This window comes from Actinomadura sp. DC4, assembly GCF_030406325.1.
In the GTDB taxonomy this organism is placed as follows: domain Bacteria; phylum Actinomycetota; class Actinomycetes; order Streptosporangiales; family Streptosporangiaceae; genus Actinoallomurus.
Window position 1 is genome coordinate 114,888 of sequence record NZ_JAUEQY010000021.1, and the last position, 54,950, is coordinate 169,837.

Consider the following 54,950-nt stretch of genomic DNA (forward strand, 5'->3'; position numbering starts at 1 on the left):
TGGCGAACCCGGTCAGCGTCTCGTACGCTCCGGCGCCGAGCAGGGTGTCCGCGCCGGTGCGCACGCCGTCCAGGCGCAGCCGGGACATGGGCTCGTGGGTGGAGGCCGGGTGGGGCGTGAGCCCGGCCTGGCCGGGTTCGAGGGCGAAGACGCCCACCTCGCCGTCCTCGGTGCGGGCCGGGACGAGGATGCGGGCCGCCTGCTCGGCGTACGGCACGAAGGTCTTCACGCCCTCGATGACGTACGCGTCGCCGTCGCGGGTCGCGGTCGTCGCCGGCCCGGAGAGGTCGGCGTCCGGCTCGCGTACGGCCGCGGTGATCACCGACTCTCCCCCGGCCAGCGCGGAGAGCCCGGCGCGCAGGTCGCCGGTGCCGTGCCGGGCGAGCGTGACGGCGGCGGTGAGCGAGGCGTACGCGGGGACCGGCGCGGCGTGCGCCCCGATCTCGCGCAGCAGCACGGCCAGCTCGACCGCGCCGAGGCCGGCTCCGCCGAGGTCCTCGGGCAGGCAGGCGCCGAGCAGTCCGGCACCGGCCAGCGTCTTCCAGAGTGCGTCGTCGTAGGGGGCGCCGGACCGCTCGTGGGCCTCGAGCCGCGTCGTCGACGCCTCGCGGTCCAGTAGCCCGGCCGCGAGCTTTTGCAGCTCTTGGGCGTCTTCATCGAGATCGAAGTCCATGGTCCCCTCTCGCGGCAGGCGGACTGCGATGCAAACTAGAACAGATTCTAGTCGGTGTCCACAACCGGCGCCTACCCTGCCATCCATGCTTGTGACATGGGGACCGATCCCGGCCGGAGAGAGCCTCCGGATGCGCGCTCCGAGATAACGTGTTCTCGCAGCATGTACCCTTGTGCGAGTGACTGCGCGGATCCAGGCCTCCGCGCCCGTGACCGGAGGTGCCGACGTGACCGCAGAACCCACCGCTGCCGGTCACCCGACGGGCCGCTCGCGCAGCCAGCACCAGCGCCGTAAGCGCATCCTGCAGGCGGCCGCCGCACTGGCGTCGCGCGGCGGCGTCGAGGCGATGCAGATGCGCACCGTCGCCGAGCGCGCCGGAGTCGCCCTCGGCACGCTCTACCGCTACTTCCCCTCCAAGATGGACCTCGTGGTCGCCGTCGTCAACGAGGAGATGGACACGCTCGAGGCGAGCCTCGACCGCCGTCCGCCCACGTCGGACACCGCCGCCGGCCGGGCGGTCGAGGTGCTGACACGCGCGACGCGCGGGCTGATGCGCGAGCCGGAGCTCGCGGACGCCCTGATCCGGTCGCTGCTGCTGTCGGACGTCCAGACCGATCTGGGCGACCGGATGGCGGGCATGCTGGCCAAGGTCGCCGACCGGGACGCCCTTCTCAGCGAGGAACAGCACGTCCTGCTGCGTGCGCTCTCCAGCGTCTGGATCATGGAAATGATCGAGATGCTCCGCGGCCGTGCCGGGAACGAGCAGATCCAGGATCGTCTGGAGATCGCCGCCGAGCGTCTGCTCGCCGGCTTCTGAGCGGCCGGTCTAGACTCCGGCCGCCCGCAGGTCGCGGTAGAGACCGGAGCGCATGAACTGCAGGAACAGCCGGGCCAGGAGGGCCTGGAGGGCCATCACCAGAGCCTTCGCGAGGATGGTCGTGACGATGTCGGGCACGGGGAACACCTAACACATCGGGGGGCGCTTTCGTCCTGAGTATGCCTCCTTGTCCGATTTTTGGGAAACCTCGGCGGTAACGAGAAGGTGAACATTCCCCGACGGCCCGTCACCGGCCGGATCCGGTCCGTCAGATCGCCTGCCTGCGCGTACGCGGGACCCGCCCCGGCCGTCAGGTCGCCGGGCGTACGGTCTGCCAGGCCGTCCGTACCCGCTCCGCGAGCTCCTCCGGGAGGGCCTCGGCGATGCCGGCCGGCAGCCCGTCCCTCAGGCCGTCCCTCACCCCGTCCCGCAGGCCCTCGGCCAGACGGGCGCCCAGCTCGGCGCCGGGCACGTACGCGACCAGGGTGCCGCCCGGCAGTCGCGTCACCAGCACCGCACCGAGCGCGAACGTCCCCGCGCAGCCCAGCGCGATCGCCCAGCCGTGCGGAAGCAGGGGGCTGCTGCCGAAGAACCGGCTCAGGAACGGCACCTGGACGATGACGCCGAGCGCGGCCAGCGAGGCCAGCCCGGACGCGATCACGACCGGGTCGCGCCCTCCGGCGACGATCGTCTGGGCGAGCTGCGTGCCGACCAGGGCGACCAGCCCGATCGTGTCCGCCTGGGCGCGGCTCCCGCTCATCCGCCCGAGTGTCCAGGCGGCCATCGCGGCGCCCGCCGTGGCGCCCGCGCGTACCGCGATGTCGCGGGTGAGCGCGGCGCCGAGGGACCGGTCGGGTCCCTCGTTCAGGAGCTCCTCGCGCGTCACGCCCGTGGGCGGCCGGGACGCGAGCGCGACGGCCGGAAGCATGTCGGTGAGCAGGTTGACCAGGAGGAGCTGGCGGACGTTGAGCGGGCTGCTCCCGCTGACCAGGCTGGTCAGGACGGTGAAGGCGATCTCGCCGAGGTTGCCGCCGAGCAGGACCGCGAGGGCGTGCCGGGTCGACCGCCACATCGCCCGGCAGTCGGCGATCGCGTCGGTGATCGTCTCGATCCGGTCGTCGGTGACGACCACGTCGGCGGTCTCGCGGGCGGCCGGGGTGGCGCGCTCGCCGAGCGCGATCCCGACGTCGGCCAGGCGGATCGCCGGGGCGTCGTTGGCGCCGTCGCCGGTGACCGCGACCACCCGGCCCGCCGCGCGCAGCACCTGGACGACGCGCGCCTTCTGCCCCGGGCTCACCCGGGCGAACACCGACACATCCTTCAGGGTCTCGGCGAGCCCCTCGTCCGGCAGGGCGTCGAGCTCGGCCCCGGTCATGATCCGGCCGTTCAGAAGGTTCAGCTCGGCGGCGATGGCCTCCGCAGTGGTGGGGTGGTCGCCGGTGATCATCATCACGTCGACGCCCGACCGGCGCAGCCGCGTGACGGCCTCGGCCGCCGTCGGGCGTACGGGGTCGGCGATGCAGACCAGGCCCAGGAAGCACAATCGGTCGATGCGCGACTCGGTCAGGTCCTGCCGGCCCGAGGCCTTGCGCTCGGCGACCGCGAGGATCCGGTAGCCGAGGCGGGCCAGCCGGTCCATCTCCTGTTCGACCTTCTCCCGCGCCCTGGCGTCGAACTCCCGCGAACCCTCCCCGCGGCGCCACGTGCCGCAGCGGTCCAGCACGATCTCCGGCGCGCCCTTGACGCTGAGGATCTGCCCGTCCGGGGTGCGGCCGAGCACCGCGTGGAAACCGCGCGCCGGCTCGAACGGCATCTCGTCGACGCGCTTCCAGGCGCCGAACCCCTCGTCTTCCTTCATGCCCAGCTTCTTGGCCGCGCGGATGATCGCCCGGTCCGTGGGATGCGGCAGCCGGCGGCCGACCTGCTCGGGGCTCGCGCGCAGCGCGGCGGCGACGATCACCCGGCGGAACGGCGACAGCTCCGTGACCGGCGTGCTCGACTCGCCGTCCGAGACGAGCCTCAGCCGCAGCTTCCCGATGGTCAGCGTGCCGGTCTTGTCGAAGCACAGGATGTCGACCCGGCCGAGGGCCTCGATCGTCGCCGGGTTGCGGACGAGCGCGCCGCGCCGGGACAGGCGGCGCGCGGTGGCCAGCTCGGCCGCGGTGGCGACGAAGGGCAGGCCCTCGGGCACCGCCGCGACGGCCAGGCTGACCGCCGGGCCCAGCGCCTGGGCGAGCGGGCGCCCGCGCATCAGGTCGGTCAGGAACAGCCCGGCGCCCGCGCCCAGCGCGACCGGCAGCGTGACCCGGGTCAGCGATTGCAGCCGCGACTCGACGCCGCCGGGCCGGCGCTCGCCCACGAGCTGCACCGCACGGCCGATCTCGGTCCGGTCCCCGGTGGCGACGACCACTCCCGTCGCCTCCCCCGCCGCGATGACGGTGCCCTCGTACAGCATGGACGTCCGGTCGGCGACGGACTGGGACACGCTCGGCCGGGCGCTCTTGGTGACGAGCTGGGACTCCCCCGTGAGGCTGGACTCATCGACCTCCAGCCCCTTGCCGGCCAGCAGCCGCAGGTCGGCGGGTACGGCGTCGCCCGCGCTCAGCATGACGACGTCGCCGGGCACGAGCCGCTCCGCCGTGGTGTCGGTGTCGCCGGTCTGGGGCCGCCGCAGCCGTACGCGCACCGCGCTCAGGTCGACGAGCTGGCGCAGCGCGCGGTCCGCGCCCACGCGCTGGACGCCCGACATCAGGGCGTTGACCCCCAGGACCGCGCCGATCAGGGCGGCGTCGGTGACGGAGCCGACCACGGCCGAGACGCCCGCGCCGGCCGCCAGCGCGGGGGTGAGGGGGTTGTCGAGCTCCTCGACGACGACTCTCGCCAGCCCCGGAGCGGCCGGGGCGCCGTTGCCGGCCCGCGTCCGGCGGTGCTCGGCCTCCGTCGCGCTGATGCCCGCGGAGGTGGAGTCGAGGCGGTCCAGCACGGCCTGGGCCGGCCAGGCGTGCCAGGGCGTACGGTCGGCGGGCACGGCGACGGGCCGCCGGGCCGCCGCGAGGCCCGCCCAGGTCCCGGTCGCGAGCGCGGACAGGGCCGCCATGTCGATCGCGAGCTGGGCCCGGCGGGCGGCGTTCTGCGGGGTGCCGGTCGCGGCGAGGAGCGCGCCCGCCGCCGAGCCGACCTCGGCGATCCTGGCCGCGCGCGAGCTGGCGTCCCGCGCGGGCAGCAGGGCGTCGACCAGGGAGTACGCGCTGCGCAGACCGCCCGGACCACACAGGATGTGGGCGCCCCAGGGCGGGTGGCCGCCCGGGCCGACCAGGCCGATGCCGATGTCGGCTGCGGCCAGCGCCGCGCCGCCGCGCGCCGAGATCAGCATGACCGTACGGCCGTCCTCCTGCAGCGTGCGGATGGAGTTCAGCAGCCGGCTGCCTCCGGGGACGGTCTGCTCGACCGGGAGGCGCCGTCGCATCGCGGCGGCGGCGCCCGCGACCGCGACCGGGCAGGCCCGCCGCGCGAGCGCGATCACCGACTCGGCCATGGGGTCCAGCTCGACCACGACCGGTACGAGGGCGACCGGCTCGCCGTCGCAGGTCAGGACGAGGACCGTCGCGCCGCCGTCGCGCATCGCCGCCGCCTGCTCCTGCGTACCGCCGGGGAGCCGGGTCGTGGACCGCAGAGGCTCCACCGCCCAGGCGCCGTCCTCATGGCGGACGCTCAGCCGGCGCACGTCGACCAGGGTGTGGGCGTGCTCGTAGGCCTCCTCCGGCCGGACCGCGTCGGAGACGAGCACGACCTCCTCGATGGTCAGATCGCCCGTACGCAGGGCGGACGCGTCGATGACCACCTGGTTCACCCGGTCGAGGCGGCGCAGCGCGTCCGGTTCGGCCACGGCGACGTCGTGACGGCTGGCCGACATCCCGAGCTGGGCGGCGAACGCGTCCCGGCCCAGCCGGGCCGCCTTGGGCACGCCGGCGGCCAGCACGCCCTGGGCGCGGCCGGCGTCCTGGCCGAGCGCGTACGTGCCGATGGCGGCGGTGATCGCGGCCGGGATCACCCAGGCGGCGCGCTCCACCGGCCCGTACGGCAGGGGCACCGGCCGCGGCGGCACGTCGAACGGGTCGGCCGCGAAGGCGCCGGGCACCGGGGCCAGCCGTTTCGTACACCGGTCCCAGGTCTTCAGGTGCCCGCGCATCTCGACGACGCGGATCAGCCGGTGCATGGAGTTGATGATGGGCCCGGAGGGCTGGTAGGCGAGTGCGTGCGTGACCGCGACACCGCTGCCGAGGACCAGGTCGGTGGCGGGACGCCCGATGCTCCGTTCGAGCCGCGCGCGCACCTGGGGCGCCGCGTCGGCCATCGCCGCGAGCGTCGCCACTCCGGGCGGGAGGACCGGCAGGGGCGCGGCGCGGAAGAACCGGCCGGCCACGGCCGCGCCTCCTCCGGTCAGGTACGCGCCGATGAGCGCCATCTCGCGGACGACGGTCTGGTGGCTCGCTTGGTGGCCGCCGCCGGAGAACGGCTCGTCGTCGAGGCCGTGGAGCGCCTCGAAGGCCTCGATGACGTCGAGCAGCGCTTCGAGCGGCGTCTCGTCGCCGTGCAGGACCATGACGAGGCCGAGCGGGCCGTTCACCTCGGCGCGGGTGACGCCGATGACCTCCAGGAGCCGGGCGGTGAGGGACCTGGCGGCGGCCTCGGTCCCGGGCCGGTCCACGCCGCGGACCCGGATGCGCGTACGCCCCGGCGACCGGTGCACCTGGCGCCGCTCCATCGCGCCGGAGACGGCAATGGACACGGTCCGCATCGCGGTACCGGGCAGCCCGATCGCGCTACCGAGAAGTCGTCGCAGTGGCATTGATGTCTTTCCTGAGGCGGTCCGCCGGTGGCGGACGGCGAAGCGGACGGGACCGGACGCACGAGCGTTACGCCCTCTCGCCGCCGTGGCCGCGGGCCCCGGCGGCGTCGGTGTGAACGGTGGGCGCGGCCAGGACGCGGGCCGCTCACGGCTCGGCCGCCCCGCCCTGACCCTTCCGGGCCGCTTACGCGCGCGTCGCGGTCGCCGGGCGGCCGCCGGACCGGGTGCGCATCGCGCCCATGCTTCGGCCCGTACGACGGGCGATCAAGGTGCCGAGGCCGATCGCGGTGGCCACCGGCCAGTCGATCGCGCCGAGGACCGCCGCGATGCCGAGCCCGCCGTAGAAGGCGAGGCGTTCCGGCGGCGGCAGGTAGCCGGCCATGAGCCGCCCCGCGTCGCCGACATAGGACATGCCGGGCATCGGGATGCGCATGACCTTCATGTGCGGGCTCAGCACGGGGACCGGTACCTCCACCCCGTTCCCGTTGGCCGTACCCGAACGGGCCGCCGGCCTGCGCGTGGTCGTGGTCGTGGTGCCGGAGGCCCTGGCCGCGGACGTGCCCGACCCCGACGTCCGCGAGCGGGACGCCCCGGACGCTTTCGCCCGCGACGCCGGCTTCGAGGTGGACGCCTTGGCCCGCGACGTGCGGCTGCCGGACGTACCGGACTTGGCCCGGGACGCCCGTGAGGAGGACGTCTTCGCGCCGGACGCTCGCGACCCGGACGTCGTCGTGGACGTCGAGGCGGACGCCCGCGCACTCGGCGTCCGCGCGCTCGACGTCCGGGCAGTGGACGTACGGGCAGTGGACGTACGCGCGCTCGGCGTCCGCGCGCTCGACGTCCGCGTACCGGACGTGCTCGCACCGGACGCGCGGGCACTCGCGGTCTTGGTGCCCGAGCTCCGCGTCCGCGTGGCAGTACCCCGCGACGCGGTTCTCGTTTTGGTCGCTCTCCCAGCTTCCGCCATACCGAGCCATCCCCCCGCTCACGTGCCCGAACGCGTTGTCCGGTTAAGTCCACGTTGTTTCCCTCAGCAGGTACTCCCATGCCTGACGCGGCAGATCCAGACCGACCTTTTCCCTGGTCAGGGCGGCGCAATGGCAAGCGGCGCGGCGGCGGCCGCCGGGCGCGGACGTCACCGGCGGTGACCTTCATGACACCTCTTGTCCCCGATATCCGGCGTCGCTGGGAGGGCGGACGGGACAGCGGCATGGGTACGGATACGGACGGCCCGGAAACGAGAAAGAGGGAGTGGGGACGCGATGGCGCGCGAGGAGCCCGGCCACGAGCCCGACTACCGCTTCTCCCTCGCCAACGAGCGCACCCTCCTCGCCTGGATGCAGACGGCCTTCGGCCTGCTCGCGCTCGGCCTTCCCCTCGCCGGCGGCGTCCACGGCGTACGGCTGCCGCCCTGGCACCACGAGATCGGCCTGGGCGCGATCGCGCTGAGCGTGATGATCGTTCCCGCGGCGTACCGCAACTGGCGCCGCGCCCAGCTCGCCATGCGCCTCGGCCTGCGGCTCCCCCGCGACCCGCTGCCGGTGATCCTCGCCTCGGGGGTGGGCGTGCTTCTCGCGATCACGCTGGTCAGCGTGGTGACGAGGTGAGCGCCGCCGGGTCACAGCGGCAGCGCACCGAGCTCGCGTGGCTGCGAATGACGCTGTCGTCGTGGGCGATGGCGGTGCTGACGGCGCGGACCACGTTCCCCGCGGGCCTCATCGTGGTGGCCGGGCCGGCGGCGCTCACCGCGATCGCGCACGCGCGCCGTCGGCGGCTCGGAGAGGATGCCGCGCCTGCGGCACTGCGGCGCGAGACGGCGATGCTCCTGGCCGTCGCCTGTGCGGCCCTGGTGGCCGCGGCGGCACTGGCCGGAAGGGTCTGAGGGGGACTCAGCAGTCGGGGCAGAGGAAAACGGCCCAGACGACCTTTCCCTGGCCGGACAGCGGGGCCCAGTTCCACGAGTGGCTGAACGCCTCGACGAGGTGCAGGCCGCGCCCGCTCTGGGAGACCGAGTCGGGCTCCCTGTGCACGGGTATCTGGTCGCACGGGTCGGTGACCGCGCAGGTCAGCCGCTCTCCCGTCCGCAACAGGCTCAGCCGGATCGGGGTGTTCGCGCAGAGGTCGGCCGAGAGGCCGGCGGAGTAGCGCAGGGCGTTGGTGACGAGTTCGGAGACGACGAGCCGGACGTCGTCGTAGAGGCCGGCGAGGTCCCAGGAGAGAAGGACCGTACGGACGAAGTCGCGGGCCTCGCGGACCGACTCGGGAACGGCGGCGAGTCCTACGGACATCGTCTGCGAAGCGGGGCGGAGCGGAGCGTGATGGCGATCACGCCGGTGTTCACCCTGTGTGATCGTCGCCAGCCACTCTTGCGCTTCGTCGACCGTTTCCCCTGTTCTTTCGCCTGTCATCCAGCGCGCTCCGTGTGCTGTCATCGCGATCCCCGGGTGATCAGTGATCGGCGTGTCCGCGCGCTATCCTGCTCGACATGTCTTGCAGATGCAAGGCCCGATGCACGTGCAGATGACCGTGCGGACTCTGACAGCGGACGGGAGGGAGTGGCAGACTGTGCGCTGACCGATGCTCATGGAGGTAGGGGTGGAAACAGCGCAGCCCGCCGGAGGACCGACCGTTCTTCGCCGGCTCCTTGGTGCCCAGCTGCGCCGGTTGCGCGAGCGGCAGGGCATCACGCGCGAGGAGGCCGGATACGCGATCCGTGCCTCCGGCTCCAAGATGAGCCGCCTCGAGCTGGGCCGCGTCGGCTTCAAGGAGCGCGACGTCGCGGACCTGCTCACCCTGTACGGCGTCACCGACGACACCGACCGGGACACCCTTCTCGCCCTCGCCCAGGACGCCAACAGTCCTGGCTGGTGGCACAGGTACGGGGACATCCTCCCGGGGTGGTTCGAGACGTACGTCGGCCTGGAAGAGGCGGCGGCGCTGATCCGCACCTACGAAGTCCAGTTCATTCCCGGCCTGCTGCAGACCGAGGAATACGCCCGTGCCGTCATCTCCATGGGTAACTCGACCTCGCCTCCGGAGGAGATCGAGCAGAGGGTCAGCCTGCGAATAACACGCCAGAAGCTACTCACGCGCGGGGACTCCCCCCGCCTGTGGGCTGTCGTGGACGAGGCGGCGTTGCGCCGTCCGATCGGGGGACGGGATGTGATGCGCGGCCAGATCGAGCGGCTGATCGAGGCCACCAAACTGCCGGGCGTCATCCTCCAGGTGCTTCCGTTCCGGGTCGGCGGTCACACCGCCGAGGCCGGCGCGTTCACCATCCTGCGTTTCCCCGAGTCGGACCTTCCGGACGTGGTCTACGTCGAGCAACTGACCAGTGCCCTTTACCTGGACAGGCGCGACGACGTCGACTCCTACATGGAGGCCATGGAGCGCCTCTGTGTGGTCAGCGCACCTCCGGACAACACCGCCGAGATCCTCAGCAGGATTCTCCAGGAGACATAGATGCAGCAGTACCCCGCATACAACGGCGTTCCCGCCACCGACCTACTCGACGTCAGCTGGCAGAAGAGTCACCGGAGCAACTCCCAGGGCAACTGCGTGGAGCTCGCGAAGCTGCCCGACGGCAGCGTCGCCGTCCGCAACTCCCGCCACCCGGCCGGACCCGCACTGGTCTACACGAAGGCCGAGATCCGGGCGCTCATCCAGGGCGCCAAGGCCGGCGACTTCGACAGCCTGCTCGTCTGACACGGCCTCGCGCCGCATCCTCCTTTCATTAGAACCAGTTATCAGGCGTACTCGCCTGCCGTACGGATATTGCCGGTATCCCACTAGAACAGGTTATTGTTTTCAGCCAAGGTTCTGGTGGGAGGCCGCATGAGTAACCCCGTGATCGTCGAGGCTGTCCGGACGCCGATCGGCAAGCGCCGAGGCCGGCTGGCCGGACTGAAACCGCAGGCCGTGCTCGCCCACGCGCAGCTCGCCCTGGTCGGCCGCGCCGGTATCGACCCGGCCGGCGTCGGCCAGGTCTTCGCCGGCTGCGTGACCCAGGCGGGCGAGCAGGGCGGCCACGTCGGCCGGCACGCCTGGCTGTACGCCGGCCTCGACCACCGGACCGGCGTCACCACCATCGACGCCCAGTGCGGCTCCAGCCAGCAGGCCGTGCACCTCGCCGCCGCGCTCGTGCACTCGGACGTCGTCCAGACCGCGATCGGCTGCGGCGTCGAGGTGATGAGCCGCGCGCCGCTCGGCAGCAACGTGCTGCCGGCCAACCCCCGCCCCGACGACTGGTCCATCGACCTGCCCGACCAGTTCACCGCCGCCGAGCGCATCGCCGCCCGGCGCGGTCTCACCCGCGCCGACCTGGACGCCTTCGGCGTGCGCTCCCAGCGGCTCGCCGCCAAGGCCGTCGCCGACGGGCGCTTCGACCGCGAGATCGCGCCCATCGAGGCGCCGGTGCTGGACGGTGAGGGCGCGCCGACCGGCGAGACCCGTACGGTCGACCGCGACGAGGGCCTGCGCGAGACCACGATCGAGGGACTGTCCGGGCTCCGCCCGGTGTTCGGCGAAAGCCTGCACACCGCCGGCACGTCCTCGCAGATCTCCGACGGCGCCGCGGCCGTGCTCGTGATGGCCGAGGAGGCCGCCCGCGCCCAGGGGCTGCGTCCCCGCGCCCGGATCCGCGCACAGGCGCTCGTGGGCGCCGAGCCGTACTTCCACCTCGACGGGCCGGTGAACTCCACCGCGCGGGTGCTGGAGTCGGCCGGGATGACGATGGGCGACATCGACCTGTTCGAGATCAACGAGGCGTTCGCGTCGGTCGTGCTGTCGTGGGCGTCCGTGCACGAACCGGACATGGACCGGGTCAACGTCAACGGCGGGGCGATCGCGCTCGGCCACCCGGTCGGCGCCACCGGCGCCCGGCTCATCACCACGGCGCTGCACGAGATGGAGCGCCGCGACGCCGCGACCGCCCTGGTCACGATGTGCGCGGGCGGCGCGCTGTCCACCGCCACCATCCTCGAACGACTCTGACGCGACGGCCTCTGACACCCCGCAACCCGCCGTGATGAGACAAGCGCCACGTTGACCCTAACGAGCGCTTGGTTTAGAACGTGTTACAGAACGTTCACCCGGAGGAGTGCCGATGGCCGTCGACATCATCAACCCGGAGATCTACGAGACGAACGGCTTTCCCGCGGACGACTTCCGCCGGCTGCGCCGGGAGTCACCGGTCTTCTGGCACGAGGATCCCGCCCAGGGCATGCCCGGCTTCTGGGCGGTGACGAGGTACGACGACGTGGTGCACGTCTCGCGCCACCCGGAGCTGTTCTCCTCGTACGCACGAACCTCGATGTTCAACGAGTTCGCCGACGAGGACGTCGCGCTCTACCAGCTGATGATGCTGTTCATGGACCCTCCGCAGCACACCCGGCAGCGGATGTTCGTCAACCGCGGCTTCACGCCCCGCATGATCAAGCGGCTCGAGGAGCACATCCGCGACGTCGCCCACCGGCTCATCGACCAAGTCGCGACCCGCGGGGAGTCCTGCTTCGTCCGCGACATCGCGGCGCCGTTCCCCCTCTACGTCATCTGCGAGCTGATCGGCGCGCCGGCCAAGGACCACGACAAGATCTTCGACTGGTCGAACGCCCTGGTCGGCGCGGACGACCCGGAGTTCTCCACCGCTCCCGAGGACGCGCGGGAGGTCTCGCTGGAGGTGCTGCAGTACGCGCACGAGCTGGCGGCCGACCGGCGGGAGTTCCCGCGCGACGACATCGCGACGAGCCTGCTCGAACCGGACGCCGACGGCCGCCGGCTCAGCGCCGATGAGTTCGCCATGTTCATCCTGCTCCTGCTCATCGCGGGCAACGAGACGACGCGCAACGGCGCCGCCGGCGGCATGCTCGCGTTCTTCGACCACCCGGACCAGTGGCAGCGCCTGGTGGGCAACCGCGGCCTGCTCAAGACCACCGCCGACGAGGTCGTGCGCTGGGTCAGCCCGGTCAACATGTTCCGGCGGACCGCGGTCCAGGACACCGAGATCCGGGGCCGGCGCATCGCCGAGGGCGACAAGGTGGTGATGTTCTACTCCTCGGCCAACCGCGACGAGGACGTCTTCACCGACCCCTACACCTTCGACGTCGGCCGCGACCCCAACCCCCACATCGGGTTCGGCGGCGGCGGACCGCACTTCTGCCTGGGCACGCACCTGGCCCGGCTCGAGCTGACCGTCCTGTTCGAGCTGATCCTGGAGCGGATGCCCGACATCGGCCCGGCGGGCCCGGCACGCCGCCTGCGGTCCAACTTCATCAACGGGATCAAGGAGATGCCGGTCCGGTTCACGCCCTCAGAGCGGGTCGGAACGCAGGAGTAGAACAAGTTCCATTTACGGGCGTGGTCGTTTACGCTCAAGAGCCCCTGACCTCCAAGGGCGGTTGCCATGGACATCGATCTCGTCGACCCCGACCTGTACGCCAACGGCGGCATCCCGCACGAACAGCTCCGGTGGCTCCGCGCGAACGCACCGGTCTACCGGCATCACGGCGATCCGGACTTCTGGGCGGTCACGCGTTTCGACGACGTCGTGCACGTGTCACGGCACCCTGAGATCTTCTCCTCGCACAGCAAGCTCGCGCTGTTCCCCGAGCCCTCGGAGGAACAGCTCGCGATGCAGCGGATGATGATGCTCAACCAGGACCCGCCCGAGCACACGCGCAAGCGCGCGATCGTCAACCGGGGCTTCACGCCGCGCACCATCGGCCGGCTCGAAGAACACGTACGCAGCATCTGCCATGACCTGATCGAGGAGGTCGCGGGGCACGGCGAGGCCGACTTCGTGCACGACATCTCCGCGCCGCTGCCGCTCTATGTGATCTGCGAGCTGCTCGGCGCGCCCCCCGAGGACCGGGAGAAGATCTTCGACTGGTCCAACCGACTGGTCGCCGAGGACGACCCGGACTACCGCAAGCCCGAGGACGACGGCATGGTGGCCGCGGGCGAGCTGTACGCCTACGCGAACGAGCTGGCCGTACGCCGCCGGGAGGAGCCGCGGGACGACATCGTCACCCGGCTCCTGCAGCCGCACGGCGGCGAGGAGCTGTCGGTCGACGAGTTCGACCTGTTCGTGATGCTGCTGACCGTGGCCGGCAACGAGACCACGCGCAACGCCGCGTCCGGCGGGATGCTCGCCTTCTTCGAGCACCCCGACCAGTGGCGGCGCATGGTCGACGAGCACACCGCCGGCGGCGGGCGGCTGTCGGAGACGTTCCCGGACGAGATCGTGCGCTGGGTCAGCCCGGTCAACCTGTTCAAGCGCACGGCGACGCGCGACACCGAGCTCGGCGGTCAGCGCATCGCCGAGGGCGACAAGGTCGTCGTGTTCTACTCCTCGGCCAACCGCGACGAGGACGTCTTCACCGACCCCGACACCTTCGACGTCGGCCGCGACCCCAACCCCCACATCGGGTTCGGCGGCGGCGGACCGCACTTCTGCCTCGGCGCGCACCTGGCCCGGATGGAGCTGCGGGTGTTGTTCGAGATGCTGCTGGAACGAATGCCGGACATCACACAGGCCGGTGAGGCGCGCCGCCTGCGGTCCAACTTCATCAACGGCATCAAGGAGATGCCCGTCCGTTTTGCCAGTTGAGAGGGTCGTTGCGAGAAACTAGTGGTTTTCCCCACTTTTAGACTCAGTGCCTAATATCGTCCGCGCAGGTCGAACAGGGCAGGCTATGGTCTTACATCACTGAGTGACCCATTTACGGGAGGGGCGAGCGTGGATGAGGTAGACGAACCGTTGCGCGTCGCACTGCTCTCCTACCGGAGCAAACCGCACTGCGGCGGCCAAGGCGTCTACCTCCGGCACCTGTCCCGTGAACTGGTCGATCTCGGGCACCACGTCGAGGTCTTCTCCGGCCAGCCGTACCCCGAGCTCGACCGCGACGAGATCACGCTGCACAAGGTCCCGAGCCTGGACCTGTACGCCGACGAGGACCCGTTCCGCACGCCGAAGCTGTCGGAGTACCGCGACTGGATCGACGTCCTGGAGTTCGCCCACATGAGGACGGGCGGCTTCCCCGAGCCGCTGACCTTCAGCCTCCGCGTCCTGCGTGAGCTGCGCAGACGCCGTGCCGACTACGACGTCGTGCACGACAACCAGGTCCTCGGCTACGGCAACCTCGGCATCTCCCGTCTCGGCCTTCCGCTGGTGACGAGCATCCACCACCCGATCAGCGTCGACCGCCGCATCGAGATCGAGGCGGCCAAGGGCCTCAAGCAGCGGTTCGGCAAGCGGCGCTGGTACGGCTTCGTCCGTATGCAGGCGCGCGTCGCCGCGCGCATCGGGCCGATCCTGACCGTCTCCGGCTCCTCCAAGCACGACATCGTCCGCGACTTCGGCGCCCTGCCCGACGACGTGCACATCCTGCCGCTCGGCGTGGACGACGTTCACTTCCACCCGCGCGGCGAGCGCGTCCCCGGCCGCATCGTCGCGGTGGCCAGCGCGGACTCCCCGCTCAAGGGCGTCGCCACACTGCTGCGCGCCGTCGCCAAGCTCGCCACCGAACGCGACGTGCACGTGGTCGTGGTCGGCCGGCCGACCAAGGGCGGCCCGACCGACAAGCTCGTCGCCGAGCTGTCCCTCGGCGACCGGGTGCGCTTCGTGTCCGGCATCTCCGACGAGGAGCTGGGCGAGCTGCTCGCGAGCGCCGAGATCGCCGCCGTCCCCTCCCTGTACGAGGGGTTCTCGCTGCCGGCCGTCGAGCACATGGCCTCGGGCACGCCGCTCGTCGCCAGCCGTACGGGCGCGCTGCCCGAGGTGGTCGGCGACGCCGCCGTCCTCGTCGAGCCGGGCGACGTCGAGGAGCTGGCCGCGGCGTTCCGGCGGCTGCACGACTCGCCGCAGGAGCGGATGAGCCTTGGCGCGGCCGGCTACGAACGCGTCCAGGAGCGGTTCACCTGGTCCGCCGTCGCGCGGGCCACCGTCGGTCACTACAGAGACGCCATCGCCCAGCGCGACGGCGCCGTACGGAAGGAGCACGGCCCTGCTGACCGTGGACTTTGACCGGTTCCGCATCTCGCCCGGCGAGCGGGTTCTCGACATGGGCTGCGGCGCCGGCCGGCACGCGTTCGAGCTGTACCGGCGCGGGGCCCACGTGGTGGCGTTCGACCGCGACGAGAAGGAGCTGGCGGCGGTCGCGACGATGTTCGGCGCCATGGAGCTGGAGGGTGAGCCGCCCGCGGGCGCCTCGGCCCGTACGGTGACCGGCGACGCGCTCGGCCTGCCGTTCCCGGACGACTCCTTCGACAAGATCGTCGCCGCGGAGGTGCTGGAGCACATCCCCGACGACATGAGCGCGATGGCCGAGCTGCTGCGCGTGCTCAAGCCGGGCGGGCGGCTCGCCGTCACCGTGCCCTCATGGCTGCCCGAGCGGATCTGCTGGGCGCTGTCGGAGGACTACCACACCGCGCCCGGCGGCCACGTGCGCATCTACACGCGCGCCGAGCTGGAGGCCAAGCTCAAGGCGACCGGCTTCGAGGTCGGCGGCCACCACCACGCCCACGGCCTGCATGCGCCGTACTGGTGGATCAAGTGCGCGGTCGGCGTCGACAACGACTCCCACCCGGCCGCCAGCGCCTACCACCGGCTCCTGGTCTGGGACATCATGAAGCGCCCCCTCGCCACCCGCCTGGCCGACCGCGTGCTGAACCCCGTGATCGGCAAGAGCGTCGTCGTGTACTTCACCAAACCGGACGTACCGGTGCGGGAGCGGGCGCATGCGGCGGCCTGACGCCGTGCCCGGGATTCCGACCAACGACGACCTCGTCGCCACCGCCCACTCGATCGCCGCCCAGCAGGAGCCGTCGGGCGCCATCCCGTGGTTCGCGCCCGTGGGCGGCGTGCCCGGCCACGTCGACGCCTGGAACCACGTCGAGGCCGCGATGGCGCTGTCCACGGCCGGGCTGACCGGCGCGGCACGGCGCGCGTACGAGTGGCTGCGCGGCGTCCAGCGCGAGGACGGCTCGTGGCCCGCCAAGTGGGTCATGGGCGAGGTGACCGAGCCCGGCTCCGAGTCCAACCACGCCGCGTACCTGTCGGTCGGCGTCTGGCACGAGCTGACGCTGACCGGCGACGACGACTTCGCCCGGCACATGTGGCCCGCCGTGCACCGCGCCGTCGACTTCGTCCTCGGCCTGCAGAGAGCCCGCGGCGAGATCCTGTGGATGCGCCACCCCGACGGGTCCCCCGCCGACCACGCGCTGCTCACCGGCTGCTCGTCCATCTACCAGTCGCTGCGCTGCGCGGTCGCCCTCGCCGAGCACCTGGGCGAGCCGCAGCCGGACTGGGAGCTGGCCGCCGACCAGCTCGGCCACGTCGTCGCCTGCCACCCCGAGGCCTTCGCGGACAAGAACAGGTTCTCGATGGACTGGTACTACCCGGTCCTCGGCGGGCCCCTGCGCGGCAACGCGGCGCGCCGCCGGATCGCGGAGCAGTGGGACACCTTCGTGGTCGAGGGCCTGGGCTGCCGGTGCGTCTCGGACCAGCCGTGGGTGACCGGCGCGGAGAGCTGCGAGCTGGTGCTCGCGCTGGACGCGATGGGCGACACGGCGCGGGCCCGTGAGCTGTTCGCGACCATCCAGCACCTGCGGCACGAGGACGGGTCGTACTGGACGGGCTGGCAGTTCGCCAACGAGCGCCACTTCCCGGGCGACCGGTCGACCTACACGGCGGCCGCGGTGATCCTCGCCGCCGACGCCCTGGCGGGCGGCTCCCCGGCGTCCCGCCTCTTCAAGGAGATCGCCGGTCGCGACCTCGGCCCGTCGGAGCCGGCCGACCCGGTCGCGTGCGGCTGCGAGGCGCCGTCGCTGGCGGACTCGGTCCGTACGCGGGGCTGACCACAACCGCCGCCTTGCCGGAATTTCGGGACCAAACGCTCAAAGGGGATCGCGTGCAGTAGTTTCGCTGCATGGTCTGGCCGGGCGACGAGCAGAGGTACGGAGGCGGCGGGCGGCCGCCGCCCAACCAGGGCGGGTGGCACCCGCCGTCAGACGTTCCCGGCGGCCAGGGCGGTCACCCCGGGCAGGGCGGGCCCGGCTGGGGCGGAGCCGGCGGCTGGGGCGGTCCCGGCGGTTACGGCGGTTACGGCGGGCCGGGCGGGTATCCCCCGCCGCCGCCCCCGCGCGGGCCCTCGGGCGGCATCATCGCGGCCGTCGTCGTCATCGTGATCCTGCTGATCGGCGGCGGCGTGGGCACCGCCGTCGCGGTGTCCAAGGGGAACAAGAAGCACACGTCACCGCGGTCCGCCTCCTCCGACGCGCCCTCGTACGACCCGAGCTATCCGCCGCCGTCCCTGGTCCCGTCCTCCCCGCCGTCGGCCCCGGCGAAGGTGCCGGGCTGGCACGCGGTGGTGGCGGTCAAGCACGGCGTGACCTACGACGTGCCGCCGGGCACCTGGAAGGTCGAGTCGCCCGACACCATCGTCGGCTTCGAGGACGCGAGCGGTAAGCCGGAGGTGGCCGGGAGCGGCGCCGCCGTCTTCAAGCAGGGCTACTGCCAGGGCCACAGCGGGAGCTGGCGGGCCCAGTCGGCCGTGTCCGGCTACAGCACCAAGGACGTGGCCGCGGACGCCAAGGACGCGGCGCGGAAGTGGGCCACGTTCGGCTACACACCGGACGGCGGCAAGGCGCCGACGGTGACGGCCGGCGCTCTCAAGTCGTTCGACGCGGGCGGCGCGAAGGGCCAGGAGGCCATCGCCACCGTGACCGTCCACGACACCAACCCGTGCTCGCCCCCGCGCGGCGTCGTCCACGCCGCCGCGGTCCCTCTGAAGACCGGCGAGGTCGCCGTCCTGGTGGTCATCGCGGACCAGGGCGTGTCCGACCAGGCCGCCGACGCCGACCTGGAGAAGATCGCCCAGAGCGTCAGGCCGACGGCGTGAACGTCGAGGAGCTGGCCCGGCTGGACGAGGCCGGCACGCTGCCGGAGCTGCTGCTGTTCTGGGGCCACCGGCCGCCGAAGGGCGGCGGGGTGGGCCAGGGCTGCCTCAGCCAGTGGTACCCGGCCTCGTTCACGGTCGACGGCGTCGAGTACGCCACGGCCGAGCACTACATGATGGCCGGCAAGGCGCGGCTGTTCGGCGACGAGGAGGCCGAGCGGCGCGTGCTCGCCTCCGAGGACCCGGGCAAGGCCAAGGGCGCCGGGCGCAGGGTCCGCGGCTTCGACGAGGACACCTGGGCGGCGCACCGCTACGGCCTCGTGGTCGCGGCGAACACCGCGAAGTTCGGGCAGCGTCCCCCGCTGCGGGACTACCTGCTCGCCACCGGCGAGCGCGTCCTTGTCGAGGCCAGCCCGTACGACACGATCTGGGGCATCGGCCTGTCCGCGGCCCAGCCGGAGGCACGGCACCCGGCCCGGTGGCGCGGCCTCAACCTCCTCGGCTTCGCCCTGATGGACGTACGCGGCGCCCTAGCGGCGTTCTAGGACGCGCAGCGAACCCTCGACGCGGCGTTCGGCCCACAGGCCGGTCTCCAGGGCTCTGCGGTAGACGCGGTAGGGCGCCTGACCGCCGTCGGCCGGGTCGGGGAAGATGTCGTGGAAGGCCAGCGCGCCGCCGCTCATCACGTGGTGGGACCAGCCGTCGTAGTCGGCCTGCGCGAGGTCCTCGGCGTGCCCGCCGTCGATGAAGAGCATGCCGAGCGGCCGCGCCCACAGCCGCGCGGCGGTCCCGGAGGTGCCGACGACGGCGACGACGCGGTCCTCCAGACCCGCCGACACGATCGTCTTACGGAAGATCGGCAGCGTGTCCATCCGGCCGGTCTCCGGGTCCACGAGCGTGTCGTCGTGGTACTCCCAGCCGGCCTGGTTCTCCTCCGAGCCGTGGTGGTGGTCGACGGTGACCACGACCGAGTCGACCGCTCGCGCGGCGGCACCGAGGTAGATGGCGGACTTTCCGCAGTAGGTGCCGACCTCCAGGATCGGGCCGCGCACGCCGTACGCCAGCGCCGTGTCGTACAGCGCGAGTCCCTCGGCCACCGGCATGAAGCCCTTGGCCTCCTCGGCGGCCCGGCGCAGCCCGGCGGGCATCACACGCTCATGGTCGTTCACCAGGGCACTGTAGCCGCCTGACACCATAGAGGGCCCGAACCGAGACAAGGACGGATATGACGGAGAGCAACGCCACGTACGACGTCGTGGTCGTCGGATCGGTCAACGCGGACCTCGTGGTCCGGGTCGACCGCCGCCCGGCGGCCGGGGAGACCGTGCTCGGCTCCGACCTGGAGATCCACCCGGGCGGCAAGGGCGCCAACCAGGCGGTGGCCGCGGCGCGGCTGGGCGGCCGGGTCGCCTTCGTCGGGCGGGTGGGCACGGACGGCAACGGCGACCTCGTACGCGACGCTCTGCGCGGCGACGGCGTCGACATCTCCCACGTCCTCACGACGCCTGCGGCCACCGGCGTGGCGTTGATCACTCTGGGGCCGGAGGGCGACAACAGCATCATCGTCTCGCCCGGCGCCAACGCGCGCGTCTCGGCCGACGACGTGGCCGCGGCCGGCCCGCTGTTCGCGGCGGCGTCCGTGGTCTCGCTCCAGCTCGAGATCCCGCTGCCCACGGTGACGGCCGCCGCCGCGCGTGCCGCGGAGGCCGGCGCCCGCGTCGTGTTCAACCTCTCCCCCGCCGCCGGCGTGCCCGACGACCTGCTCGCGTACTGCGACCCGCTCGTGGTCAACGAGCACGAGGCGGAGTTCCTCGGCGACCCGAGCCCCGCCGGGCTGCTCGCGCGCGGTCCCCGGTCGGTGGTGATCACGCGCGGCCCGGACGGCGCCGTCGTGGCCGACCGGTCGGGCGTCACGGAGGTGCCGAGTCCCCGGGTCGAGGCGGTGGACACCACGGGCGCGGGAGACGCGTTCACCGGAGCGCTGTCGCTGCGCCTCGCCCGCGGCGACGATCTGGCCACCGCGGCGCGCTTCGCCGCCCGGGTCGGCGCCGCGGCCGTGCGCAAGCCGGGCGCGCAGACCTCCTACCCGGGCCCCGCGGACCTGTGACCACACCCTTGCCGCCACAGACTGAAACGTGTTCTACTCTTCGGCGTGAGTCCGGAGCTCCGGGGCTGACGCTCAACGGTTCGTACGGATCCCGACAGATCCGAATGACGTTCGGTATGTTGGCATCCCGTGCCGTCAGCTCATGTGATCGAAGGGGACAGCGTCATGGAAGTACGGGTCGACCCACTGGTCTGCGAGGCCAACGGCGTGTGCGTGGGGCTCGTGCCCGATGTCTTCGACCTCGATGACGACGACGAGCTGCACATCACGCAGCCGAGACCGCCCGCGGAGCTGGCCGACCGCGTCCGGCACGCCGTGCGTTCCTGTCCCAAGGCCGCCCTGAGCCTCGACGACGACTGAACCCCCCGATCATCGGCCGGGGCCTTCCCGGCCCCCGTCCTGGAGGTGTGCAACGTGCGAGCCGCGGTGATCCGAGGTTCCGGTGTCAAAGAGGTCGAGCTCCTCGACGACGCGTCGACGGTCGGCCCGGACCCGGCGGAGGTGAAGGTCAGGATCAAGGCGACCGGGGTCTGCCACTCCGACCTGTCCATCCTGAACGGCACCCTGCCGAACAACTACCCGGCCGTGATCGGCCACGAGGCGGCCGGCGAGGTCGTCCAGGTGGGCGAGCACGTCACCGAGGTCGCCCCCGGTGACCACGTCGTCATCTCCTGGACCCCCGCCTGCGGCCTGTGCGCCGACTGCGTCGCCGGACGCCCGTTCCTCTGCGTGAAGTACATCATCGAGGGCTACATGAAGCCCCGCTTCCGGCTCGGCGACGACACCCCGGCGTTCGGCATGGCGGGCTGCGGCACGTGGGCCGAGGAGATGGTGGTCCCCTGGGAGGCCTGCATCAAGGTCGCCGACGACATCCCTTACGAGTACGCCGCGCTGCTCGGCTGCGGCATCTCGACCGGGGTGGGCGCGGTGTTCAACACCGCGGGGGTACGCCCCGGCACCAACGTCGCGGTGGTCGGCTGCGGCGGCGTCGGCCTGTCGGTGATCCAGGGCGCCAAGATCGCGGGCGCGGCGAACATCCTGGCGATCGACCCGCTGGAGTCCAAGCACGAGATCGCCAAGGCGTTCGGCGCCACCCACACCGCGACGCCGGACCAGGTGGAGGACGTCAAGAACCTCCTCACCGCCGGGCAGGGCTTCGACTACGGCTTCGAGGTCGTGGGCAAGGGCGCCACGATCCGCGCCGCCTGGCAGCTCACCCGGCGCGGCGGCGACGTGATCGTGGTCGGCGCCGGCGCAGCCGACGACAACGTGCAGTTCAACGCGTTCGAGCTGCTCTTCGACGGCAAGAACCTCCGGGCCTCCCTGTACGGCAGCTCGGACCTTCGCCGCGACGTTCCGCGCTTCGTCGACCTGTGGCGGGCCGGCAAGCTGGACCTGGAGAGCCTCATCACCCGGCGCATCCGGTTCGAGGACCTCAACGACGCGATCGGGACCCTGGAGCGCGGCGAGGCGGTCCGGCAGATCGTCCTCTTCGACTGACGCCCGGCCGGGGACGTCCGCGGGAGCGTCTCGCCCTTCTCCTGCGGGCTCCTCGGCCTGGAGTCCGATTCCGGGTGCGACCAGCCCGAGGCGAACTACGATGCGGTCCTGTGAGCAGCAGATTGCGGGGCATCGCGGACGCGAACGCGAAGATCGTCGCCGATGGCGAATACACCACCGACGACGGCACCACCGTCGTCGTACGGCCGGCGGTCGACGCGGCCGTCTCCGGCACCGTCAGCCATACGCCGGACGAGACGCTGAGCCCGCCGTCCGGCACGACCCGCACCTCGTTCGAGGTGACCGCCGAGGGCAGCCTCCAGGGCGCCCGGCGCCTCCACCAGGACGGCGGCGAACGGATCGCCGTGCTGAACTTCGCCTCGGCCCGCAACCCCGGAGGCGGTTACGTCCGCGGCGCCAAGGCGCAGGAGGAGGACCTCTGCCGCAACGCGCTGCTGTACCCGTGCCTCCTCCAGGCCCCCGACTACTACGAGGCTCACCGCGCCTCGGCCGACCTGCTCTACAGCGACCGCGTCATCTGGTCCCCCGACGTCCCCGTGCACCGGGGCGACGACGGCCGGCTGCTCGCCGAGCCGTACCCGGTCTCGTTCCTGACCTCCCCCGCGCCCAACGCCGGCGAGGAACTGCGCCGCGACCCCGGCGCGCGGGACCGCATCCGGCAGGCGCTCCACCGGCGCGCGGAGCGGGTGCTGGCCGTGGCCGACCACCATGGCGCGCGCCGGCTCGTCCTCGGGGCCTGGGGCTGCGGAGTGTTCCGCAACGACCCGGACGAGGTCGCCGGGGCGTTCCACGCCCACCTCACCGCGGGCGGCGCGTTCGACGGGACGTTCGAGCAGGTGCTGTTCGCGGTCTGGGACCGTACGCCGGGCTCCGCCAACCGCGCCGCGTTCACGGCGCGTTTCGCGGAGGCGGTTGACCGGTAGGAGATTTCCTACCTATGGTGGCCCGCATGAGCCTCACGCACATCCAGCTGCTGTCCGTGCCCGTCTCCGACCAGGACCGCGCCAAGGACTTCTACGTCGATGCCCTCGGCTTCGAACTCGTCTCCGACACCGAGATGGGCCCCGGCCGGCGCTGGGTGCAGGTACGCCCCAAGGGGTCGCAGACCTCCCTCACGCTGGTCACCTGGTTCGAGACGATGCCGCCCGGATCGCTGAAGGGACTCGTCATCGAGACCGACGACCTGCGGGGCGACGTCGACGCCCTCACCGCGCGAGGGCTGCCGGTCGAGGGCGTCCAGGAGGCGCCCTGGGGCCGGTTCGCCATCGTGCACGACCCGGACGGCAACGGCCTCATCCTCCAGACGACCACGCCCGATGCCTGACAACAACGACGTCTTCGCCGCGCTGGCCAGCCCCGCCCGGCGGCAGCTCCTCGGCCTGCTGCTCGACCGCGGCCCGCTGCCCGTACAGGAGCTGGCCGAGCACTTCGACATGCGGCGTCCCAGCGTCTCCGAGCACCTCCGGGTGCTCAAGGACGCCGGTCTCGTACGGGAGCGCAAGAGCGGCCGCCGGCGCTACTACCGTCTTGAGGCCGAGCCCCTGCACGAGCTGTCGCAGTGGCTGTCGCCGTACGAACGGTTCTGGCGGGAGCGGCTGACCTCCCTGCGCGAGCTGCTCGACGAGGAGGACGGCGAGTGAGCGAGCCGCGCGCCGTACGGGTCGACGAGTTCCTGCCCCACGCGCCGGCGCGGGTGTGGAGGGCGCTCACCGACCCGGACCTGCTGGCCGAGTGGCTGATGCCGAACGACTTTCAGCCGGTGGCCGGCCACCGGTTCACCTTCCGCACCGACCCGCGGCCGAACGCCGGCTTCGACGGCGTCGTCCACTGCGAGGTCCTGGACGTCGAGCCGGAGCGGCTGCTGCGCTTCAGCTGGCGCGGCGGCCCGCTGGACACGACGGTCACCTGGACGCTCGTGCCCGAGGGACGCGGCACCCGGCTGTTCCTCGAGCACGACGGCTTCGACCCCGACGATCCCGCCCAGCGGTTCACCCGCCGGATCCTGGACGGCGGCTGGCGCTCGAACGTCATGTCCGCGCTGCGCGCCGTCCTGGATCAGACGGCTCGCGGGTGACGGCGTCGCCGGGTGCTTCCGCGGCGGGCCGTAGCCGGGTGAGCAGTTCGCGCCGCCCGCTCACGGTCAGCCCGATCTCTTCGGCGCCGCCGATGTCGACCACTCCGGTGAGCAGCCCGAGGACCGCACGAGGCGGGCCGTCCAGGGTCAGGTCGGGGTCGGCGGCGCGGCCGGTGCGGGTACGGACCCGGCCTTCGCCGATCTCGATGACGGCCTGCTCGCCGGCGGCGACGAGCTGGATGACCGCCGGCGGAGCGCCGGGGTCGGCGTCGGCCGTGAACCACGCGGGCGCGTAGGCGAGCCAGTGCGCCCGGAACGCCTCATCCGGCCGGTCGGCGGCCATGAACCGCAGGCCCCACAGCCCCAGCGCCCTCAGCACCGGCTCCAGCTCCAGACCGTCCTCGGTCAGGCCGTAGAGGGTGGTCGCGACGGGTGGCGGCGCGTCCTCGCGGCCGATCAGCGCGGCGGCCTCGAGCTCTCTGAGCCGCCCGGACAGCAGGTTGGCGGCGATGCCGGGCAGCCCGTTCCTCAGGTCGGTGAACCGGCACGGGCCCCGCAGCAGCAGCTCGCGGACGATCAGCAACGTCCAGCGGTCGCCCACGACGTCGAGAGCGCGGGCGATCGAGCAGTACTGGCCATAACTCCGCATGCGACGACCATAGCGCTTCATGGTTTATTTTTTGAACTAACAAGTAGAGTTCTTCTACTAGTGTTCGACCATGACCTACGACGAGACGGCCGTCGACAAGGCGATCGACCGGCTGCTGACCGAACACCCCCACCTCGACGCGGCGGATGACGGAGTCCTGGACGACCTCGACCAGTTCCACATCGGCGGCGCCGGCGCGGTCGACCGGCTCATCCCCGCCCTAGCCCTGGCCGGCGGCGACCGGGTCCTGGACGTCGGCTCCGGCTTCGGCGGCCCCGCGCGCCAGATCGCCCGGCGTACGGCACACCACGTCGTCGGCATCGACCTCGCGCCCGCCTACGTCGAGGCCGCCCGATCCCTCACCGCCAAGGCCGGGCTGAGCGACCTCGTCCGGTTCGAGCTGGGCGACATCGCCGCGTTCCGGCCCGACCGGCGCTTCGAGGCCGCGATCACCATGCACGTCCAGATGAACGTCGAGGACAAGACCACCTGGTTCGGGCGGATCGCCGACCACCTCGCCCCCGGCGCACGCCTGGCCGTCTGGGAGGTCTGCCGGCCGCGCCCGGCCCGCCTGCCCTGGCCCATGCCCTGGTCGCTCGACGGCACCGACAGCTTCGTCATCCCCCCCGGAGCCCTGCTCACCGCGATCGAGGACGCCGGCTTCTCCCACACCGAATGGACCGACGAATCCCTCTGGGTCCGCGACTGGATCGCCGCGACCTTCGCCGGCGGACCACCGGCCGGCCCGGCCCTGCCGATGCTCCTCGAGGACGGCTACACCCGCGTCATCAACTTCGCCACCGCCCTCACCGACGGCACGCTGGAGGTCTGGCGCGGATCCTTCACCAAGACGACCTAAGCCGTGTCCTCAAGGTGGGGGTGGGTGCGCTGGCTCCGTCTTGGTTCGTGGTGAAGAGGCATGAGCCGAGTGACGGGCAGTGGGTGGTACGGGCCGTGGAAGATGGTCGACAACCGGTCTTGGCGTTGGCCGCGGAACGGCACGTTGACGCTGCCGGCCACCAAGGCGCGGGCGCTCGCCGACAAGGACTACGGCTCCCGAGCGATCCGCGATCATCTGCGCCGCCGCCGTATCGCCGCGACCATCCCCGAACGGCGCGACCAGCGCCACGATCGACCTGGCCACCCTCCACATCTGGCTCTGAGGACACGGCCTGGGACCCAAGGCGATCGTGACCGGAGAGGCGGCCCGGCGGAACGAGAGGGACGGCCGGCGTGCGCTGCCAGGCGGCCGGCCGTCCCTTCGCGACACCCGGTCTCATCCGCGCGGGCGCGGGCGGGTGTCTCGCCGCGATGACGTCCCAGGTCCGGGACGCCGGCCACCTCCTATACGGTGACCCAACCGTTACATCGCGGCCGGCGGCGCGAACGCTACAAACTCATCGTCCCTAGATAAACGGTCAAAAGTTTTAATTGCCATCTATCGGGCATCTGGCGAGCGTTCAAACCGAGCCAAGGAGGTCCCCGATGCGTATCCGGGGCGGAATCAGCTTTGTCGGCCTGATTTACATATTGATTGGCATCTTCGTGGCGTGGGACCACGACTACATCACGATCGGCCTGCTCAAGAGGGTCCTGAGCGCGCTGCTAGCCGTCTTCCTGTGGTTCCTCGTCCTGCTGGGCGTCAACCTGCACGTCTCCTGACCCCCCGTTCCGTCATTCGCGGTCGCTCCCCGTAAGGGAACGACCGCGAATGTCGTTTCAGGGCGCCGGCGTCCGCCAGAGAGTGGGCCGGTCCGTGCGGGAGTCTCCGGTGAAGCCGACCGCGAGGAGGCTCGCGCCGAGTACGGTCACGCCGTCGAGGCGCTGCACGCCCGGCCCGTCGAGGCCGAGTCCCTGCGGGCGCGTCACCCGCCAGGCGCGGCCGTCCGCCGACGTCCACATCGCAACGTCCGACCCGGCGGTGCCGATGAGCACGAAACCGCGCGGTGTCGCGGTCGCCGCGGTCAGGGCGGTCCCCGGCGTCGCCCCGGGCAGCGCCGACGGCTGCCAGGTACGGCCGCCGTCCGCCGAGACCGACGTGAAGACGTACGCCCCGGCGACGCCGGTGGCCACCAGTGACCCGCCGTGCGCCACGACCTTGGTGAGCGAGCCCTGCGTGGTGCCGGCCGGGAGGGCCGGCGCCGTCGTGGACAGCGTCCAGCGGCGCCCGTCCGGTGAGGTCCACAGCGCGGGCTGGGACACCTTGTTCTTGGTCAGGCCGCCGACCGCGACGAAGCCGTTCGGCCCGGCGGCGACGTCGCTCATCCACCTCGGCGCGTGGTCGCCGCCGTTCAGGTCGCCCTTCGCGGCGTTGACCGAGCGCGTCCAGGTCCTCAGGTTCGCCGACGACCACGCCGCGGCGTTCGTCCCGCCCGCTCCGCCGACGACGACGTACGCCGTGGCGCTCGCGGCGGCGGCCGACGGCGCGAAGTCGCCGCCGGCTCCGGCCGGCGTCGGCCGCCAGGTCGCGGCGTCGCCCGACGTCAGCAGGACGGCGCGCGAGCCCGTCGCGCCGACCGCCAGCCACCCCGGGCCGCCGTGGACCGCGTCGACGAGCCGCCCCAGGTCCTTGGTGGCCGGGAGCGTCGCCCGGCTCCACGCCGAGCCGTCCGCCGAGGACCACAGCGCGGGGCGGCCGTTGGTGCTGCCGACCGCCACGACCCGCCCGGCGTCGGCCGTGATGCCGGCGACCGTACGCTCCGCGTGCACCGCGTCGGGGATGGCCGCGATGTTGACGTCGCCGGCGCCCGCCATGGTGAGGTAGGCCTCGCCGCCGTCGAGGCGCCCGGTCACGACCGGTCCCTGTGAGGTGAGCGCCGCGCCGGTCAGGGTGCGGCCGCCCGGCAGGTCGGCGACGTGCCGCCAGGTCCTGGCGTCGCCGCTCGTCATGACCGCGGTCTTGCCGCCACTGACCGAGACCAGGACGGTCAGGCCCGCGTCCGTGCCCCGCACCTTGCCGATCCGGGAGTAACCCCTGGTCTCGAGCGGGCCGGCCTTAGTCCAGTTCTTCCCGTCCGCCGAGCCGAAGAACGCCCCGAAGTGGACGGTCTTCCTCTTCCGCCGGGAGCCCGTCCGGCGCGAGGCCTCGCGCGCGGCGAAGAAACCGCTCTGGGTGGCGGCGACGGAGACGACGTCTCCGGAGGAGCCGAGGCCCTGGGGTACCGCGATCGGCGCCCAGGTGCGGCCGCTGTCGGGCGAGCGCCAGAACGCCTCCCTCTCGGAGGTGCGCCGGACCTTGTGCCGCCTGCCGCGCACCCGCTTGACCACCGTCTTGGTGATGCGCACGCGGCCGTGCGCCACGATGATGTCGCCATGCGCCGCGACGGCGGTCAGCCCGACGGTGACGCCACCGGCCGGCGGCCCGAACGGCTGCCCGCCGAGACGTGTCCAGCTACCGCCGTCGGCCGAGGTCCACACGACCGCCTGCGTGACGTCGTTCACCGTCGTGGTGCCCGCGGCGACGAATCCGGAGGTCGTACGGACCAGTTGCCGGACCGTGTCGCCGGGGCCGAACGCGCCGGACAGCGGGCGCCGCGTCCACGTGCGCGCGTCGTGGCTCGTCCACTCGATCGTGCCCTCGCGGGTGCTGCCCAGCGCCGCCCACGAGCCCGCGCCGCCGGCGAGCAGGCCGGGGTACTCCCCCGGCGGCGGGTCGCCGCCGTCCGGCGTCCGTACCGTGCCGACGCGCCAGGACCGGCCGCCGTCGCCCGAGGTCAGGAACTGCGCGCGGGAGTAGACCCCGCCCTGCTCCGAGCCGATCGCGACGGCCGTGCTGCCGGAGGCGACGACGTCGTCGAGCGTGTGGCCGCGGCCTCCGGTGGTCGCCGCGGGGTCGAGAGTGAACAATCGGTCGGCCGCCACCGCCGCCGGGCCCGTGGGCTTCTTCTTCGCGTCGCCGCCGCCCGGGCGGAACAGCAGGTAGGCGCCGCCGCCGACGACGAGCACGGCCACGACGGCGATCGCCAGCGTACGCAGCGGCAGCTCGGGGCGGCGGCTGCGCTGGGGTGGCTCCCAGGGCTTGTCGTCGCCTGCGGCCTTGTCGGGCGGGGACGTGGGAGGAGCCGCCGGCTCGGGCGGCCGCTGCGGGCTCACCGGCGCCGGGTACTGCGTGGCCTTACGCGGCGGCGGCACGGTCGCGGGGCGGCCGGGCCGCGGGGCGGGCTCGGCGCGGCTCCAGTCGATGCCCGCCCGGTGCCAGACCGAGTTGGAGCGCTGCCAGGGCGAGGAGCTCGGCATCCCCCGCGCGCGGCCGGTCTCGGTGGAGTCGGTCGTCTCGGCGGCCTCGGCGAGCCGCTCGCTGATCCGGCGGCGTTCGCCGCGGGCGCTCGGCGGCGGGCCCGCAGGCCGTCCGGAGTTTTCCTGGGCGGGCGGGACGGCACTGCCGCCGAAGGAATCCCCAGGGGAGGCGCCGTTGCCGGTCGTGCTCACGCTGAACCTCTCGTCAAAGGACGTCCGTGCAAGTCACCATCAAACCGTGCTTCGGCACGCGATGAAGCCGGGAAGGGGGCATGTTGGGCACCCATTTCCCGGGGGCGTCCGGCCCGTACGCGGCGGGGGCCGCTCAGCCCCGCAGGCGCGGCAGCACCTCGGCGCCGAGCCGGAGGATGTTCTCCCTGGTCAGAGCCGGATCGCCGGCGCCCTCGACGAGCAACGCAAAGTGCCCGATACCGGTACGTTCCACAGTGCCACTCAGCGTGGCGACGCAGTCGTCGGCGGTGCCGACCGGATGGATGCCGCACAGCAGCGCGGCGTACTCCTCCGGGTCCCTCGGCCGCCGCGGCCGGGAGTCGACCGGGACGTAGCCGGCCAGCCCCGGCCCGAGCCAGCGCGGCATCGCGGTCCGCAGCACCCGCTGGGCCTCGGTACGCGTGTCGGCCACGTAGGCGACGCCCGCAGCCAGGTGACCGGCGGCCGTGCCGTGCCGCCCGTAGTGCGCGACCATGGCGCGCTTCTCCTCGTCGCCGGCGTGCATGCCGAGCAGCATCGGCAGCCCGCGGCGCGCGGCGAGCTCCGCCGTCCCGGTGGAGGTGCAGGCCACGACGACCGGCGGCCCGGTCAGCGGGCGCGGGACGATCGCCACCTCGCGGAACGGGAAGCTCCCGCCGCCCGCGACGCGGTCCTGGGTGAGCGCGGCGAGCAGCAGGTCCAGGCTCTCGGCGAAGCCGGTCTCGTACCGGGCCGTTCCGGTGCCGAACACCTCCAGGTCGACCCACGGCCCGCCGCGCCCGACACCCAGGCGGAACCGGCCGCCGCTCACCTGGTCGAGCAGGGCGGCCTGCTCGGCGAGGGCGACCGGGTGCGCGGTGGACAGCACGCTGACCGCGGTGCCGACGGTGATCCGCTCGGTGCGCCCCAGGACGTACGCGGCGAGGGTCACGGCCGAGGGGCAGACGCCGTAGGACATGAAGTGGTGCTCGGCGAGCCAGACGTCGTCGAAGCCCGCCCGCTCGGCCGTCACCGCCGCGTCGACCGTACGTTCGAGCACGTCATGGTGCGTCTGCCCGGGGAACTGCGCGGCGAGGAGGAAGACCCCGATGCGCATCCCCGGCCGGCCGCCTCAGCCGCGCACGTAGACGCGCGTGCCGATCGGGAGCAGCTTGGCCACGATGTTCGAGGTGGTCATCGGGATCCGCACGCAGCCGTGCGAGGCCGGGTGCAGCGGCACCGAGGGCTCGCCGTGGATGGCGTAGCCGCCGTGGAAGTAGCTGGCCTTGTAGAGCCGCCCGAGCGGAGAGGTCTCCCAGCCCGCGGCCTTGCGGTACACCGAGTAATTGCCGCGCGGGGTGTGCGCGACCGACCAGTGGCCGCTGGAGTAGTAACGCTTTTCCGAGCCCGAGGAAATGTGACTGGTCAGCACGAGCCGCCCGCTCTTGTAGACGAACAGCAACTGATGCTTGACGTCGACCTCCGCGCGGCTCGTGGCGCCTTTGGGCACCAGCGCCGCCGGGGTGCGCGGGGAGGCGAGCGCCGCCCAGGTCTTCGGGCCGCAGTTCGAGCTCGGATTGATGTGGTTGACCTTCTGGAACGCCCAGACGCCGAAGCTCGTCGCGGTGCCCCACTGGCCGTCGACCGGGCCCGGGTCGTAGCCGAGGTCGGTCAGCCGCTGCTGCAGCTGCCGTACGGCCGCGTTGTGGTCGCCGTAGTGCAGGGTCGGCAGAGCCGCCTGGGGAACGGGCGTCGAGGCGACGACCGGAGCGGCGGGGACGGGCGCGGCGTACGCCTGCGCGGAGAGGAGGGGAACTGCGATAAAGGCGGATCCGGTGGCGGTAAGGACGATCGTGCCCAGGCTGACGCGCATCGGTTTCACTCCAGAACGGTCGGGGGATCCGTTTCTGTTATTTGCATCCCCGCGATTGGACGCTTTACCCGTCCGATACGTTCACGTGAAGCGCCCGGAGAATCAGTGGCGCGGCATCGTCCGCGTTTCGACCAGCCCTTTGTACGCGAAGGCGCGTACGTGCACGACCGGGGCGTCGGCGGCGAGCTCGCCGGCCCACTCCTCGTCGCGCGTGACGCCGAAGCCGTTCACCTCGACGCGGACGCCCGGCGGCACGATGATCTCGATGCCGGACTTGTAGGCCACGGCGAGAATGGTGGTCACCGGCTCGGTGAGCTCCGCCGCCCGAAGGTCGAGCACCCCGCTGCCCTTGTAGACCACCGCACGGAACTTTCCGGGCACGCGCCAGCGTCCGGCGTGCCGCAGGCTGTTCTTGTACGCGATCGTGTACCGGCCCGGCTTCGGGCCCTTGGGTGCCGGGCCCGCCGGGCGCGCCGCGACGGGCGCCGTGGTGGCGGGCAGGTCGGTGAGGAGCTCGTCGAGGTCGCCGTGGGTCCGTGCGGCCAGCGCCGCGCGCATGCGCTCGTCGAACTCCGCATCGGCCAGGCGCCCCTCGGCGAAGGCGACCTGCAACCGCTGGACGGTCGCGTCGCGCTCCTGGTCGGAGGCGCGCATGTTCGCTGCGGGCGGCTGGTAGGGCTCCATAACCGTGCTCTCTCCCTCAAGTCGAGATGTATCTTAACGATATCTCTCGCTAATGGCGAGACCCACCCGGACGGCCGACTCGCCGGAGCGGCTCCCGGCGTCGCCGGTGCGGCCGGTTAGGTTGACGGTGTGCTGCTACTCACGACACTCGACGCCTGGCAGGCCGAGCCCGACGGGCCCTTCCACAGCGAGACGGCCGCGTACGCGCCCGAGGAGGACGCGGTCGCGCTGGCGAACGACGCCTTCACCGACGAGCAGGTCATCGCCCTGGTCGGCCCCTTCTCGCGGATGCCGCTGCCCGGCGCGGTCAACCGATCGACGGTCGAGGAGGTGCGGTTCGCGCGGCGCGACCCGAGCGGGCGCGTGACCGGGTTCAGCCCGCGGCCGCCCGTGGCCGAGGCGCTCGGCCTGCTGCCGCATCCGGAGGGCGGGTGGTTCCGCGAGACGTGGCGGACCTCCACGCCGATGCGCGCGCACGGCGGCGAGCGGGCCACCGCCACCGGCATCTACTTCCTGCTGGGCGCCGGCGAGGAGTCGATCTGGCACGCCGTACGCTCCGACGAGGTGTGGCTGTGGCACCGCGGCGGCCCGCTGGAGCTGACGCTGCGCGAGGGCTCCGGGGAGACCACCGTCGTGCTCGGCCCCGACGTCGAGCACGGCCAGGCGCCGCAGGTGCTCGTGCCCGGCGGCGTCTGGCAGTCCGCGCGGCCGGCGGGCGAGCGGGAGGTCCTGGTGAGCTGTGTGGTCTCCCCCGGCTTCGACCCCGCCGACTTCAGCGTCTGACCTCAGCGGTTGCGGAAGTTCGGCTCGCGCTTCTCCAGCGTCGCCGCGACCCCTTCGGTCAGGTCCTCGGTGAGGAAGGCCATCGTCTGGGTGCGGTTCTCCAGCGCGAGGTGCCCGCGCAGCCCGGACGCGTCGATCGAGAGGTTCAGCAGCTCCTTGGTGTGCCGCAGCCCGAACGGCGACCGGGTGAGCAGCTCGTCGGCCAGCGCGAACGCGGTGTCCAGGTCTGCGCCCTCCTCGGCCAGCTCGGCGATCAGCCCGAGGTCGTACGCCTCCGCCGCGTGGACCGGCCGGGCCCGGTAGAAGATCTCCGCCGCCCGTGAGGCGCCGATCAGCCGGGGTAGCAGCCAGGTGAGCCCCAGGTCGCCGGCGGAGAAGCCGAGCTTCAGGAAGGGCGCGATGAACCGGGCGGTCGGGTCGGCGACCCGCAGGTCGCAGGCGAGCGCCACCGACATGCCCATGCCGGTCACCGGCCCATGCAGCGCGGCGATCACCGGCTGCGGGATCTCCCGGAGGCGAAGGACGAGATCGCCGCTGCGGGCCAGGCTGCGGTAGATCCGCGCCACCTGGCCCTCCGGCTCGGCGTCCTCGTCCGCCGGCGACGCGCCCGCGCCGCCGCCCCGGATGTCCATGCCGGCGGTGAAGGCCCGCCCGGCGCCGGTGAGCACCACGACGCGCGTCGCGGTGTCGGTGGCCAGCCGGTCGAGGATCGTGATGAGCTCCTCGACCATGGCCGACGTGACCGCGTTCAGCCGGTCGGGGCGGGACAGGGTGATCACGGCCACCCCGTCCCGTCGCTCGAACAGGATGTCCTCGCTCATCAGGCGGGCTCGCTCACTGGATGGCGCCGAAGACGGCCATGGTCTGCTCGCCGATGTCCTTGGCGAGAAGGTACGGCTCGGTCTCGTTGATCTCCTGCCAGCTGTCGCGTACGTCCTCGGCGCTCAGGCCGCCCTGCTTCGTGACGCCCGGCCCCTCGGCGACGAAGACGCGGGCGACTCGCCCGCCGCCGACGCTGTAGGTCTCGCCGCTGCTCTCGTTGCTCTCGTGCGCCAGCCACGCCACCACCGGGGTGACCAGCTCGACGCTGAGCTTGTCCTTGTAGTCCGCCGGGAACAGCTCTTCGGTCATGCGGGTCCAGGCGATCGGGGCGATCGCGTTGACCTTGATGTTGTACTTCTTGCCCTCGGCGGCGAGGGTCTTGGTCAGCCCGACGAGGCCCATCTTGGCCGAGGAGTAGTTGGCCTGCCCGAAGTTGCCGAACAGCCCGGCCGGCGAGGTGGTCATGACCACCCGGCCGTACGCCTGCTCGCGCAGGTGCGGCCAGGCGGCGTGCGTGACGAGGAACGACCCCCGCAGATGCACGGCGATCACCTGGTCGAACTCCTCCGGCGCCATGTTCTTGAACGACTTGTCCCGCAGGATGCCGGCGTTGTTCACGACGACGTCGATCCGGCCGAAGGCGTCCAGCGCGGCCTGCACGATCGCCTGCGCGCCTTCGGGCGTGGCCACGTTGTCGGTGTTGGCGACGGCCTCGCCGCCGTTCTTGGTGATCTCCTCGACCACCGTGGCCGCCGGTCCGGTGGAGGAACCGCTGCCGTCCAGGGCACCGCCGAGGTCGTTGACGACGACCTTGGCGCCTCGTGCGGCCAGTTCGAGAGCGTGCTGCCTGCCGAGCCCCTGACCTGCACCGGTGACGACCGCCACCCGTCCGTCGAACCGCAGTTCCGCCATGGTCCACATCCTCCTCGCGACGTTGCCTGACTCAGTGTCTATCACTGAACCGAATCACGCTCGGCGAGGACTCGCCCCCGTGGCTCAGTCGTCCCCGAGGTCGGGGACCGACACCGGCTCGTCGAGCGTCTCCGCCTCCTCGGCGGCCTCGCGCTGCCGTTTGCGGAGCCACCAGACGAACAGGCCGACCGCCGCGACGGCGGCCACCGCGATCGCCAGGACCCGGCCCGCCCACTGGGCGACCTGCTCGAAGGCCGTGCCGGCGAGGTAGCCGCCGACCGTGTAGCCGACGCCCCACGTGATGCCGCCGAGGGCGTTGAAGACGAGGAACCGCCCGTACGGCATCCGCGCGCTGCCCGCCAGGGCCGGCATGATCGCGCGGAGCAGGGCGGTGAAGCGGCCGATGAAGACCGCCGTCGCGCTGCGGCGACGGAGAAGGTCCTGGGCCTTGGCGAGCTTGTCACGGTGTTTTCGCAGGACGCGCGTGCCGAGCAGCCGGTCGCCGAACCGGCGGCCGATCTCGTAGCCGACCGAGTCGCCGGTGACCGCCGAGAGCACGATGACGATCAGCAGGATCGGCAGCGACACCCGGTGCTGGCTGGCCAGCACGCCCGCCACGACGATCGCCGTCTCGCCCGGGAAGACGAACCCGAAGAACAGGGCCGCCTCGGCGAAGACCAGCGCGGCGACCACGGCGTAGATCACCGGACCGTGCAGATCGAGCAGAGCGTCAGTGATGTGACCCACGGGCGATCAACGTCCTGTTTCCGGCGTCTCCATGGCAATAATCGTAGGGGGAGGGTGACGCCGCCGGATCGCCCGGAGGTCGGATATCCGTCACCCGCGGGTGGCACGATGGCGAACATCACGACGCGTGAGATGAAGGACGGCCGGTTCGTACGCCAGCCGAACCGCTTCACCGACAAGATCGGCACCGAGGAGTTCCCGGCCGAGGCCGGGCGTTATCGGCTCTACGCCTCACTGGCGTGCCCGTGGGCGCACCGCGCGCTGATCGTCCGCGACCTGCTCGGCCTCGAGGACGTGATCGGCGTGACGATCGTGGATCCCATCCGCGACGAGCGCGGCTGGCGCTTCACTCTTTCCCCCGACGGCCGCGACCCGGTCACCGGCGCGCACTTCCTGTCCGAGCTCTACATCGCGACCGACCCCGCGTACGACGGCCGGCACACGGTGCCGTGCGTCTGGGACACCGAGGCCGGGCGCCTCGTCACCAACGACTATCCGCAGATCACGCTCATGATCGAGGACGCGTTCGCGGAGTTGGCCCGGCCCGGCGCGCCCGACCTCTACCCGGGAGAGCTCCGCGCCGAGATCGACGAGCTGAACGACGAGGTCTTCCACAACGTCAACAACGGCGTCTACAAGGCGGGCATGGCCACCACCCAGGAGGCCTACGAGGAGGCGTTCGACGCGCTGTTCGCCACCCTCGGCCGCCTGGAGGCGCGGCTGGAGGGCCACGACTTCCTCGTCGGCGACCGGCTGACCGAGGCCGACGTACGGCTCTACCCCACGCTGGCCCGCTTCGACGCCGTCTACCACGGCCACTTCAAGTGCAACCTGCGGCGGATCGTCGACTACCCGCGCCTGTGGGCGTACGCACGGCGGCTCTACGCCATCCCGGCGTTCGCGCGGACCACCGACTTCGACCAGATCAAGCGGCACTACTACGAGACGCACCGGCACCTGAACCCCTCCGGCATCGTCCCCAAGGGCCCGGCGATCTCCTGGACCTGATCACTTCGAGATCGGGGGGTACGGTCGGGGCATGTACGAGTTCGCGCTGAACCTCCACCGCCGCCTGGCCTCCGAGGGCGACCTCGTCTGGTCGCCGTACTCCGTAGCGTCGGCGCTCGGGCTGGTCGCCGCCGGCGCGCGCGGGCGCACGTACGACGAGCTGGCCCGCGCCCTGGGCGCCGCACCGGGCGAGCTCGGCCTGGCCGAGGCCGCCGCGCTCGGCGAGGCCGAGATCGCCGTGGCCAACACCCTCTGGCTGCGCGAGGGCCTGCCGATCGAGGAGGCGTACGACCGTGCGGTCCGCGCGTTTCCCGGCGCGGCGGTGCACAACGCCGACTTCGCCGGTGACGCCGAGCGCGTGCGGCAGACCATCAACGCCGAGGTCGCCAAGGCCACCCGCGAGCTCATCCGGGACCTCCTTCCCGGCGGCTCCGTCGATGAGTTCACGACGGCGGTCATCGTCAACGCGCTGTACCTCAAGGCCGCCTGGCTGCACACGTTCGCCGAGCGCGGCACCGTCCCGGCGCCCTTCCACGCTCCCGGCGGACGGCGGCGGGTGCCGACGATGCGCCGCACGGGGCGCATGCCGTACGCCGAGGCCGGCGGCTGGAGGATGGTCACGCTGGCCGCCGCGGGCGGCGTGGTCGCGGACGTGCTGCTCGGGCCGGACGGCGGCGAGCTCTCACCCGGGCTCCTCCGTCAGCTGTACGGCGCCGCGCGGTCGGTCAAGGTCGACCTGTCGCTGCCGAGGTTCCGGGTCGAGAGCCAGGCGAGCCTGTCCGCGCCGCTCGGCGCGCTGGGCGTCGCGACCGCCTTCACCGACGACGCCGACTTCTCCGGCATGACGCCCCGGCCCGTACGGATCGACCGGGTCGAGCACAAGGCGGTGCTCGACGTGGACGAGCGGGGCTTCGAGGGCGCCGCGGCCACCGCGGTGATGATGGTGCCGGCGGGCATGGACATGAGCAGGCCGGTGGAGTTCCACGCCGACCGGCCGTTCCTCGTGGTCGTCCGCCACCCCGCCACCGAGGCCGTCTACTTCCTCGCGCGGATCACCGAACCCTGAGTCCTACCGGAACGCCCGGCGGTACGCGTGCGGACTGGTGCCGGCCACGCGCTTGAAGCGGTCGCGGAACGCCGTGGGCGAGCCGAACCCGACCTGGGCCGCGATGCGGTCGACCGGGTGCGTGGTGGTCTCCAGCAGATGCTGCGCCTGGCGGATGCGGGCGCGGTGCAGCCACTGCAGCGGCGTCGTGCCGGTCTGCTCGCGGAAGCGCCGGTTGAGCGTACGGGTGCTCATTCCCGCGTGGGCGGCGATGTCATCGAGGGTGAGCTCCCGGCCCGCGTTGTCCTCCATCCACTGAAGCACCGGTTCCAGCAGCGAGCCTCGTGGCGTGGGCGGCTGCTCGTGGACGATGAACTGCGCCTGCCCGCCCTCCCGCTCCAGTGCCATCACCGACAGGCGCGCGGCGTCGGCCGCCACGGCCGAGCCGTGGTCCAGCCGGATCATGTGCAGGCACAGGTCGAGCCCCGCGGCGGCCCCGGCCGCGGTCAGGATCTGCCCGTTGTCCACATAGAGGACGTCCGGGTCGACCTCCACGGCGGGATGACGAGCAGCCAGGAACGCGGCGGCGACCCAGTGGGTGGTGGCGCGCAGGCCGTCCAGCAGACCGGTCTCGGCCAGGACGAAGGCGCCGGCGCAGATCGAGGCGATCCGCGTGCCCGCCGCGGCCGCGCGCCGCAGCGCGTCCAGCACCTCGGCCGGGACCGGGGCCGAGGGGTCCGCGACGCCCGGCACGATGATCGTGTCCGCCTCGGCCAGCGCCTCCAGGCCCCACGGCGCCCGCAGCGCGAAGGCCCCGGCGTCGACCTCCGGCGCGGGCGCGCAGACGCGTACGCGGTAGGGCACGCGCCCGTCGGGCAGGCGGGTGCGGCCGAAGACCTCCAGCGGGGTGGTCAGGTCGAAGCCGATGACCCCGTCCAGCGCCAGAACGGCGACCGTGTGCATGGCCACAATCTACGTGCACGCCGGATCTCCGCCAACCGCTCTGAGCAGTGAGTTCTCTATGAGTGCACAGCCACCTGCGGTTGGCGAGAATCCGGTGGATGTTGGCATTGGAGCCACTGTCGGCCTTCACGCGACCGGCCGTACCGTCGAGGCTCGTCCCGTCCCCGGCACCAGAGAGTCCACGGCCCCATGACCAAGATTTTCCTCATCGCGCACGTCCTCGTCGCCATCATCGCCATCGGGCCGGTGACCGTGGCGGCCAGCATGTTCCCCGCCGCGGTACGGCGGGCGGCGGCCGACTCCGGTGGCCGCGGGCCGGCGGAGGTGCTGCTCCTGCACCGCGTCTGCCGCGTGTACGCCGTCATCGGCGTCCTCGTGCCGTTCTTCGGGTTCGCCACTGCGGGGAGCATGCACGTCATGGGCGACACCTGGGTGATCGTCTCCATCGGGCTGACCGCGGTCGCCGCCGCCGTTCTCGTACTGCTCGTCCTCCCCCGCCAGAAGGCCCTGGCCGGAGGCCCCGTCGACGACCTCCAGAGCCGGGCGGCACGCCTCGCCATGTACACCGGGATGTTCAACCTCCTGTGGGCGGCCGTGACGATCCTGATGATCGTCCGGCCCGGATCCACCACCGGCGCCTGACGGCGTGATCTGTGTCACCGCGAAGGGCGTACGGAAGCTCCGGTGAAAGTTGCGATCAGGTCCGTGTCCGGCAGGTCACGAAGTGACCGTTCCTCCTTGTCGCACCAGAGATGACCGAAGGCGCACAACGGCCGCCGCACCCTCCGGACACCTCTTTGTCACCGCCCGAATTCGGCACGGAATATCGCCATCCGCATGCGCGCTGAGTCATGACGTGGCCGGTCCACATGGTGAGAACCGCAGGCCTGGCATCGTGGACGGTCACGGACGAGTAGCCTTGTCTCGATTACAGATCCACCTGCGAGCGCGGAAGAGGGCGATCTCCGCCGTGTCGACTCAGTCGTCGCGATCCTCCGCCGACCAGGCCACTCCAGACTTCGGTCCCAATGAGTGGCTGGTCGACGAGCTTTATCAGAAGTACCTGGAAGACCCCAACTCGGTAGACCGAGCATGGTGGAACTTCTTCGCGGACTACCATCCGGACCGCCCGGCGAAGACGACCGACGGCGCGGCCGCATCCCCTCCGACATCGGCGCCGAAGCCCATACCCCAGCAGACGCCCGCCCCGGCCGCGAAGCCCGCCGCCGACAAGGCACCGAAGAAGGCTCCCGAGAAGGCGACGGAGAAGGCGGAGAAGAAGGCCGCCCCGGCGCCTCAGGTGCCCAGCGGCGCCGAGGAGATCCGCCTGCGCGGTGTCGCCGCCCGCACGGTCACCAACATGGAGGCCAGCCTCACGGTCCCCACCGCGACGAGCGTGCGTGCGGTGCCGGCCAAGCTGCTGATCGACAACCGCATCGTCATCAACAACCACCTCAAGCGTGGACGCGGCGGCAAGGTCTCCTTCACCCACCTGATCGGCTACGCACTGATCCGGGCGCTGCAGGCGATGCCGGAGATGAACGCCTCCTACACCGAGGTGGACGGCAAGCCCACGCTCGTACGCCCCGAGCACGTCAACTTCGGCCTGGCGATCGACCTCAAGAAGGACGACGGCCAGCGGCAGCTCGTCGTGCCCAACATCAAGAGCGCCGAGACCCTCGACTTCCGCCAGTTCTGGGCGGCCTACGAAGAGGTCGTGCGCAAGGCACGCGGCAACAAGCTGACGATCGACGACTACGCCGGCACCACGATCAGCCTGACCAACCCCGGCACGATCGGCACGGTGCACTCGGTGCCCCGCCTCATGCCCGGCCAGGGCACGATCATCGGCGTGGGCGCGATGGAGTACCCCGCCGAGTACGCCGGCACCTCCGAGGAGGCCCTGGCCCGGCTCGGCATCAGCAAGGTCATGACGCTGACGTCGACCTATGACCACCGCATCATCCAGGGTGCCCAGTCCGGCGACTTCCTGCGCCGCGTCCACCAGCTCCTTCTCGGCGAGGACGAGTTCTACGACGAGATCTTCGAGGCGCTGCGCATCCCGTACGAGCCGGTCCGCTGGGTGCAGGACATCAGCGCCAGCCACGAGGACGACGTCGCCAAGGTCGCCCGGGTGCACGAGCTGATCCACGCCTACCGCGTGCGCGGCCACCTCATGGCCGACACCGACCCGCTGGAGTACACCCAGCGCCGCCACCCCGACCTCGACGTCCTCAAGCACGGCCTCACGCTGTGGGACCTGGAGCGCGAGTTCGCCACCGGCGGCTTCGGCGGCAAGCCGACGATGAAGCTGCGCGACATCCTGGGCGTGCTGCGCAACTCCTACTGCCGCACCGTCGGCATCGAGTACATGCACATCCAGGACCCCAAGGAGCGCGCCTGGATCCAGGCGCGCGTCGAGATCCCGCCGGGCAAGCCGGACCGCGAGGAGCAGAAGCACATCCTCGGCCGGCTCAACACCGCCGAGGCGTTCGAGACGTTCCTGCAGACCAAGTTCGTGGGGCAGAAGCGCTTCTCCCTCGAAGGCGGCGAGTCGCTGATTCCGCTGCTCGACGCGGTGATCACCTTCGCGGCGCAGGCGCACCTCGACGAGGTCGTCATCGGCATGGCCCACCGCGGCCGGCTCAACGTCCTGGCCAACATCGTCGGCAAGTCCTACGGCCAGATCTTCGGTGAGTTCGAGGGCAACCTCGACCCCCGCAGCGCGCAGGGCTCCGGCGACGTGAAGTACCACCTCGGCGCCGACGGCGACTTCGTCGCCCGCGACGGCTCGAAGATCCGCACGTCGCTGGTGGCCAACCCGAGCCACCTGGAGACCGTCGACCCGGTCGCCGAGGGCGTGGTCCGCGCCAAGCAGGACGTCCTCGACGTCGGCGAGGGCGGGTTCACCGTCATGCCGATCCTCATCCACGGCGACGCGGCCTTCGCGGGCCAGGGGGTCGTGGCGGAGACGCTCAACCTCTCCCAGCTCCGTGGCTACCGCACCGGCGGCTCGATCCACGTCGTGGTCAACAACCAGGTCGGGTTCACCACCGCCCCGGAGTACTCCCGCTCCAGCGTCTACGCCACCGACGTGGCCCGCATGATCCAGGCGCCGATCTTCCACGTCAACGGCGACGACCCCGAGCAGTGCGCGCGGGTCGCCCAGCTCGCCTTCGAATACCGTCAGGCGTTCAACAAGGACGTCGTCATCGACATGATCTGCTACCGGCGGCGCGGGCACAACGAGTCCGACAACCCGTCGTTCACGCAGCCGCTGATGTACGACCTCATCGACGCCAAGCGCTCGGTCCGCAAGCTCTACACCGAGGCGCTGATCGGCCGCGGCGACATCAGCGTCGAAGAGGCCGAGCAGGCGCTGCGCGACTACCAGGAGCAGCTCGAACGGGCGTTCAGCGAGACCCGCGAGGCCACCAACCAGCCGCCGCAGGAGAGCTTCACCAAGCCCGACACCGAGCGCATCCCGGTCGACCACACCGGCGTCCCCACGGCCATCTCCGAGGAGACGGTCAAGCGCATCATCGACACGCAGCTCAACCCGCCGGACGGCTTCACCGTGCATCCGCGCGTGCAACCGCTCCTGCAGAAGCGCGCGCAGATGGTCGAGGACAACGCGATCGACTGGGCCACCGGTGAGATGTTCGCGCTCGGTGCGCTGCTCATCGACGGCCGCCCGGTACGCCTCGTCGGCCAGGACACGCGCCGGGGCACCTTCGGCCAGCGGCACGCGGTGCTGTTCGACCGCAGGACCGGTGAGGAGTACACCCCGCTCAAGCAGTTCGGCCAGGGCACCTCGAAGTTCTACGTGCACGACTCGCTGCTGAGCGAGTACGCCGCGATGGGTTTCGAGTACGGCTACTCCATGACCCGGCCGGACGCGCTGGTCTGCTGGGAGGCGCAGTTCGGCGACTTCGCCAACGGCGCCCAGTCGATCATGGACGAGTACATCTCGTCCGGCGAGCAGAAGTGGGGCCAGCACTCCTCGGTCGTGCTGCTGCTGCCGCACGGCTACGAGGGCCAGGGGCCGGACCACTCCTCCGCGCGCATCGAGCGTTACCTCCAGTGCTGCGCGCAGGACAACATGACGGTCGCGCAGCCGACCACGCCGGGCAACTACTTCCACCTGCTGCGCTGGCAGGCGCTGTCGCCGCGGGAGAAGCCGCTCATCGTCTTCACGCCGAAGTCCATGCTGCGGCTGAAGGCGGCCACGTCGGCCACGTCGGAGTTCACCTCCGGCTCCTTCCGCCCGGTCATCGGCGACGACACCGTCGAGCCCGGCTCCGTACGCCGGGTGGTCTTCACCTCCGGCAAGATCTACTACGACCTGCTGAACGGGCGGGAGAAGGCCGGCGACACCTCGACGGCGCTCGTGCGCGTCGAGCGGCTCTACCCGCTCCCGGTCGACGAGATCAAGGCGGAGCTGGCCAAGTACGCCCCCGACGCCGAGCTGATCTGGGTCCAGGACGAGCCCGCCAACATGGGGTCGTGGCCGTTCATGGCGCTCAAGCTGACCCCGCACCTCGAGGGCCGGGAGCTGAAGCGGGTCTCCCGCAAGGCCAGCTCCTCCCCCGCGGTGGGTTCGGCCAAGATGCACACGGCCGAGCAGCAGGGCCTGGTCGCCGCCATCTTCGGCGACGGCTGATCGCTTCGTCCGCCCGGTGCCCCCGTACGCCTCGGCGTGCGGGGGCACCGGCCGCAAGGCAGGTAGACGCATGTACTTCACCGACCGGGGTATCGAGGAACTCGCCGAACGGCGCGGCGAGGAAGAGGTGTCCCTCGCCTGGATGGCCGACCGCCTCCGGGAGTTCATCGACCTGAACCCCGAGTTCGAGACGCCCGTCGAGCGCCTCGCCACGTGGCTGGCCCGGCTGGGCGACGAGGACGACTGACGCCCGCACGACCCCAAACGCGATACATCTTGACTTTCCCGAAACGCGACATATCTTGTTAAGACGAGGTGTCCGGACGGAAGGGGAATCGCACCATGGCGCGCTGGACGGTCGACGAGCCAACGAAGATCGATTTCGACGGCGTGGTCGCGCTGAAGGCGAATATCGTGGCGGGAACGGTCTCCGTCCTGCCCAGCGACCACCCCACACTGCAGGTGAGCGAGATCTCCGGCCATCCGCTGGAGGTCGTGCACGAGGCCGGCATGCTGAGCCTCACCCAGAAGAGCAGCGGCGTCGAGGGGGTTCTCCGCTGGCTGCAGAACACCCGCGGACGCGCGGCCATCACGGTGACCGTGCCACGCGAGTGCCCGGTCACCCTCAACCTGGTCACCGCGAACGCGGTCGTCACCGGAATGGCCGGCCGTGTCTCGGTCAAGACGGCCTCCGGTGACGTGACGCTCGACGGCGTGACCGGCACGATCGACGCCAACACCGCGACCGGCGCCGTCGAGGCGCAGGGCGTGAGCGGCTCGGTGCGGTTCAACTCCGTCTCCGGCGACCTCGCCCTGGCGCACGGCAGCGTCGGGCGGCTGAGCGCGCACTCCGTCAGCGGTCAGATCACCACCGACGTCGATCTCGACACCGACGCCGGCGTGCAGATCCGTACCGTCTCGGGCGAGGTGACGATGCGCCTGCCGAGTTCCACCTCGGCCAAGGTCACACTCAACTCCATGAGCGGGCGCATCGACGCCGCCTTCGACGGGCTCGGGCGCGAGGAGCGCGGCATGCCCAAGAGCGTGACCGGTACGCTCGGCGGCGGAGCGGCCTCCCTGAACGTCAACTCCGTCTCCGGGGCGATCACCCTCCTGAGCCGCCCCGACCCCGAAGCACTGACCCCAGAAGGAGAGCAGGACCGATGAGTCCCGTGTTCGGCCACGGCAGGCTGCGGCTCTACCTGCTGAAGCTGCTCGAAGAGAGCCCGCGGCACGGCTACGAGGTCATCCGGCTGCTTCAGGACCGCTTCCTGGGCGTCTACTCCCCCTCGCCGGGCACCATCTACCCCCGGCTGGCCCGGCTGGAGGAGGAGGGCCTCGTCACGCACGAGGTCGTCAAGGGCAAGAAGGTCTACCGCCTCACCGACGCGGGCCGCGCCGAGCTCGAACGCCGCATGGACGAGCTGGCCGAGCTGGAGGACGAGCTGACCGAGTCCGTCCGCGACATCGCCCGCGAGGTGCAGGAGGACGTACGCGACACCGTACGGTCCCTGCGCGAGGAGCTGACCCACGCCGCCCGCGAGATGCGCAAGCAGGGCCCGGCCGGCGCGACGCAGAACCTCAAGGAGACGACGCGGCGGCAGAAAGAGGACCTCCGGCGCCAGAAGGAGTACTGGAAGGACCAGAAGCGCGTCTGGAAGGAAGAGTGGCGGCACACCTGGGAGGACGCCTGGGCCACCGCCACCGGCTCGCAGGACGAGGCCGCGCGCGTCAAGCTGGACCGCGCGCTGCGGAGGTTCGTCGAGGAGGTCCGCGAGGCCTCACAGGGCGGCCTGGACGCCGAGCAGCTCGCCCGTACGCGCGGGCTGCTCGACGAGACGTCCCAGCGCATCAGGTCCGAGATCTTCCCCACCGACGACTGACCGCCGCCGTCAGGGCGTGAAGACGACCTTCCCGAAGACGTCGCCCTCGGCCATCGCCGCGAACCCGTCGCGCGCCTGCGCCAGCGGCAGCACCCGGTCGATCTTCGGCCGCAGACCGGTGACGTCGAGGAAGCGCGCGAGCCGTACGAGCTGGTCACGGGTGCCCATGGTGGATCCGACCACCGAGAGCTGGAGGAAGAAGACGCGGTTGAGCTCGGCGGGCGGCACCTGCCCGCTGGTGGCGCCCGAGACCACGATCCGGCCGCCGGGCCGCAGCGACTTCAGCGAGTGGCTCCAGGTGGCCTCGCCGACGGTCTCGATGACCGCGTCGACGCGCTCGGGCAGCCGGGCGCCGGACTCGAAGGCCTGGTCGGCGCCGAGTTCGAGAGCCCGCTCGCGCTTGTCGCCGCTGCGGCTCGTGGTCCAGACGCGGTAGCCGGCGGCCGAGCCCAGGGCGATCGCGGCCGTGGCGACGCCGCCGCCCGCACCCTGGACGAGGATGGTCGACCCCGGCTGGAGGCCGGCCTTGTCGAAGAGCATGCGGTAGGCGGTCAGCCAGGCCGTCGGCAGGCAGGCGGCCTCCTCGAACGACAGCGAGGCGGGCTTGGGCACGAGGTTGCGCCGGGGCACGGCGACCCTCTCGGCGAACGTCCCGTCGTAGGACTCCGACAGCAGCGACCGCTTGGGGTCGAGCGTCTCGTCGCCCCCGCCCCGCTCCGGATCGCCGATCACGGAGTGGACGATGACGTCGTTGCCGTCCTCGTCGACGCCGGCGGCGTCGCAGCCGAGGATGATCGGCAACCGGTCCGCGCGGATCCCGACGCCGCGCAGAGTCCAGACGTCGTGGTGGTTGAGGGCCGTGGCCTTGACGGTCACGGTCGTCCACCCGTCGGGGACCGTGGGCTCAGGACGCTCCCCGAACTCCATCCCGTCGAGCGGACTGTCGGCATCGATGCGTGCTGCGGTGACGGCGAACATGATCCGCACTGTAGCCAGTAAGCCCCTCGGCCCGCTCCCCCGGTCCTACCTCAGGGGATGCCGCCAGCGCAGTCCGGGGAACCGGGCGAAGCCCTTGTCAGCCGTGATGAACTCACATCCGTGTTCGATGGCGAGCGCGGCGTGGTAGGCGTCCGCGACCGTGTCCCCCCTGGCTTTGACCTCGCCGCACAGCTTCGTGAAGATCGGCCAGTTGCGGGTGCCCGGCGTGAGCCGCACGCAGTTGGAACGGTCACGGATGGCGGACGCGGCGGTCACCGCGTCCTCGATCGGGGTCGGGTCCTGGTAGATCCGTGGATTGGTCACCACCCGCACGAAGCCGCTGAGTGCGAGCTCGGACACCGCGAACGGCGCCGGACCCTCGATCTCGCTGAACAGCCACGAGCGGTAGCGGTCGTGGTCCGCCATCTCCGGACGATGCGCGTAGACGAAGATGTTGACGTCAACGAGCCTCATCGCCGGCCTGCCTGCGATAGAACGCGTCTTCCTCGGCGTACATGAGCTCTTTCAGGACCCTCGGATCGTTCAGGTTGAGGTCCGGCCGCGCGGGGCCACTTCCACCGTAGACCGGGAACGTCACCGGCTCCGGCTCGTGTGCCTCCGCGCCGCGGAGCAACTGCCGCAGCGCGTCCTCGATGACGGAGTTGAGGCTGCGATGCTGCTGGGCCGCGAGCGCCTTGGCGTCCGCCAGTAGTTGGTCATCTATTCGCACTGTCGTCCTCCGCATGCCTTCAGTGTTGGCAGCGTGACATAAAAATGTCAACGATCACAACCGGTTACACAGAGAACACGGCCCGTACTCTCGAACCGGAGTACGGGCCGTGTCCTATGCGACTCAGAGGCGGGCGACGCCTTCGGCGCGGGCCTGGGCGGCGACCGCCGCCGTGACGGCCGGGGCGACGCGCTCGTCGAACGGGCTCGGGATGACGTAGTCCTCCGACAGGTCGTCGGCGACCACGTCGGCCAGCGCCGTGGCCGCGGCGAGCTTCATGCCCTCCGTGATCGTGTGGGCGCGGACGTCCAGGGCGCCGCGGAAGACTCCGGGGAAGGCCAGGACGTTGTTGATCTGGTTGGGGAAGTCACTGCGGCCGGTGGCGACCACGCGGGCGTGCCGCCGCGCGATCTCGGGGTGGATCTCCGGGTCGGGGTTGGACAGCGCGAAGACAATGGCGTCGTCGGCCATGACGTCCAGGCTGTCCTCGCGGATGGTGCCGCCGGACAGGCCGATGAACACGTCGGCACCGACCAGGGCGTCCTCGGTCGACCCCTTGAGCTGCGACCGGTTGCTGTCGCGCGCCAGGGCCTGCTTGATGGGGTTCAGCCCATCGCGGCCGTCGTAGATGAGGCCCTTGCTGTCGGAGACCGCGATGTCGCCGATGCCCGCCTCCAGCAGGATGCGGGAGACGGCGACGCCCGAGGCGCCGGCGCCGGCCACCACGCCGCGCATCTCCGACAGTGCCTTGCCGGTGAGGCGGGCGGCGTTGCGCAGCGCGGCGAGGACCACGATCGCGGTGCCGTGCTGGTCGTCGTGGAAGACCGGGATGTCGAGCGCGGCCCGCAGGCGGTCCTCGATCTCGAAGCAGCGCGGTGCGCTGATGTCCTCGAGGTTGATGCCGCCGAAGCTCGGCGCCAGCCGGATGACGGTCTCGACGAGGTCGTCGGCGTCCGTGCAGTCGAGGCAGATCGGCACGGAGTCCACGCCGCCGAACTGCTTGAAGAGGAGGGACTTGCCCTCCATGACGGGCATGGCGGCGGCCGGCCCGATGTCGCCCAGTCCGAGTACGGCGGTGCCGTCGGTCACGACCGCGACCACCTTGGAGACCCAGGTGTAGTCGTTGACGAGCTCGGGTTCTTCGGCGATCGCCATGCAGACACGGGCGACGCCCGGTGTGTAGGCGAGGGAGAGATCGTCGGCGTTGTTCACCGGAACGGTCGAGCGAACCTCGAGCTTGCCTCCACGGTGCAGCGCGAACGCCGGATCGTTGTCGTAGTCATGTTCAGTCGGTTGATCAGGCTTGGCAGCCACAGCGACCCCTGGTATTCGTGACAAAAACGGGCAAACGGCCTCGTCATCCCTGGGTCAACGGGCGACGTGGACGTCTCTCGGAGTACGGGGGTCACCCGTTCACCGATTGAACCACATCCTCCGGCAGATCCCAGGCGGGGGACCGTACCACCGGGGTGGCCGGGCGCGTACCGCGCCATTCGGTCACGGCCGTAAAGGGTTTATGCCATTGTTGACCCGCTTAGTCGACCACCGTCACAGATGTGGACTAAGCCCTTCTTCGCACGCCCGAAAACCTCCGCCTCATAGGAGGACGCTCTGCGCCCCCGTCCCCTCGCTCGCCGCATGATCGCGGCGGCGCTCCTCACGCTGCTCGGAACCTCCGCCCTCGCCGCCTGCCGGGATACCGGCACCACCGGGGCACTCGGACGCATCCACCGGGCAGGCAAGATCATCATCGCTACAGACGCTCTTTATCCGCCCAACGAGTTCAAGCAGGGCGACCAGATCGTCGGCTTCGACATCGACCTCGGAACGGCGATCGCCCAGAAGCTCGGCCTCAAGGCGGAGTTCCAGGATGTGAAGTTCGACACGATTCTTCAGGCACTGGAGGAGGGCAAGTACGACATCAGCCTTTCCTCCTTCAGCGACACCCGCGAGCGCGAGAGCCGGTTCGACTTCGTCACCTACCTGTCCGCGGGCACGATGCTGATGGTGCCGAAGGGCAACCCGCGCCACCTGCGGCCCGACGGCCTGTCCCTGTGCGGCAAGAAGATCGCCGTCGAGAAGGGCACCACACAGGAGGAGGAGCTCTCCCGCAAGGACGTGACGAGGCCGGACGCCGGCACGCGCATCGACGCCTGCCGCAGCGCCGACAAACCGGCCCCCATCCGGCTGTCCTATGACGACCAGGACGCGGCCGGCCAGGCCCTCGCGAAGGGTGAGGCGGACGCCTCGCTCACCGACTCGCCCTCGGCGGTCTACGGGGCGAAGCAGTCGGGCGGCCGGATCCAGTGCTCCGGGATGCCCTACGCCACCGCGCTGTACGGCGTCGCGATACCCAAGCGCGAGGCTGATCTGCGGGACTCGGTCTTCAAGGCGATGAAGGCCCTCATGTCCGAGGGCACGTACAAGAAGCTGACCGAGCGGTGGGGCCTCACCTCGGGCGCGGTGCCGGAGACGAAGATCAACGCTGCGGATTAGCCGTTGCATGATTGTTTCACGCCGGTAATCCCACTTGAGGCGGGGTTACGCCAGGATGTCCCCCAATCAACCTGACAATCATCGGGGGGCATCCCCCGACCTCTAGAGGAGGACGCCGTGCACACCGGTCCTCTGCACCGCCACGGCATCGTGGTGGGCATCACAGTCATCGCAGGCGCCCTCGCGCTGTCCGCGTGTAACGCCAAGACGACCACACCGGGCAAGAAGAGCGCCCTCGACACGATCAAGAAGAACGGCAAGCTCGTCATTGCCACGGATGCGTCGTACGCACCCAACGAGTTCAAGCAGAACGGCCAGATCGTCGGGTTCGACATCGACCTCGGCACGGCGATCGCCAAGAAGCTGGGCGTGACGGCGAGCTTCCAGGACGTGAAGTTCGACAACATCCTGCCCGCGCTGCAGAGCAAGAAGTACGACATCAGCCTCTCCTCCTTCACCGACAACAAGGAGCGGGAGCAGAGCTTCGACTTCGTGACCTACTTCTCCGCGGGCACCGGCCTGATGGTGAAGACGGGCAACCCGCTCAAGCTCTCGCCGGACGACCTGTCTCTGTGCGGCAAGAAGATCGCCGTCGAGAAGGGCACCACGCAGGAGGACGAGCTGACGCCGAAGTCGAGCACCAAGCCCGACGCCGGCGCCCGCGTGGAAAAGTGCAAGCAGGGTGGCAAGGCCGCCCCGGTGAAGGTCTCCCTCGACGACCAGAACGCCGCCAACCTCGCGCTCGGCAACGGCCGCGCCGAGGCGGTGCTCGCCGACTCCCCCGTCGCCGCGTACGCGGCCAAGGAGTCCGGCGGCAAGTTCGAGATCGCGGGCAAGGCCTACGACACCGCGCCGTACGGCATCGCGATCCCCAAGAACGAGAATGAGCTGCGTGACGGGATCCAGAAGGCGATCAAGGACCTGATCACGGACGGCACGTACAAGCAGCTGACCGACAAGTGGGGCGTCTCCGATGGTGGCATCACCGACCCCAAGGTCAACGGAGCGGCTGGCTAGGAACCGTGACCGACACTGACACGGCGGAACCGGTACGGCCTGAGACGATCAAGGCCGTGCCGGTCCGGCACCCGGGCAGATGGGTCAGCGGCGCGATCGTGCTGGTCCTCGCCGCCATGCTCATCCACATGCTGTTCACCAATCCGAACCTGGACTGGTCGACGTTCGCGAAGTTCTTCACCGAGAAGCAGATCCTCAAGGGTCTCGTCGCCACGCTCGAGCTGACCGTGATCGCGATGGCCATCGGCATCATCGGCGGCGTGGCCCTCGCGCTGATGCGGCTGTCGGCCAACCCACTGCTGTCATCGGCCGCGTGGCTCTACATCTGGTTCTTCCGCGGTACGCCCGTACTCGTGCAGCTGATCTTCTGGTTCAACATCAAGGCGCTGTTCGGCGACATCTCGCTCGGCATCCCGTTCGGCCCGACGTTCATCACCTGGGACGTCAACAGCCTGGTGACCACGTTCATCGCGGCCATCCTGGGCCTCGGCCTGAACGAGGCGGCGTACATGTCCGAGATCGTGCGGGCCGGCATCATGTCGGTCGACGAGGGTCAGACCGAGGCGTCGCAGGCCCTGGGCATGCGGCGGCTGAAGATCATGCGGCGGATCGTGCTCCCGCAGGCGATGCGCGTGATCATCCCGCCGACCGGCAACGAGACCATCTCGATGCTGAAGACCACGTCCCTGGCGTCCACGGTGGCCTTCACCGAACTGCTGAAGGCCGGCGAGGACATCTTCAACGCCAACTACAAGACGATCCCGCTGCTGATCGTCGTCAGCGTCTGGTACATCATCGTCACCTCGGTCCTGTCGATCGGCCAGTACTACATGGAGCGCCGCTTCGGCCGTGGATCGTCGCGGGCGCTGCCGCCCACGCCGTTGCAGCGGCTGCGGCGCAACCTGACGACGTTCCACGTACGGCCGCAGGTGCCGGAGAGGGGGGCGTCGTGAGCGAGCCGACCGCGTCGGCCGGGCCGATGGTCAAGGCCGAGGGGATCCACAAGTTCTACGGCCGTCTGCACGTCCTCGCCGGCATCGACCTGGAGGTCGAGTCCGGCGAGGTGATGTGCGTCATCGGCCCGTCCGGGTCCGGCAAGTCGACCTTCCTCCGGTGCATCAACCACCTGGAGAAGATCGACTCCGGGCGGCTCTGGGTGGACGGCCATCTCGTCGGCTACCGCCAGCGCGGCGAGAAGCTGCACGAGATGCGCGAGAGCGAGGTCGCGGCGCAGCGCCGGGACATCGGCATGGTCTTCCAGCGCTTCAACCTGTTCCCGCACATGACGGCGCTGGAGAACGTCATGGAGGCGCCGGTCCAGGTCAGGGGCGAGTCCAAGGCGGCCGTACGCGAGCGGGCGACGGCACTGCTGGAGCAGGTCGGGTTGGCGGACAAGATCTCCGGCTACCCGTCCCAGCTCTCGGGCGGCCAGCAGCAGCGTGTCGCGATCGCGCGGGCGCTGGCGATGGAGCCGAAGCTCATGCTGTTCGACGAGCCGACGAGCGCGCTGGACCCCGAACTCGTCGGGGACGTGCTCGACGTCATGCGGCAGCTCGCGCTGGACGGCATGACCATGGTCGTCGTGACCCATGAGATGGGCTTCGCCCGCGAGGTGGGCGACTCGCTCGTCTTCATGGACGGCGGCGTGATCGTCGAGCAGGGCGCGCCCCGCGAGGTGCTGTCGGACCCGAAGCACCGGCGTACGCAGGACTTCCTGTCCAAGGTGCTCTGAGCGCCGCGAGAGGCGGTCGTCCCCCCGGGGCGGCCGCCTTTCGCGTGCCGGCGGCCGGGACGGGCCCTACGGCCCGAGTCTCAGCGAGGGCCTCGGCCAGTAGCGCAGGACGACACGCCCGACGATCAGATCGTCCGGTACCGCGCCGAAGTCCCAGCTGTCCTGCCGGCCCGCGGCGCCCTGGTTGTCGCTCTCCAGCCACCATCCGGCGGCGTCGCGGTGCCCGGCGCGCTTCACGATCAGGGTGTCCGCCGACCGCGGATGCCGCGCCACGACGACGCTGCCGGGCACGACCCGGGCGCCGGGCCGTACGAGCAGCCAGTCGCCGGGCCGCAGCGCGGGCAGCATCGACTCACCCGTCACTTCGACCGCGCGCAACATGATGAACCTCTCCGCTCAGGGGTATGGGGCCAGGAGTAGTGTCTGATATTCGGAGCATGATCCACGAGAGACAAAGGAAGGACACGCAGGTGCTTGCACGATTTCTGCGCCCCAAGACCACGGTGTCCGCACACTGTGACCTCCCCTGCGGCATCTACGACCCGGCGCAGGCCCGGATCGAGGCCGAGTCCGTCAAGGCGATCGCCGAGAAGTACGCGGCCAACGAGGACCCGGTCTTCCGCGCGCGCGCGCTGATCATCAAGGAGCAGCGGTCCGAGCTGGTCAAGCACCACCTGTGGGTGCTGTGGACCGACTACTTCAAGCCCCCGCACTTCGAGAAGTACCCCCAGCTCCACCAGCTGTTCAACGAGGCGACCAAGCTCGCCGGCGCCGGTGGCACCAAGGGCGGCGTCGACGTGGCCAAGGCCGACGAGCTGCTGGCCAAGATCGACGAGATCAGCAAGATCTTCTGGGAGACCAAGAACGGCTGAGTTCTCCCGTGCCGAGGGCCGTGTCCGCGCATCGCCGGCGGACGCGGCCCTCGCCGCTTTTCGCGACTTTCCGGCGGCCGGAGAACCCGGCGATTCCGCCGGTCCATCGGCCATCCGCCCATAGCGGGGCGAGCCTCCCGGCCCTCACCGGGCAGTGGAAAGATCCCTTGGGCATAAGCAGGCGCGCCGGACGCGCGAGTAGGTGTGCGTAAGCGGTAGTTTCAAGGAAGCGGCTAGCCCCAACTAGGGAGTGACGTGACCGAGGAAACCGCAGCCATGCCGGCCAGTCTTTCTGATGTCCGCGACGTGGTGACCGTGCGGCTGCCGGCCGACAGTGCCTATCTGTCCGTGCTGCGCACGGCGACGGCCGGGCTCGCGGCGCGCCTCGACTTCAATCTCGACGAGATCGAGGACCTGCGCATCGCGATCGACGAGGCCTGTGCCATGCTGCTCGCCCAGGCGGTGCCGGGCACCGACCTGACATGTGAGTTCGAGCTGACCGACGACGCCATGAGCATCGGGGTGTCGGTTCTCACCGTCGACGGGCGGCAACCGAGCCGCGACACGTTCGCGTGGACGGTGCTGAGCTCACTCGCCGGTGACGTCGACGCGGAGGTCGGCGCCGACGACCGGGTGACCATCGTCCTGCAGAAGCGACGCGGGCAGACAACGTGATCACAGCCGACTCAGCACAGCACCGTACGGCCTGGCCAGGCCGGTCACACTCCGCCGTACGAGGCGAGGTGCTCTCGTGACAGAGAAGACCACAGTGGCGGGCAACGAGCACGGCGTGCCGGACCGGGCGCGGGCGCGCCTGCTGTTCGAGCGCCTCGCCTCGCTTCCCGAGGGCGACGCGGAGCGGCAGCGCATCCGCGACCAGCTCGTCGAGCTGCACCTCCCGCTCGTCGAATACCTCGCGCGCCGGTTCCGCAACCGCGGCGAGTGGCTCGACGACCTGATCCAGGTGGCGACGATCGGCCTGATCAAGTCGATCGACCGCTTCGACCTGGAGCGCGGGGTGGAGTTCTCCACCTATGCCACGCCGACCATCGTCGGCGAGATCAAGCGGCACTTCCGTGACAAGGGCTGGGCGGTCCGCGTACCCCGGCGCCTGCAGGAGCTGAAGCTCTCGCTGACCAAGGCGATCAGCGACCTCGCCCAGCGTGAGGGCCGCGCGCCGACCGTCAGCGAGCTGGCCCAGCACCTGCAGATGAGCGAGGAGGAGGTGCTCGAGGGTCTGGAGTCGGCCAACGCCTACTCCACGGTCTCACTCGACGCCCCCGACTCAGGCGACGAGGACGCACCCGCGGTCGCCGACTCCCTCGGCATCATCGACGACGCCCTCGAAGGCGTCGAATACCGCGAGTCGCTCAAGCCACTGCTGGAAAAGCTGCCCGCAAGGGAGAAGCGCATCCTGTTGCTGCGGTTCTTCGGCAACATGACGCAGTCGCAGATCGCCGCCGAGCTCGGCATCTCACAGATGCACGTCTCCCGGCTGCTCGCGCGTACTCTCGCCCAGCTCCGCGACGGGCTCACCGCCGACGACTGAGCTTCACCAGGTGCCCTGTGGACCGCCTGCGGTCCGCAGGGCACGTTCAGTCTTCGTCCTCCTCGGCCTCTCCCTCATCGATGGCCCGCGTCGACGGCGGGCTCAGCAGGCTCGCCGCCGCGGCGAGGGCGATCACGATGAGGACCACCCCTACGGTCTGCCGGCCGCTCTGGATCATCGAGATCGCCGCGATCACCGCGAAGATCTGCGTGAGCAGGGCGGGCGCGCGCCCCCAGCGCTTCACCTGCCACAGCCCGCGGCCGACGGCGACGATGCCGGCTCCGGCCGCGACCGCCATGAGGGCGAGCACGATGGCGCTGATCAGATCGTCGGGACTGCCGACGATCGCCTCGACGCCGACGTACAGGCCGACGGCCAGCACGGCGATCCCTTCGACGGCCTCGATGGCCGCCGCTGCGCTCAAGGTGACGGGACGAGTGGACACAGCCCCGAACACTATCCGGATCATCGGGGACCGGTCGCCGAGGGTGCGCGGTCGGGGCAAGCGCGGTGGAAGCTACCCTTTTGCACGTGCGTGCACTTCTCATCGCCAACCCCAAGGCGACGACCACGTCCCGGCGAGCCCGTGACGTGCTGATGCGCGCGTTCGCCGGCGAGGTCCGTCTCGAACTGGCCGAGACCCAGCGGCGTGGCCACGCCACCGAGCTGGCCGCGCAGGCGGTCGGCGAGGGATATGACGTGGTGATCGCGCTCGGCGGCGACGGCACGGTCAACGAGGCGGTCAACGGCCTGCTCGCCGACGGCCCCTCCCCGGACCTGCCGGCGCTCGCGGTCGTGCCCACGGGCAGCGCGAACGTGTTCGCGCGCGCTCTCGGCATGCAGAACAACCCGCTCGACGCCGCGGGGCAGGTCCTGGAGGCGCTGCGCGCGGGCCGCAGCCGTACGGTGAGTCTCGGCCAGGCCGGGTCGCGTTATTTCACGTTCTGCGCCGGGCTGGGCCTCGACGCCGAGGTCGTGCACGCGGTCGAGCAGCTCCGCCAGAAGGGCTCGCGCGCGTACTCCACGCTCTACGCGCGTACGGCGGTGCGACAGTACTTCGTGATGACGGACCGCCGCCGGCCGGCGCTCACGCTGGAGGCGCCGGGCAAGCCGCCGCTGGGCCACATCTTCCTCGGGATCGTCTCCAACACGGCGCCGTGGACGTACGCCGGGCGGTGGCCGAT

General features: G+C 71.2%; 60 protein-coding genes and 1 pseudogene (2 of these 61 cut by a window edge). 40 read left to right on the plus strand and 21 right to left on the minus strand.

Features of this window, described 5'->3' with window-relative positions:
• A protein-coding gene (locus QWU11_RS30525; protein ID WP_290117917.1) for an acyl-CoA dehydrogenase family protein crosses the window boundary here: on the minus strand, nt 1–673 show its 5' portion. It extends 413 nt beyond the left edge of the window; 673 of the gene's 1,086 nt are visible here — the first part of the coding sequence; its start codon is at nt 671–673; its stop codon lies off the left edge, out of view.
• Nucleotides 674–899: 226 nt separating this feature from the next.
• On the opposite strand from QWU11_RS30525, the gene QWU11_RS30530 reads away from it, so the two are divergent.
• On the plus strand, nt 900–1,490 hold the full coding sequence (locus tag QWU11_RS30530) for a TetR family transcriptional regulator (protein WP_290117918.1): 591 nt from the start codon (nt 900–902) through the stop codon (nt 1,488–1,490).
• A gap of 9 nt (nt 1,491–1,499) precedes the next feature.
• On the opposite strand, the gene QWU11_RS30535 is transcribed toward QWU11_RS30530, so the two are convergent.
• The 3 genes from QWU11_RS30535 to QWU11_RS30545 form a co-directional block, all read right to left on the minus strand.
• On the minus strand, nt 1,500–1,628 hold the full coding sequence (locus tag QWU11_RS30535; protein WP_290117919.1) for a hypothetical protein: 129 nt from the start codon (nt 1,626–1,628) through the stop codon (nt 1,500–1,502).
• Between the two features lie 172 nt (nt 1,629–1,800).
• Nucleotides 1,801–6,339 (minus strand): cation-translocating P-type ATPase, encoded by a 4,539-nt coding sequence (locus tag QWU11_RS30540; RefSeq protein ID WP_290117920.1) that lies wholly within the window; start codon nt 6,337–6,339, stop codon nt 1,801–1,803.
• A gap of 184 nt (nt 6,340–6,523) precedes the next feature.
• Nucleotides 6,524–6,814 carry a hypothetical protein gene (locus QWU11_RS30545; RefSeq protein ID WP_290117921.1) on the minus strand — a complete coding sequence of 97 codons (291 nt, stop codon included), beginning with the start codon at nt 6,812–6,814 and terminating at the stop codon, nt 6,524–6,526.
• Between the two features lie 10 nt (nt 6,815–6,824).
• On the opposite strand from QWU11_RS30545, the gene QWU11_RS30550 reads away from it, so the two are divergent.
• The 3 genes from QWU11_RS30550 (at nt 6,825) to QWU11_RS30560 (ending at nt 8,221) form a co-directional block, all read left to right on the plus strand.
• Complete coding sequence (locus tag QWU11_RS30550) at nt 6,825–7,487, plus strand: hypothetical protein (RefSeq protein ID WP_290117922.1); 663 nt, start codon at nt 6,825–6,827, stop codon at nt 7,485–7,487.
• A 114-nt stretch (nt 7,488–7,601) separates the two neighbouring features.
• Entirely contained in the window at nt 7,602–7,946 is a 345-nt protein-coding gene (locus QWU11_RS30555) for a DUF202 domain-containing protein (protein ID WP_290117923.1), read from the plus strand.
• Nucleotides 7,943–8,221 carry a hypothetical protein gene (locus tag QWU11_RS30560; RefSeq protein WP_290117924.1) on the plus strand — a complete coding sequence of 93 codons (279 nt, stop codon included), beginning with the start codon at nt 7,943–7,945 and terminating at the stop codon, nt 8,219–8,221. Before QWU11_RS30555 ends, QWU11_RS30560 begins: the two co-directional genes overlap by 4 nt.
• A 7-nt stretch (nt 8,222–8,228) precedes the next feature.
• On the opposite strand, the gene QWU11_RS30565 is transcribed toward QWU11_RS30560, so the two are convergent.
• Entirely contained in the window at nt 8,229–8,627 is a 399-nt protein-coding gene (locus QWU11_RS30565; protein WP_290117925.1) for an ATP-binding protein, read from the minus strand.
• 307 nt (nt 8,628–8,934) lie between these two features.
• Between QWU11_RS30565 and QWU11_RS30570 the strand changes: the two genes are divergently transcribed.
• The 10 genes from QWU11_RS30570 to QWU11_RS30615 all read left to right on the plus strand — a co-directional run bounded on the left by QWU11_RS30570 (nt 8,935) and on the right by QWU11_RS30615 (nt 18,778).
• Nucleotides 8,935–9,801 carry a helix-turn-helix transcriptional regulator gene (locus QWU11_RS30570; RefSeq protein ID WP_290117926.1) on the plus strand — a complete coding sequence of 289 codons (867 nt, stop codon included), beginning with the start codon at nt 8,935–8,937 and terminating at the stop codon, nt 9,799–9,801.
• Nucleotides 9,802–10,044: a DUF397 domain-containing protein gene (locus QWU11_RS30575; protein WP_290117927.1), complete on the plus strand. Its 243-nt coding sequence runs from the start codon at nt 9,802–9,804 to the stop codon at nt 10,042–10,044. It begins immediately after the preceding gene.
• Between the two features lie 129 nt (nt 10,045–10,173).
• Nucleotides 10,174–11,331 (plus strand): steroid 3-ketoacyl-CoA thiolase, encoded by a 1,158-nt coding sequence (locus QWU11_RS30580; RefSeq protein WP_290117928.1) that lies wholly within the window; start codon nt 10,174–10,176, stop codon nt 11,329–11,331.
• 112 nt (nt 11,332–11,443) lie between these two features.
• Nucleotides 11,444–12,673: a cytochrome P450 gene (locus QWU11_RS30585; protein ID WP_290117929.1), complete on the plus strand. Its 1,230-nt coding sequence runs from the start codon at nt 11,444–11,446 to the stop codon at nt 12,671–12,673.
• Nucleotides 12,674–12,739: 66 nt separating this feature from the next.
• Entirely contained in the window at nt 12,740–13,945 is a 1,206-nt protein-coding gene (locus tag QWU11_RS30590) for a cytochrome P450 (RefSeq protein WP_290117930.1), read from the plus strand.
• Nucleotides 13,946–14,074: 129 nt separating this feature from the next.
• Nucleotides 14,075–15,361: a glycosyltransferase family 4 protein gene (locus QWU11_RS30595; RefSeq protein ID WP_290117931.1), complete on the plus strand. Its 1,287-nt coding sequence runs from the start codon at nt 14,075–14,077 to the stop codon at nt 15,359–15,361.
• Nucleotides 15,342–16,088 carry a methyltransferase domain-containing protein gene (locus tag QWU11_RS30600; protein ID WP_290118005.1) on the plus strand — a complete coding sequence of 249 codons (747 nt, stop codon included), beginning with the start codon at nt 15,342–15,344 and terminating at the stop codon, nt 16,086–16,088. The genes QWU11_RS30595 and QWU11_RS30600 overlap by 20 nt, the downstream gene beginning before the upstream one ends.
• Nucleotides 16,075–17,193: a prenyltransferase gene (locus QWU11_RS30605; protein ID WP_290117932.1), complete on the plus strand. Its 1,119-nt coding sequence runs from the start codon at nt 16,075–16,077 to the stop codon at nt 17,191–17,193. The genes QWU11_RS30600 and QWU11_RS30605 overlap by 14 nt, the downstream gene beginning before the upstream one ends.
• A 71-nt stretch (nt 17,194–17,264) precedes the next feature.
• A complete protein-coding gene (locus QWU11_RS30610; protein WP_290117933.1) occupies nt 17,265–18,236 on the plus strand; it encodes a hypothetical protein in 972 nt (323 codons plus the stop codon).
• Nucleotides 18,233–18,778 carry an NADAR family protein gene (locus QWU11_RS30615; RefSeq protein WP_290117934.1) on the plus strand — a complete coding sequence of 182 codons (546 nt, stop codon included), beginning with the start codon at nt 18,233–18,235 and terminating at the stop codon, nt 18,776–18,778. Before QWU11_RS30610 ends, QWU11_RS30615 begins: the two co-directional genes overlap by 4 nt.
• Here the strand turns inward: QWU11_RS30615 and QWU11_RS30620 are convergent.
• The gene (locus QWU11_RS30620) at nt 18,764–19,381 is read right to left on the minus strand and encodes a class I SAM-dependent methyltransferase (protein WP_290118006.1); all 618 of its coding nucleotides are present in this window, start codon (nt 19,379–19,381) and stop codon (nt 18,764–18,766) included. The two genes, QWU11_RS30615 and QWU11_RS30620, sit on opposite strands and share 15 nt — an antisense overlap.
• A 77-nt stretch (nt 19,382–19,458) precedes the next feature.
• Here QWU11_RS30620 and QWU11_RS30625 point away from each other — a divergent pair, with 77 nt between their 5' ends.
• From QWU11_RS30625 to QWU11_RS30655, 7 genes are all read left to right on the plus strand, one after another.
• Nucleotides 19,459–20,340, plus strand: coding sequence for a ribokinase (locus QWU11_RS30625; protein ID WP_290117935.1), 882 nt, complete (start codon nt 19,459–19,461; stop codon nt 20,338–20,340).
• 165 nt (nt 20,341–20,505) lie between these two features.
• On the plus strand, nt 20,506–20,700 hold the full coding sequence (locus QWU11_RS30630) for a ferredoxin (protein ID WP_290117936.1): 195 nt from the start codon (nt 20,506–20,508) through the stop codon (nt 20,698–20,700).
• A 54-nt stretch (nt 20,701–20,754) separates the two neighbouring features.
• The gene (locus tag QWU11_RS30635) at nt 20,755–21,840 is read left to right on the plus strand and encodes a Zn-dependent alcohol dehydrogenase (protein ID WP_290117937.1); all 1,086 of its coding nucleotides are present in this window, start codon (nt 20,755–20,757) and stop codon (nt 21,838–21,840) included.
• A gap of 110 nt (nt 21,841–21,950) precedes the next feature.
• Nucleotides 21,951–22,784, plus strand: coding sequence for a TIGR02452 family protein (locus tag QWU11_RS30640; protein ID WP_290117938.1), 834 nt, complete (start codon nt 21,951–21,953; stop codon nt 22,782–22,784).
• A 26-nt stretch (nt 22,785–22,810) separates the two neighbouring features.
• A complete protein-coding gene (locus QWU11_RS30645; protein ID WP_290117939.1) occupies nt 22,811–23,185 on the plus strand; it encodes a VOC family protein in 375 nt (124 codons plus the stop codon).
• On the plus strand, nt 23,178–23,501 hold the full coding sequence (locus QWU11_RS30650; RefSeq protein WP_290117940.1) for a metalloregulator ArsR/SmtB family transcription factor: 324 nt from the start codon (nt 23,178–23,180) through the stop codon (nt 23,499–23,501). The genes QWU11_RS30645 and QWU11_RS30650 overlap by 8 nt, the downstream gene beginning before the upstream one ends.
• The gene (locus QWU11_RS30655) at nt 23,498–23,935 is read left to right on the plus strand and encodes an SRPBCC domain-containing protein (protein ID WP_290117941.1); all 438 of its coding nucleotides are present in this window, start codon (nt 23,498–23,500) and stop codon (nt 23,933–23,935) included. Before QWU11_RS30650 ends, QWU11_RS30655 begins: the two co-directional genes overlap by 4 nt.
• Here QWU11_RS30655 and QWU11_RS30660 read toward each other — a convergent pair.
• A complete protein-coding gene (locus QWU11_RS30660) occupies nt 23,889–24,584 on the minus strand; it encodes a helix-turn-helix domain-containing protein (protein ID WP_290117942.1) in 696 nt (231 codons plus the stop codon). The genes QWU11_RS30655 and QWU11_RS30660 overlap by 47 nt on opposite strands.
• Before the next feature lie 70 nt (nt 24,585–24,654).
• Between QWU11_RS30660 and QWU11_RS30665 the strand changes: the two genes are divergently transcribed.
• The 3 genes and pseudogenes from QWU11_RS30665 (at nt 24,655) to QWU11_RS30675 (ending at nt 26,246) form a co-directional block, all read left to right on the plus strand.
• Nucleotides 24,655–25,443 carry a class I SAM-dependent methyltransferase gene (locus QWU11_RS30665; RefSeq protein ID WP_290117943.1) on the plus strand — a complete coding sequence of 263 codons (789 nt, stop codon included), beginning with the start codon at nt 24,655–24,657 and terminating at the stop codon, nt 25,441–25,443.
• 177 nt (nt 25,444–25,620) lie between these two features.
• Nucleotides 25,621–25,710 (plus strand): annotated as a pseudogene (locus tag QWU11_RS30670) (IS5/IS1182 family transposase); the annotation flags it as partial.
• Between the two features lie 404 nt (nt 25,711–26,114).
• Complete coding sequence (locus QWU11_RS30675; RefSeq protein WP_290117944.1) at nt 26,115–26,246, plus strand: hypothetical protein; 132 nt, start codon at nt 26,115–26,117, stop codon at nt 26,244–26,246.
• Nucleotides 26,247–26,303: 57 nt separating this feature from the next.
• On the opposite strand, the gene QWU11_RS30680 is transcribed toward QWU11_RS30675, so the two are convergent.
• From QWU11_RS30680 to QWU11_RS30695, 4 genes are all read right to left on the minus strand, one after another.
• Nucleotides 26,304–29,012, minus strand: coding sequence for a hypothetical protein (locus tag QWU11_RS30680; protein ID WP_290117945.1), 2,709 nt, complete (start codon nt 29,010–29,012; stop codon nt 26,304–26,306).
• A gap of 133 nt (nt 29,013–29,145) precedes the next feature.
• Complete coding sequence (locus QWU11_RS30685; protein WP_290117946.1) at nt 29,146–30,126, minus strand: LLM class flavin-dependent oxidoreductase; 981 nt, start codon at nt 30,124–30,126, stop codon at nt 29,146–29,148.
• Nucleotides 30,127–30,141: 15 nt separating this feature from the next.
• Nucleotides 30,142–30,882, minus strand: coding sequence for a L,D-transpeptidase family protein (locus tag QWU11_RS30690; RefSeq protein WP_290117947.1), 741 nt, complete (start codon nt 30,880–30,882; stop codon nt 30,142–30,144).
• 102 nt (nt 30,883–30,984) lie between these two features.
• Nucleotides 30,985–31,566, minus strand: a complete 582-nt coding sequence (locus tag QWU11_RS30695; protein ID WP_290117948.1) for a DUF1707 domain-containing protein — start codon at nt 31,564–31,566, stop codon at nt 30,985–30,987.
• 129 nt (nt 31,567–31,695) lie between these two features.
• Between QWU11_RS30695 and QWU11_RS30700 the strand changes: the two genes are divergently transcribed.
• Complete coding sequence (locus QWU11_RS30700; protein ID WP_290117949.1) at nt 31,696–32,349, plus strand: cupin domain-containing protein; 654 nt, start codon at nt 31,696–31,698, stop codon at nt 32,347–32,349.
• Nucleotides 32,350–32,351: 2 nt separating this feature from the next.
• Here the strand turns inward: QWU11_RS30700 and QWU11_RS30705 are convergent, their stop codons facing one another.
• From QWU11_RS30705 to QWU11_RS30715, 3 genes are all read right to left on the minus strand, one after another.
• Nucleotides 32,352–33,170, minus strand: coding sequence for an enoyl-CoA hydratase-related protein (locus QWU11_RS30705; RefSeq protein WP_290117950.1), 819 nt, complete (start codon nt 33,168–33,170; stop codon nt 32,352–32,354).
• A gap of 13 nt (nt 33,171–33,183) precedes the next feature.
• Nucleotides 33,184–34,083, minus strand: coding sequence for an SDR family oxidoreductase (locus QWU11_RS30710; RefSeq protein WP_290117951.1), 900 nt, complete (start codon nt 34,081–34,083; stop codon nt 33,184–33,186).
• A gap of 84 nt (nt 34,084–34,167) precedes the next feature.
• Nucleotides 34,168–34,830 carry a DedA family protein gene (locus tag QWU11_RS30715; protein WP_290117952.1) on the minus strand — a complete coding sequence of 221 codons (663 nt, stop codon included), beginning with the start codon at nt 34,828–34,830 and terminating at the stop codon, nt 34,168–34,170.
• A 108-nt stretch (nt 34,831–34,938) separates the two neighbouring features.
• On the opposite strand from QWU11_RS30715, the gene QWU11_RS30720 reads away from it, so the two are divergent.
• The gene (locus QWU11_RS30720) at nt 34,939–35,838 is read left to right on the plus strand and encodes a glutathione S-transferase C-terminal domain-containing protein (RefSeq protein ID WP_290117953.1); all 900 of its coding nucleotides are present in this window, start codon (nt 34,939–34,941) and stop codon (nt 35,836–35,838) included.
• A gap of 31 nt (nt 35,839–35,869) precedes the next feature.
• Complete coding sequence (locus tag QWU11_RS30725) at nt 35,870–36,904, plus strand: serpin family protein (protein ID WP_290117954.1); 1,035 nt, start codon at nt 35,870–35,872, stop codon at nt 36,902–36,904.
• A gap of 3 nt (nt 36,905–36,907) precedes the next feature.
• Here the strand turns inward: QWU11_RS30725 and QWU11_RS30730 are convergent, their stop codons facing one another.
• Complete coding sequence (locus QWU11_RS30730; RefSeq protein WP_290117955.1) at nt 36,908–37,846, minus strand: helix-turn-helix domain-containing protein; 939 nt, start codon at nt 37,844–37,846, stop codon at nt 36,908–36,910.
• Between the two features lie 189 nt (nt 37,847–38,035).
• Here QWU11_RS30730 and QWU11_RS30735 point away from each other — a divergent pair, with 189 nt between their 5' ends.
• The 5 genes from QWU11_RS30735 (at nt 38,036) to QWU11_RS30755 (ending at nt 44,392) form a co-directional block, all read left to right on the plus strand.
• Entirely contained in the window at nt 38,036–38,488 is a 453-nt protein-coding gene (locus QWU11_RS30735) for a hypothetical protein (protein ID WP_290117956.1), read from the plus strand.
• Nucleotides 38,489–38,816: 328 nt separating this feature from the next.
• Nucleotides 38,817–42,509: a multifunctional oxoglutarate decarboxylase/oxoglutarate dehydrogenase thiamine pyrophosphate-binding subunit/dihydrolipoyllysine-residue succinyltransferase subunit gene (locus QWU11_RS30740; RefSeq protein ID WP_290117957.1), complete on the plus strand. Its 3,693-nt coding sequence runs from the start codon at nt 38,817–38,819 to the stop codon at nt 42,507–42,509.
• A gap of 70 nt (nt 42,510–42,579) precedes the next feature.
• Nucleotides 42,580–42,756, plus strand: coding sequence for a DUF6104 family protein (locus QWU11_RS30745; RefSeq protein WP_290117958.1), 177 nt, complete (start codon nt 42,580–42,582; stop codon nt 42,754–42,756).
• A 95-nt stretch (nt 42,757–42,851) separates the two neighbouring features.
• Nucleotides 42,852–43,676, plus strand: coding sequence for a DUF4097 family beta strand repeat-containing protein (locus tag QWU11_RS30750; RefSeq protein ID WP_290117959.1), 825 nt, complete (start codon nt 42,852–42,854; stop codon nt 43,674–43,676).
• Nucleotides 43,673–44,392, plus strand: a complete 720-nt coding sequence (locus QWU11_RS30755; RefSeq protein WP_290117960.1) for a PadR family transcriptional regulator — start codon at nt 43,673–43,675, stop codon at nt 44,390–44,392. The genes QWU11_RS30750 and QWU11_RS30755 overlap by 4 nt, the downstream gene beginning before the upstream one ends.
• 9 nt (nt 44,393–44,401) lie before the next feature.
• Here QWU11_RS30755 and QWU11_RS30760 read toward each other — a convergent pair whose 3' ends face one another.
• The 4 genes from QWU11_RS30760 to QWU11_RS30775 form a co-directional block, all read right to left on the minus strand.
• Nucleotides 44,402–45,370: a zinc-binding dehydrogenase gene (locus QWU11_RS30760; protein ID WP_290117961.1), complete on the minus strand. Its 969-nt coding sequence runs from the start codon at nt 45,368–45,370 to the stop codon at nt 44,402–44,404.
• A gap of 45 nt (nt 45,371–45,415) precedes the next feature.
• Nucleotides 45,416–45,844: a type II toxin-antitoxin system VapC family toxin gene (locus QWU11_RS30765; RefSeq protein WP_290117962.1), complete on the minus strand. Its 429-nt coding sequence runs from the start codon at nt 45,842–45,844 to the stop codon at nt 45,416–45,418.
• A complete protein-coding gene (locus QWU11_RS30770) occupies nt 45,831–46,115 on the minus strand; it encodes a ribbon-helix-helix protein, CopG family (protein ID WP_290117963.1) in 285 nt (94 codons plus the stop codon). Before QWU11_RS30770 ends, QWU11_RS30765 begins: the two co-directional genes overlap by 14 nt.
• A 108-nt stretch (nt 46,116–46,223) precedes the next feature.
• A complete protein-coding gene (locus QWU11_RS30775; RefSeq protein ID WP_290117964.1) occupies nt 46,224–47,414 on the minus strand; it encodes an NADP-dependent malic enzyme in 1,191 nt (396 codons plus the stop codon).
• 324 nt (nt 47,415–47,738) lie between these two features.
• Here QWU11_RS30775 and QWU11_RS30780 point away from each other — a divergent pair, with 324 nt between their 5' ends.
• The 4 genes from QWU11_RS30780 to QWU11_RS30795 all read left to right on the plus strand — a co-directional run bounded on the left by QWU11_RS30780 (nt 47,739) and on the right by QWU11_RS30795 (nt 51,345).
• The gene (locus QWU11_RS30780; RefSeq protein WP_290117965.1) at nt 47,739–48,596 is read left to right on the plus strand and encodes an ABC transporter substrate-binding protein; all 858 of its coding nucleotides are present in this window, start codon (nt 47,739–47,741) and stop codon (nt 48,594–48,596) included.
• Between the two features lie 117 nt (nt 48,597–48,713).
• Nucleotides 48,714–49,613 (plus strand): ABC transporter substrate-binding protein, encoded by a 900-nt coding sequence (locus tag QWU11_RS30785; protein ID WP_290117966.1) that lies wholly within the window; start codon nt 48,714–48,716, stop codon nt 49,611–49,613.
• A gap of 5 nt (nt 49,614–49,618) precedes the next feature.
• Nucleotides 49,619–50,566 carry an amino acid ABC transporter permease gene (locus QWU11_RS30790; protein ID WP_290117967.1) on the plus strand — a complete coding sequence of 316 codons (948 nt, stop codon included), beginning with the start codon at nt 49,619–49,621 and terminating at the stop codon, nt 50,564–50,566.
• Nucleotides 50,567–50,592: 26 nt separating this feature from the next.
• Nucleotides 50,593–51,345 carry an amino acid ABC transporter ATP-binding protein gene (locus QWU11_RS30795; RefSeq protein WP_290118007.1) on the plus strand — a complete coding sequence of 251 codons (753 nt, stop codon included), beginning with the start codon at nt 50,593–50,595 and terminating at the stop codon, nt 51,343–51,345.
• 66 nt (nt 51,346–51,411) lie between these two features.
• Here the strand turns inward: QWU11_RS30795 and sodX are convergent, their stop codons facing one another.
• The gene (gene sodX / locus QWU11_RS30800) at nt 51,412–51,726 is read right to left on the minus strand and encodes a nickel-type superoxide dismutase maturation protease (protein WP_290117968.1); all 315 of its coding nucleotides are present in this window, start codon (nt 51,724–51,726) and stop codon (nt 51,412–51,414) included.
• 89 nt (nt 51,727–51,815) lie between these two features.
• On the opposite strand from sodX, the gene sodN reads away from it, so the two are divergent.
• The 3 genes from sodN to QWU11_RS30815 all read left to right on the plus strand — a co-directional run bounded on the left by sodN (nt 51,816) and on the right by QWU11_RS30815 (nt 53,766).
• The gene (gene sodN / locus QWU11_RS30805; RefSeq protein WP_290117969.1) at nt 51,816–52,217 is read left to right on the plus strand and encodes a superoxide dismutase, Ni; all 402 of its coding nucleotides are present in this window, start codon (nt 51,816–51,818) and stop codon (nt 52,215–52,217) included.
• A gap of 255 nt (nt 52,218–52,472) precedes the next feature.
• Nucleotides 52,473–52,892, plus strand: coding sequence for an anti-sigma factor (locus tag QWU11_RS30810; protein ID WP_285618314.1), 420 nt, complete (start codon nt 52,473–52,475; stop codon nt 52,890–52,892).
• Between the two features lie 115 nt (nt 52,893–53,007).
• Nucleotides 53,008–53,766, plus strand: coding sequence for an RNA polymerase sigma factor SigF (locus QWU11_RS30815; RefSeq protein WP_290118008.1), 759 nt, complete (start codon nt 53,008–53,010; stop codon nt 53,764–53,766).
• Between the two features lie 46 nt (nt 53,767–53,812).
• Here the strand turns inward: QWU11_RS30815 and QWU11_RS30820 are convergent, their stop codons facing one another.
• Nucleotides 53,813–54,211 (minus strand): hypothetical protein, encoded by a 399-nt coding sequence (locus tag QWU11_RS30820; RefSeq protein WP_290117970.1) that lies wholly within the window; start codon nt 54,209–54,211, stop codon nt 53,813–53,815.
• 86 nt (nt 54,212–54,297) lie between these two features.
• On the opposite strand from QWU11_RS30820, the gene QWU11_RS30825 reads away from it, so the two are divergent.
• A protein-coding gene (locus tag QWU11_RS30825; protein ID WP_290117971.1) for a diacylglycerol kinase family protein crosses the window boundary here: on the plus strand, nt 54,298–54,950 show its 5' portion. It continues 274 nt past the right edge of the window; the window shows 653 of its 927 coding nt (coding positions 1–653); it begins with the start codon at nt 54,298–54,300; its stop codon lies beyond the right edge, outside the window.

Bases quoted from the DNA above. Each gene is read 5' to 3' on its own strand.
- QWU11_RS30540 (WP_290117920.1), bottom strand. From the start codon at position 6,339: ATGCCACTGCGACGACTTCTCGGTAGCGCGATCGGGCTGCCCGGTACC.
- QWU11_RS30555 (WP_290117923.1), top strand. From the start codon at position 7,602: ATGGCGCGCGAGGAGCCCGGCCACGAGCCCGACTACCGCTTCTCCCTC.
- QWU11_RS30565 (WP_290117925.1), bottom strand. From the start codon at position 8,627: ATGTCCGTAGGACTCGCCGCCGTTCCCGAGTCGGTCCGCGAGGCCCGC.
- QWU11_RS30575 (WP_290117927.1), top strand. From the start codon at position 9,802: ATGCAGCAGTACCCCGCATACAACGGCGTTCCCGCCACCGACCTACTC.
- QWU11_RS30580 (WP_290117928.1), top strand. From the start codon at position 10,174: ATGAGTAACCCCGTGATCGTCGAGGCTGTCCGGACGCCGATCGGCAAG.
- QWU11_RS30585 (WP_290117929.1), top strand. From the start codon at position 11,444: ATGGCCGTCGACATCATCAACCCGGAGATCTACGAGACGAACGGCTTT.
- QWU11_RS30590 (WP_290117930.1), top strand. From the start codon at position 12,740: ATGGACATCGATCTCGTCGACCCCGACCTGTACGCCAACGGCGGCATC.
- QWU11_RS30605 (WP_290117932.1), top strand. From the start codon at position 16,075: ATGCGGCGGCCTGACGCCGTGCCCGGGATTCCGACCAACGACGACCTC.
- QWU11_RS30610 (WP_290117933.1), top strand. From the start codon at position 17,265: ATGGTCTGGCCGGGCGACGAGCAGAGGTACGGAGGCGGCGGGCGGCCG.
- QWU11_RS30620 (WP_290118006.1), bottom strand. From the start codon at position 19,381: ATGCCCGCCGGGCTGCGCCGGGCCGCCGAGGAGGCCAAGGGCTTCATG.
- QWU11_RS30625 (WP_290117935.1), top strand. From the start codon at position 19,459: ATGACGGAGAGCAACGCCACGTACGACGTCGTGGTCGTCGGATCGGTC.
- QWU11_RS30630 (WP_290117936.1), top strand. From the start codon at position 20,506: ATGGAAGTACGGGTCGACCCACTGGTCTGCGAGGCCAACGGCGTGTGC.
- QWU11_RS30645 (WP_290117939.1), top strand. From the start codon at position 22,811: ATGAGCCTCACGCACATCCAGCTGCTGTCCGTGCCCGTCTCCGACCAG.
- QWU11_RS30650 (WP_290117940.1), top strand. From the start codon at position 23,178: ATGCCTGACAACAACGACGTCTTCGCCGCGCTGGCCAGCCCCGCCCGG.
- QWU11_RS30660 (WP_290117942.1), bottom strand. From the start codon at position 24,584: ATGCGGAGTTATGGCCAGTACTGCTCGATCGCCCGCGCTCTCGACGTC.
- QWU11_RS30665 (WP_290117943.1), top strand. From the start codon at position 24,655: ATGACCTACGACGAGACGGCCGTCGACAAGGCGATCGACCGGCTGCTG.
- QWU11_RS30685 (WP_290117946.1), bottom strand. From the start codon at position 30,126: ATGCGCATCGGGGTCTTCCTCCTCGCCGCGCAGTTCCCCGGGCAGACG.
- QWU11_RS30690 (WP_290117947.1), bottom strand. From the start codon at position 30,882: ATGCGCGTCAGCCTGGGCACGATCGTCCTTACCGCCACCGGATCCGCC.
- QWU11_RS30695 (WP_290117948.1), bottom strand. From the start codon at position 31,566: ATGGAGCCCTACCAGCCGCCCGCAGCGAACATGCGCGCCTCCGACCAG.
- QWU11_RS30705 (WP_290117950.1), bottom strand. From the start codon at position 33,170: ATGAGCGAGGACATCCTGTTCGAGCGACGGGACGGGGTGGCCGTGATC.
- QWU11_RS30710 (WP_290117951.1), bottom strand. From the start codon at position 34,083: ATGGCGGAACTGCGGTTCGACGGACGGGTGGCGGTCGTCACCGGTGCA.
- QWU11_RS30720 (WP_290117953.1), top strand. From the start codon at position 34,939: ATGGCGAACATCACGACGCGTGAGATGAAGGACGGCCGGTTCGTACGC.
- QWU11_RS30725 (WP_290117954.1), top strand. From the start codon at position 35,870: ATGTACGAGTTCGCGCTGAACCTCCACCGCCGCCTGGCCTCCGAGGGC.
- QWU11_RS30730 (WP_290117955.1), bottom strand. From the start codon at position 37,846: ATGCACACGGTCGCCGTTCTGGCGCTGGACGGGGTCATCGGCTTCGAC.
- QWU11_RS30735 (WP_290117956.1), top strand. From the start codon at position 38,036: ATGACCAAGATTTTCCTCATCGCGCACGTCCTCGTCGCCATCATCGCC.
- QWU11_RS30745 (WP_290117958.1), top strand. From the start codon at position 42,580: ATGTACTTCACCGACCGGGGTATCGAGGAACTCGCCGAACGGCGCGGC.
- QWU11_RS30750 (WP_290117959.1), top strand. From the start codon at position 42,852: ATGGCGCGCTGGACGGTCGACGAGCCAACGAAGATCGATTTCGACGGC.
- QWU11_RS30755 (WP_290117960.1), top strand. From the start codon at position 43,673: ATGAGTCCCGTGTTCGGCCACGGCAGGCTGCGGCTCTACCTGCTGAAG.
- QWU11_RS30760 (WP_290117961.1), bottom strand. From the start codon at position 45,370: ATGTTCGCCGTCACCGCAGCACGCATCGATGCCGACAGTCCGCTCGAC.
- QWU11_RS30765 (WP_290117962.1), bottom strand. From the start codon at position 45,844: ATGAGGCTCGTTGACGTCAACATCTTCGTCTACGCGCATCGTCCGGAG.
- QWU11_RS30770 (WP_290117963.1), bottom strand. From the start codon at position 46,115: ATGCGGAGGACGACAGTGCGAATAGATGACCAACTACTGGCGGACGCC.
- QWU11_RS30780 (WP_290117965.1), top strand. From the start codon at position 47,739: ATGATCGCGGCGGCGCTCCTCACGCTGCTCGGAACCTCCGCCCTCGCC.
- QWU11_RS30795 (WP_290118007.1), top strand. From the start codon at position 50,593: ATGGTCAAGGCCGAGGGGATCCACAAGTTCTACGGCCGTCTGCACGTC.
- sodX (WP_290117968.1), bottom strand. From the start codon at position 51,726: ATGTTGCGCGCGGTCGAAGTGACGGGTGAGTCGATGCTGCCCGCGCTG.